At 37.5% G+C, this 57,671-nt stretch carries 49 protein-coding genes, 8 tRNA genes, 3 rRNA genes and 2 pseudogenes (2 of these 62 running past the window's edge); 45 read left to right on the plus strand and 17 right to left on the minus strand.

Annotated elements, in window-relative coordinates; genetic code table 11:
- The 3 genes and pseudogenes from MHI57_RS16195 to MHI57_RS16205 form a co-directional block, all read right to left on the minus strand.
- A protein-coding gene (locus MHI57_RS16195) for a hypothetical protein (RefSeq protein ID WP_289432572.1) crosses the window boundary here: on the minus strand, nucleotides 1-225 show its beginning. The gene continues 285 nt to the left of window position 1, outside the view; only the first 225 of its 510 coding nucleotides appear in the window; the start codon lies at nucleotides 223-225; its stop codon lies off the left edge, out of view.
- A gap of 12 nt (nucleotides 226-237) precedes the next feature.
- Nucleotides 238-657, minus strand: coding sequence for a hypothetical protein (locus MHI57_RS16200; RefSeq protein WP_340977255.1), 420 nt, complete (start codon nucleotides 655-657; stop codon nucleotides 238-240).
- 282 nt (nucleotides 658-939) lie between these two features.
- A pseudogene (locus tag MHI57_RS16205) lies at nucleotides 940-1,202 on the minus strand (recombinase family protein); the annotation flags it as partial.
- A gap of 187 nt (nucleotides 1,203-1,389) precedes the next feature.
- Between MHI57_RS16205 and MHI57_RS16210 the strand changes: the two are divergent.
- Together MHI57_RS16210 and MHI57_RS16215 are read left to right on the plus strand one after the other, a co-directional pair.
- On the plus strand, nucleotides 1,390-1,854 hold the full coding sequence (locus MHI57_RS16210) for an ArsR/SmtB family transcription factor (protein ID WP_340977257.1): 465 nt from the start codon (nucleotides 1,390-1,392) through the stop codon (nucleotides 1,852-1,854).
- Nucleotides 1,844-3,106 carry an MFS transporter gene (locus tag MHI57_RS16215; protein ID WP_340977258.1) on the plus strand — a complete coding sequence of 421 codons (1,263 nt, stop codon included), beginning with the start codon at nucleotides 1,844-1,846 and terminating at the stop codon, nucleotides 3,104-3,106. The genes MHI57_RS16210 and MHI57_RS16215 overlap by 11 nt, the downstream gene beginning before the upstream one ends.
- Nucleotides 3,107-3,323: 217 nt before the next feature.
- On the opposite strand, the gene MHI57_RS16220 is transcribed toward MHI57_RS16215, so the two are convergent.
- From MHI57_RS16220 to MHI57_RS16240, 5 genes are all read right to left on the minus strand, one after another.
- Nucleotides 3,324-4,019, minus strand: coding sequence for an ABC transporter permease (locus tag MHI57_RS16220; protein WP_307316893.1), 696 nt, complete (start codon nucleotides 4,017-4,019; stop codon nucleotides 3,324-3,326).
- The gene (locus tag MHI57_RS16225; protein WP_340977261.1) at nucleotides 4,012-4,935 is read right to left on the minus strand and encodes an ATP-binding cassette domain-containing protein; all 924 of its coding nucleotides are present in this window, start codon (nucleotides 4,933-4,935) and stop codon (nucleotides 4,012-4,014) included. The genes MHI57_RS16220 and MHI57_RS16225 overlap by 8 nt, the downstream gene beginning before the upstream one ends.
- A gap of 16 nt (nucleotides 4,936-4,951) precedes the next feature.
- The gene (locus tag MHI57_RS16230; RefSeq protein WP_340977263.1) at nucleotides 4,952-6,151 is read right to left on the minus strand and encodes an MFS transporter; all 1,200 of its coding nucleotides are present in this window, start codon (nucleotides 6,149-6,151) and stop codon (nucleotides 4,952-4,954) included.
- Nucleotides 6,152-6,308: 157 nt separating this feature from the next.
- Complete coding sequence (locus MHI57_RS16235; RefSeq protein ID WP_340977265.1) at nucleotides 6,309-7,250, minus strand: sensor histidine kinase; 942 nt, start codon at nucleotides 7,248-7,250, stop codon at nucleotides 6,309-6,311.
- A 1-nt stretch (nucleotide 7,251) separates the two neighbouring features.
- Nucleotides 7,252-7,950, minus strand: a complete 699-nt coding sequence (locus tag MHI57_RS16240; RefSeq protein ID WP_340977267.1) for a response regulator transcription factor — start codon at nucleotides 7,948-7,950, stop codon at nucleotides 7,252-7,254.
- Nucleotides 7,951-8,705: 755 nt separating this feature from the next.
- Between MHI57_RS16240 and sigY the strand changes: the two genes are divergently transcribed.
- From sigY to MHI57_RS16275, 7 genes are all read left to right on the plus strand, one after another.
- Nucleotides 8,706-9,236: an RNA polymerase sigma factor SigY gene (sigY, locus tag MHI57_RS16245; RefSeq protein ID WP_095371100.1), complete on the plus strand. Its 531-nt coding sequence runs from the start codon at nucleotides 8,706-8,708 to the stop codon at nucleotides 9,234-9,236.
- Nucleotides 9,223-9,567, plus strand: a complete 345-nt coding sequence (locus MHI57_RS16250; protein WP_322910593.1) for a YxlC family protein — start codon at nucleotides 9,223-9,225, stop codon at nucleotides 9,565-9,567. Before sigY ends, MHI57_RS16250 begins: the two co-directional genes overlap by 14 nt.
- Before the next feature lie 297 nt (nucleotides 9,568-9,864).
- Nucleotides 9,865-10,068: a PLD nuclease N-terminal domain-containing protein gene (locus MHI57_RS16255; RefSeq protein WP_095371097.1), complete on the plus strand. Its 204-nt coding sequence runs from the start codon at nucleotides 9,865-9,867 to the stop codon at nucleotides 10,066-10,068.
- Nucleotides 10,068-10,973, plus strand: a complete 906-nt coding sequence (locus MHI57_RS16260; RefSeq protein WP_328200091.1) for an ABC transporter ATP-binding protein — start codon at nucleotides 10,068-10,070, stop codon at nucleotides 10,971-10,973. Before MHI57_RS16255 ends, MHI57_RS16260 begins: the two co-directional genes overlap by 1 nt.
- Nucleotides 10,970-11,749 carry an ABC transporter permease gene (locus tag MHI57_RS16265; protein WP_340977272.1) on the plus strand — a complete coding sequence of 260 codons (780 nt, stop codon included), beginning with the start codon at nucleotides 10,970-10,972 and terminating at the stop codon, nucleotides 11,747-11,749. Before MHI57_RS16260 ends, MHI57_RS16265 begins: the two co-directional genes overlap by 4 nt.
- Before the next feature lie 333 nt (nucleotides 11,750-12,082).
- The gene (locus MHI57_RS16270) at nucleotides 12,083-12,823 is read left to right on the plus strand and encodes a CPBP family intramembrane glutamic endopeptidase (protein WP_322910591.1); all 741 of its coding nucleotides are present in this window, start codon (nucleotides 12,083-12,085) and stop codon (nucleotides 12,821-12,823) included.
- A gap of 235 nt (nucleotides 12,824-13,058) precedes the next feature.
- The gene (locus tag MHI57_RS16275) at nucleotides 13,059-13,535 is read left to right on the plus strand and encodes a DinB family protein (protein WP_095371093.1); all 477 of its coding nucleotides are present in this window, start codon (nucleotides 13,059-13,061) and stop codon (nucleotides 13,533-13,535) included.
- A gap of 303 nt (nucleotides 13,536-13,838) precedes the next feature.
- Here the strand turns inward: MHI57_RS16275 and MHI57_RS16280 are convergent, their stop codons facing one another.
- The 4 genes from MHI57_RS16280 to MHI57_RS16295 form a co-directional block, all read right to left on the minus strand.
- On the minus strand, nucleotides 13,839-14,573 hold the full coding sequence (locus MHI57_RS16280; RefSeq protein ID WP_095371091.1) for an SDR family NAD(P)-dependent oxidoreductase: 735 nt from the start codon (nucleotides 14,571-14,573) through the stop codon (nucleotides 13,839-13,841).
- Nucleotides 14,574-14,818: 245 nt separating this feature from the next.
- On the minus strand, nucleotides 14,819-15,841 hold the full coding sequence (locus MHI57_RS16285; protein ID WP_445293220.1) for a zinc-dependent alcohol dehydrogenase family protein: 1,023 nt from the start codon (nucleotides 15,839-15,841) through the stop codon (nucleotides 14,819-14,821).
- Nucleotides 15,842-15,954: 113 nt separating this feature from the next.
- On the minus strand, nucleotides 15,955-16,341 hold the full coding sequence (gene blaI, locus MHI57_RS16290) for a penicillinase repressor BlaI (RefSeq protein ID WP_095371090.1): 387 nt from the start codon (nucleotides 16,339-16,341) through the stop codon (nucleotides 15,955-15,957).
- Entirely contained in the window at nucleotides 16,342-18,135 is a 1,794-nt protein-coding gene (locus MHI57_RS16295) for a BlaR1 family beta-lactam sensor/signal transducer (RefSeq protein WP_340977279.1), read from the minus strand.
- A gap of 113 nt (nucleotides 18,136-18,248) precedes the next feature.
- Here MHI57_RS16295 and bla point away from each other — a divergent pair, with 113 nt between their 5' ends.
- Nucleotides 18,249-19,136: a class A beta-lactamase gene (gene bla, locus MHI57_RS16300; RefSeq protein WP_340977282.1), complete on the plus strand. Its 888-nt coding sequence runs from the start codon at nucleotides 18,249-18,251 to the stop codon at nucleotides 19,134-19,136.
- A gap of 153 nt (nucleotides 19,137-19,289) precedes the next feature.
- On the opposite strand, the gene MHI57_RS16305 is transcribed toward bla, so the two are convergent.
- Nucleotides 19,290-20,027, minus strand: coding sequence for an SDR family NAD(P)-dependent oxidoreductase (locus MHI57_RS16305; protein WP_095371087.1), 738 nt, complete (start codon nucleotides 20,025-20,027; stop codon nucleotides 19,290-19,292).
- 183 nt (nucleotides 20,028-20,210) lie between these two features.
- On the opposite strand from MHI57_RS16305, the gene MHI57_RS16310 reads away from it, so the two are divergent.
- From MHI57_RS16310 to MHI57_RS16340, 7 genes are all read left to right on the plus strand, one after another.
- A complete protein-coding gene (locus tag MHI57_RS16310) occupies nucleotides 20,211-20,810 on the plus strand; it encodes a TetR/AcrR family transcriptional regulator (protein ID WP_340977286.1) in 600 nt (199 codons plus the stop codon).
- Between the two features lie 282 nt (nucleotides 20,811-21,092).
- On the plus strand, nucleotides 21,093-22,280 hold the full coding sequence (locus MHI57_RS16315; RefSeq protein ID WP_095371085.1) for a DUF4317 domain-containing protein: 1,188 nt from the start codon (nucleotides 21,093-21,095) through the stop codon (nucleotides 22,278-22,280).
- An 836-nt stretch (nucleotides 22,281-23,116) separates the two neighbouring features.
- Nucleotides 23,117-25,792, plus strand: a complete 2,676-nt coding sequence (locus MHI57_RS16320) for a YhgE/Pip domain-containing protein (protein WP_340977287.1) — start codon at nucleotides 23,117-23,119, stop codon at nucleotides 25,790-25,792.
- Nucleotides 25,793-26,458: 666 nt separating this feature from the next.
- Nucleotides 26,459-27,295 carry a pyrroline-5-carboxylate reductase gene (gene proC, locus MHI57_RS16325; RefSeq protein WP_095371082.1) on the plus strand — a complete coding sequence of 279 codons (837 nt, stop codon included), beginning with the start codon at nucleotides 26,459-26,461 and terminating at the stop codon, nucleotides 27,293-27,295.
- 90 nt (nucleotides 27,296-27,385) lie between these two features.
- Nucleotides 27,386-27,829, plus strand: a complete 444-nt coding sequence (locus tag MHI57_RS16330; protein ID WP_095371081.1) for a DUF2521 family protein — start codon at nucleotides 27,386-27,388, stop codon at nucleotides 27,827-27,829.
- A gap of 64 nt (nucleotides 27,830-27,893) precedes the next feature.
- Nucleotides 27,894-28,613: an N-acetylmuramoyl-L-alanine amidase CwlD gene (cwlD, locus tag MHI57_RS16335; protein WP_224938745.1), complete on the plus strand. Its 720-nt coding sequence runs from the start codon at nucleotides 27,894-27,896 to the stop codon at nucleotides 28,611-28,613.
- A 186-nt stretch (nucleotides 28,614-28,799) separates the two neighbouring features.
- Nucleotides 28,800-29,849: an Mrp/NBP35 family ATP-binding protein gene (locus MHI57_RS16340; RefSeq protein ID WP_095371079.1), complete on the plus strand. Its 1,050-nt coding sequence runs from the start codon at nucleotides 28,800-28,802 to the stop codon at nucleotides 29,847-29,849.
- Between the two features lie 44 nt (nucleotides 29,850-29,893).
- Here the strand turns inward: MHI57_RS16340 and gerD are convergent, their stop codons facing one another.
- On the minus strand, nucleotides 29,894-30,556 hold the full coding sequence (gerD, locus tag MHI57_RS16345) for a spore germination lipoprotein GerD (protein ID WP_095371078.1): 663 nt from the start codon (nucleotides 30,554-30,556) through the stop codon (nucleotides 29,894-29,896).
- A gap of 148 nt (nucleotides 30,557-30,704) precedes the next feature.
- Between gerD and MHI57_RS16350 the strand changes: the two genes are divergently transcribed.
- Complete coding sequence (locus tag MHI57_RS16350; RefSeq protein ID WP_095371077.1) at nucleotides 30,705-31,346, plus strand: KinB-signaling pathway activation protein; 642 nt, start codon at nucleotides 30,705-30,707, stop codon at nucleotides 31,344-31,346.
- Between the two features lie 19 nt (nucleotides 31,347-31,365).
- On the opposite strand, the gene pdaB is transcribed toward MHI57_RS16350, so the two are convergent.
- Nucleotides 31,366-32,118 (minus strand): polysaccharide deacetylase family sporulation protein PdaB, encoded by a 753-nt coding sequence (gene pdaB / locus MHI57_RS16355; RefSeq protein WP_095371076.1) that lies wholly within the window; start codon nucleotides 32,116-32,118, stop codon nucleotides 31,366-31,368.
- Between the two features lie 138 nt (nucleotides 32,119-32,256).
- Here pdaB and MHI57_RS16360 point away from each other — a divergent pair, with 138 nt between their 5' ends.
- From MHI57_RS16360 to rocF, 13 genes are all read left to right on the plus strand, one after another.
- Nucleotides 32,257-32,496: a hypothetical protein gene (locus MHI57_RS16360; RefSeq protein ID WP_095371075.1), complete on the plus strand. Its 240-nt coding sequence runs from the start codon at nucleotides 32,257-32,259 to the stop codon at nucleotides 32,494-32,496.
- Nucleotides 32,497-32,748: 252 nt separating this feature from the next.
- A 16S ribosomal RNA gene (locus MHI57_RS16365) occupies nucleotides 32,749-34,297 on the plus strand.
- 325 nt (nucleotides 34,298-34,622) lie between these two features.
- Nucleotides 34,623-37,556 (plus strand): 23S ribosomal RNA (locus tag MHI57_RS16370).
- 189 nt (nucleotides 37,557-37,745) lie between these two features.
- Nucleotides 37,746-37,862, plus strand: a 5S ribosomal RNA gene (gene rrf / locus MHI57_RS16375).
- Together the 16S, 23S and 5S rRNA genes with 8 tRNA genes alongside form the textbook arrangement of a ribosomal RNA operon.
- 19 nt (nucleotides 37,863-37,881) lie before the next feature.
- Nucleotides 37,882-37,956: transfer RNA gene (locus MHI57_RS16380), tRNA-Asn, on the plus strand.
- A gap of 31 nt (nucleotides 37,957-37,987) precedes the next feature.
- Nucleotides 37,988-38,060: transfer RNA gene (locus tag MHI57_RS16385), tRNA-Thr, on the plus strand.
- 24 nt (nucleotides 38,061-38,084) lie between these two features.
- Nucleotides 38,085-38,159: transfer RNA gene (locus MHI57_RS16390), tRNA-Glu, on the plus strand.
- Nucleotides 38,160-38,163: 4 nt separating this feature from the next.
- A tRNA-Val gene (locus tag MHI57_RS16395) sits at nucleotides 38,164-38,239 on the plus strand.
- Nucleotides 38,240-38,259: 20 nt separating this feature from the next.
- Nucleotides 38,260-38,335: transfer RNA gene (locus MHI57_RS16400), tRNA-Thr, on the plus strand.
- Nucleotides 38,336-38,353: 18 nt separating this feature from the next.
- A tRNA-Tyr gene (locus MHI57_RS16405) sits at nucleotides 38,354-38,437 on the plus strand.
- Between the two features lie 79 nt (nucleotides 38,438-38,516).
- Nucleotides 38,517-38,591, plus strand: a tRNA-Gln gene (locus MHI57_RS16410).
- A 5-nt stretch (nucleotides 38,592-38,596) separates the two neighbouring features.
- Nucleotides 38,597-38,669 (plus strand) — tRNA-Lys (locus tag MHI57_RS16415).
- Nucleotides 38,670-39,048: 379 nt separating this feature from the next.
- Nucleotides 39,049-39,945: an arginase gene (rocF, locus tag MHI57_RS16420; RefSeq protein WP_307315846.1), complete on the plus strand. Its 897-nt coding sequence runs from the start codon at nucleotides 39,049-39,051 to the stop codon at nucleotides 39,943-39,945.
- A 24-nt stretch (nucleotides 39,946-39,969) separates the two neighbouring features.
- Here the strand turns inward: rocF and MHI57_RS16425 are convergent, their stop codons facing one another.
- Complete coding sequence (locus tag MHI57_RS16425) at nucleotides 39,970-40,134, minus strand: aspartyl-phosphate phosphatase Spo0E family protein (RefSeq protein WP_095371073.1); 165 nt, start codon at nucleotides 40,132-40,134, stop codon at nucleotides 39,970-39,972.
- A gap of 321 nt (nucleotides 40,135-40,455) precedes the next feature.
- Here MHI57_RS16425 and sigW point away from each other — a divergent pair, with 321 nt between their 5' ends.
- The 13 genes from sigW to MHI57_RS16490 all read left to right on the plus strand — a co-directional run bounded on the left by sigW (nucleotide 40,456) and on the right by MHI57_RS16490 (nucleotide 56,822).
- Nucleotides 40,456-41,019 carry an RNA polymerase sigma factor SigW gene (gene sigW / locus MHI57_RS16430; RefSeq protein WP_095371072.1) on the plus strand — a complete coding sequence of 188 codons (564 nt, stop codon included), beginning with the start codon at nucleotides 40,456-40,458 and terminating at the stop codon, nucleotides 41,017-41,019.
- 13 nt (nucleotides 41,020-41,032) lie between these two features.
- Nucleotides 41,033-41,662 carry an anti-sigma factor family protein gene (locus MHI57_RS16435; protein ID WP_095371071.1) on the plus strand — a complete coding sequence of 210 codons (630 nt, stop codon included), beginning with the start codon at nucleotides 41,033-41,035 and terminating at the stop codon, nucleotides 41,660-41,662.
- Nucleotides 41,663-41,906: 244 nt separating this feature from the next.
- On the plus strand, nucleotides 41,907-42,749 hold the full coding sequence (gene cdaA / locus MHI57_RS16440; RefSeq protein WP_095371070.1) for a diadenylate cyclase CdaA: 843 nt from the start codon (nucleotides 41,907-41,909) through the stop codon (nucleotides 42,747-42,749).
- Complete coding sequence (locus MHI57_RS16445) at nucleotides 42,742-44,070, plus strand: CdaR family protein (RefSeq protein WP_340977300.1); 1,329 nt, start codon at nucleotides 42,742-42,744, stop codon at nucleotides 44,068-44,070. The genes cdaA and MHI57_RS16445 overlap by 8 nt, the downstream gene beginning before the upstream one ends.
- 36 nt (nucleotides 44,071-44,106) lie before the next feature.
- Nucleotides 44,107-45,453, plus strand: a complete 1,347-nt coding sequence (gene glmM / locus MHI57_RS16450) for a phosphoglucosamine mutase (RefSeq protein WP_322910229.1) — start codon at nucleotides 44,107-44,109, stop codon at nucleotides 45,451-45,453.
- 486 nt (nucleotides 45,454-45,939) lie between these two features.
- The gene (glmS, locus tag MHI57_RS16455; protein WP_307315834.1) at nucleotides 45,940-47,739 is read left to right on the plus strand and encodes a glutamine--fructose-6-phosphate transaminase (isomerizing); all 1,800 of its coding nucleotides are present in this window, start codon (nucleotides 45,940-45,942) and stop codon (nucleotides 47,737-47,739) included.
- A 681-nt stretch (nucleotides 47,740-48,420) separates the two neighbouring features.
- Nucleotides 48,421-49,275 carry an aldo/keto reductase gene (locus MHI57_RS16460; protein WP_307315818.1) on the plus strand — a complete coding sequence of 285 codons (855 nt, stop codon included), beginning with the start codon at nucleotides 48,421-48,423 and terminating at the stop codon, nucleotides 49,273-49,275.
- Between the two features lie 857 nt (nucleotides 49,276-50,132).
- The gene (locus MHI57_RS16465; protein ID WP_307315815.1) at nucleotides 50,133-50,588 is read left to right on the plus strand and encodes a PaaI family thioesterase; all 456 of its coding nucleotides are present in this window, start codon (nucleotides 50,133-50,135) and stop codon (nucleotides 50,586-50,588) included.
- A gap of 173 nt (nucleotides 50,589-50,761) precedes the next feature.
- Nucleotides 50,762-52,129 carry a hypothetical protein gene (locus MHI57_RS16470; protein WP_307315813.1) on the plus strand — a complete coding sequence of 456 codons (1,368 nt, stop codon included), beginning with the start codon at nucleotides 50,762-50,764 and terminating at the stop codon, nucleotides 52,127-52,129.
- 937 nt (nucleotides 52,130-53,066) lie between these two features.
- A complete protein-coding gene (locus MHI57_RS16475; RefSeq protein WP_322910326.1) occupies nucleotides 53,067-53,579 on the plus strand; it encodes a sigma-70 family RNA polymerase sigma factor in 513 nt (170 codons plus the stop codon).
- Complete coding sequence (locus MHI57_RS16480; RefSeq protein ID WP_340977312.1) at nucleotides 53,572-54,894, plus strand: DUF4179 domain-containing protein; 1,323 nt, start codon at nucleotides 53,572-53,574, stop codon at nucleotides 54,892-54,894. Before MHI57_RS16475 ends, MHI57_RS16480 begins: the two co-directional genes overlap by 8 nt.
- A 669-nt stretch (nucleotides 54,895-55,563) precedes the next feature.
- Complete coding sequence (locus MHI57_RS16485) at nucleotides 55,564-56,082, plus strand: SRPBCC family protein (RefSeq protein WP_340977314.1); 519 nt, start codon at nucleotides 55,564-55,566, stop codon at nucleotides 56,080-56,082.
- 86 nt (nucleotides 56,083-56,168) lie between these two features.
- Entirely contained in the window at nucleotides 56,169-56,822 is a 654-nt protein-coding gene (locus MHI57_RS16490) for a uridine kinase family protein (protein WP_095371059.1), read from the plus strand.
- Nucleotides 56,823-56,922: 100 nt separating this feature from the next.
- Here the strand turns inward: MHI57_RS16490 and MHI57_RS16495 are convergent.
- Nucleotides 56,923-57,521: pseudogene (locus tag MHI57_RS16495) on the minus strand (LysE/ArgO family amino acid transporter).
- Between the two features lie 100 nt (nucleotides 57,522-57,621).
- Between MHI57_RS16495 and MHI57_RS16500 the strand changes: the two are divergent.
- Nucleotides 57,622-57,671: the beginning of an aminotransferase-like domain-containing protein gene (locus tag MHI57_RS16500; RefSeq protein WP_322910234.1), read on the plus strand. It continues 1,378 nt past the right edge of the window; 50 of the gene's 1,428 nt are visible here — the first part of the coding sequence; its start codon is at nucleotides 57,622-57,624; its stop codon lies off the right edge, out of view.

Below are 57,671 nucleotides of genomic sequence, written 5' to 3' on the forward strand. Positions count from 1 at the left end.
ATCCCAAAAGGAGAAATCAGTTAGTGGCTTATAATTATACTCAATTATAACTCCACCATCTAAATTTAGAATACCGTCATCAATACTATCACTATTAATAATGTCTTTTATTGAATTAAGATTCTCATTTAAAACCAAACAATACTCATCTGTATTATTTTTCAATTTCTCTAAGTCAGTAACTTTCTTTTTAAGTATAAAAACATCAAATTTTAAATTTCCCATTACTCATCTTCCTTATTTAGGGTATAGTTGTTTGATATGTCCTTTAGTAATTCCCATAACATATTCAACTCCATTTACTTTACCTTCAACCTGGAATGTTGAATTTGTTCCTTTTTTAGATAAGGTAGATTTTTTGTTTTTAGCAATTGTATGCGCAATGTTTTTCACATCATTAACACTTAAATCAGGGTTATAGAATGTTTGATCTTTTTTAACAGAACCGTCCCAATGTTTTGGGTGATGTCTCTCAAGCATATGTTTCATATCTGTTTTAGTCAACTTAAAAGTATGACTACCCGTTTTATATGCTAGTGTTTTATAGTTTGCTAGTGCATTTGTTACTTTTGATTTTGGAGCCTTTTTAAATACCTTTGATCCATATTTAATTACATACTTGCCTCCACTTAGTACAACCTTGCAATTAATGGCCAAAAGAAAGGTTGAATTCCTGTAAATTCTTCATCGGATTCAAACGGAATACTTTTCCAATCAATTTCATCCGTATAATTATGTTCAATCAAACTCCAATCAATTTCCTCAACTTGCTCAAAAATTTCTGGATTTTCTTCTTCCGTAATCCAGTTCTCATCTTCTTCGATAAGTAACCATTCTAATCCCGCTTCATTTTCTACTCCCTATAAACAAAAGCGAAAAATAAGTTTGACTGTTTTTCTCGCCTTCAGAAAGTTCCTTTAAAACGGTTTAACTTATTATCAAATACACTTTTTCCCCTCTTATATCATCAATTAATTCAAATAAATCCTCCATACTACGAGTAATCCGAGTTAAGTTAAGTCTGTAACATAAATAATGTCACCTTCCTGTAAATCTCAAACATTTTTTTGAAGTTGCTCACGATTCTTTGTTGCTCCAGAAATTTTTTCTTCAAAAATAATATCGATTTCGATTTCGTTCAGTTGCTGAAATTACCGTGAAGGATTTTGCCTAGTCGAACTGACACGTATTTTACTGTCCATCTTGAGCGCACGTAATATCGCTTTGAATACTTAGTGTCTATGGATTATCCAATTTAGTTTAAAGAAATAATTGGAAATGGTATCCAAGAATGTATTGACATTTATATTTAACAATTGTATTGTATTTTTAAGTTGATTTATAAATCCAAATATTCATATATTTTAAAAACAATTAGAGGTGACCATAATGAAAATTAATTGGAAGCAACAAAAGGCCATTTCCAATCCATTACGTTCAAGGATCATTGCATTACTATATGAAAAGCCTATGACACCGAAACAAACCGCCGATCTGTTAAAGAAGAACCCAGGTACCATTTATTATCACATCCAGCAACTTGTAAAACATGAAATTCTAGAAGTAGACAGTGTCAATACTGATAAGGGGATAGTAGAAAAATATTATAAGTCTAAGGCAGTAACTTTCACAAACCCAGAGCAGGAAACACCTCCAGAACATGTTGAGCAAAGAATGGCAACTGTTTATCTTTCTCAAAAGCTTGTTAACGAATTAAGCAAAGATATAGAAAAGCTTTTTTATAAATATGGACACTTGTCTTTCAAAGAAAGGGATGAAGAAGAACAATTATCATATTCTATTGAGTTTCTAATTAAAAAACATATTAATGAGGGGGAAAAAAGTGAAGAATAAATTAAAGCCATTTATGTTAGAAAGAAATTTTCTTATTCTAATAATAGGTGTTTTAATAAACGGAGTAGGAAGTGGTATATACTCTGTTGCGGGCATGTTGCTTGTTTTACATTTGAGTGGAAGCGTTCTTTATTCTGGATTCGCATTTTTTGCAATATCTTTTGCAGGCACATTGGCATTTTTAATTGCTCCATTAGGGAATTATGCTAAGTACAAAAATGGTTTAGTTTACAGTAACCTTATAAAGGCGATTTTATTAGTTACGATCCCAGTTTTACACTATACAATAGGAATAAATGTTTGGTATGTAATTAGTATGTTATTTATTACTGCCTTATTTACTCAATTTACGTATCCTATTGAATCAACCATATTACCAATCATCGTAGGACAGGACAATATTATTGAAGCCAATTCTTATTTACAAACGATTCGGGAAGCGATGGACATTGCATTTTTAGCACTGGCAGGGATTATCATAACATTTGTTGGAACAATACCGGCCATTTCAATCACTGCAATCTGTATATTATTAGTTTCTATCTCTTACGCCTTCTTCAATTTCGATCAACCATCGGTTAACAAGGAAAAATCAAGCTCTATAAAAGCGGCTTCTAGGGTTTATTTTCTGGACTTAAAAGCAGGTTTTAATTACATTAAAGACTCATTGATTCCGAAAATGATTTTTTCTATTATCTTCATAAACATTGCGATGGTTATTATGACAACAAATTTACCCGCATTCTCTCTTATGAAAAGTAATGGTGTTGAAGCTGCGTATGGTTTTTATTTAGCTTCCATGTCTATTGGGATAATGATTGGAACTATCATTACTCCAAGATTAAAACAAATTAATTTTGGGAAATTAATTATAGTGGCATTTATTGGCTCAGGAATCATGTGGATGGGTACAGCAACATTGCCACTTATACCATCGACCATTTTATTTAGTGCAGGTGCTATATCAATAGGGATACTGAATTTGCTAATATTTTCTGCTATACAGAAACAGGTTGAAACTGCGTACATTGGTAGGGTAGTGACCTTGATAACTAGTGCATCAGCTTTGGGAATGCCGTTAGGTTCACTAATAGGAGGGTTTCTAGGTGAAACATTCACACCAGCACTTGCTGTTATGATCTGTAGTATTTCTATGATAATTTTTAGCGTTTACTGGTTAAGTAGTTCTGTGTTACGTAAATTACCTAAGATTGATAGTGTAAATCTTTTCAAAGATAAAATTGAGGCTTAATTAATGGAACAATCTTTGTATCCAAAGATGACAAGGCTGTTAAAGGTTATAGTTCAGTGTTAAAAAAAATACTTCTAAGATTTAGAGACTTTGGTGGATTAGAGAACATTGATTTTGATTTTTAAGAGTAAATTATTTTGACTATATGTGACCAGTGGCAAATTGAATAGGTTCATCTATCTGTAAGGACGTATCCTCCCAAGCTTCGGGTCCCTTATTAAGTGATAATATCTCCATTATCTATATTTTTAATGGCAATAATGGCAGTTGCTAATCCTATTAACGAGAGAGTAATAGGTATGATAATAATTGAATATAATGAAAACCCATTTATATTTTGACTTATGATTAGAGAGACAAAGAAGGCTGAAACGATTGTAGCTGGGACCGAATATTTTTTTAATCCAAAGTAAAGTGGAATTAAGCTAATTAAGCTCGCAGCCAATGCATTGAATACTACCTTTCCAAAGGAATTGATAATGATTGTGGCACTTAACGGTTCAGGAATAACATTTGTAAAAGAATTAAACAAGTAAAATCCGCTTCCCACTATAATAAAAGAGAAGATAATAGCAAAGAAAGTAAACAAAACCGTTACAAGTAACTTTGCTATTAGAATGGTTCTTCGTTTAATAGGATACATAAAAAGGACATTAATTGTCTTATTTTTATACTCACTTATAACAATTTGAGACAAAAGTACAGCCGCAAAAATGATAAATGTGACTCTTATTATTGTTTCTATAATCTCCATAGCCATATAATGACTTGTCATGACCTGAATTCCTTGATTCGTTTCAACATAAGCGATTAGACATATTAGAAAAAGGATGACAATATTGGCAATTAACGCACCTTTCACATACTTTGTTATTTCAAATTTTTGCATTTCTAATTTCATAAGCTTAAGCACTGACTCCACCACCATTCAATAAGGTAAAGAAATAATCCTCTAATGAACTGCTTTTATGATAAATAGATTCAATCAATACTCCGTGTTTAAATAGGACTTCTGAAATGACACCTTGGGGTACTCCCAAATCATAAACGCGTATGGTTAGTGAATCTAGCATCTTAGTATTTGTAATCTTTAAATGGTGTTCTAGTATCAAAGCTACTTTTGCGGAATCTTTTGTCACGATTTCTATATAGTCTTTATTATTTTCTCTGACTTTTTCCATCGCAATTTCTTCCATTAGCTTTCCCTGTATTATAACGCCAATCTTATCAGCAATATGTTCAATTTCTGCTAGAATATGACTTGAGATAAAAATGGTTATTCCATATTCTTTATTTAGCTTTTTAAACAATTTCCTTATCTCTTTAATGCCAACAGGATCTAATCCATTAATCGGTTCATCTAGTATAAGTAATTCAGGTTTTGTCATGATTGCTCGTGCGATTGCTAATCTTTGCTTCATTCCCATTGAAAATTCCTTTACTGGCTTAGCTCCAGTGTTTGTCAACTTGACCATCTCTAATGATTCGTCAACAGCATTCTTATTATGATATCCCATATATTCGCAGTGAAGTTCTAAATTTTTTCTTGCACTTAGCTTCTCATAAAAGACCGGTTGTTCAATAATTGCCCCTATCTTGCCTAAAACTTGATAGGAATTAGATGATAATGCCTTTTCAAATAAATCTATTTCCCCACGAGTCGGTTTGATTAAATTTGCGACCATCTTCATCACTGTCGTTTTCCCGGCACCGTTTGGTCCTAAAAAACCATAAATTTCTCCTTTATTAACCGTAATATTCACATTAGAGACGATCTCTTTTTCATTAAAAACCTTTGTTAATTCACGGGTTTCTATAATTCTATTCATGAATCTGTTCCTCCCTTCATTCCTTAACGATTTCGGTTTGTTTACTGGTCATGGATTTTTGCCAACCGCCTGTAATAATAATTGTCATTACAATGAAAACAGTACTTAATATAAATGGATAAAAAACATTCACATCATAAACAACTCCTGCAATTGTTGGACCTAATATGTTGCCAAAACTCATATAGGCATTGTTCAATCCCATCGCAAATCCTTGATTTTCTCCTGCAAGTCTTGAAATAAGTGCATTAACTACTGGTCTCAAAATCGATGTCGCAAGGAAAATGATTAATGTAATTCCAAAAAATAGATAAAATTGATTTACTATTAATGATAGGAAGAAACCAACTGCCGCTAGACCTAAAAATAAATGAATTGTATTTAATTCCCCTAATTTTCCCACAATTTTTTCTACGAAGAGTAATTGCACGAGGACACTAACTAATCCTGTTGAAGTAATCATAATTGCGATTTGCTGTGGAGATGCATCAAACTGCTTCTCCATAAAGAGAGAGAGAATCGATTCATATCCGACTAATCCAAAGCTCATAACTAATGAGATGAGAAGAGGGATGAAGTAGGGTAATTTAACCGATTGAGCTAATTTTGTTCCAATTGACTCCTTTGACTTTATGTCTTTTGGAGATTCATATTCTTGTTTCTTACTTTCTTCCAATAATAAAAAGGAAAAAATGACTGCTGTTATAGAGCTAATGGCTGCGACTAAAAATGGAATTTTGAGGCCGGCATGTGCAAGAAAGCCACCGATTCCAGGTCCAATAACGATGCCAAGTGACATGGCAGCTGATAGAAAACTATGACCTTTGGCACGTTGTTCCATTGTTGTAATGTCTGCTATATACGCAAAAATCGCTGGAATGAGCATAGCAGCTCCAAGACCGCCAATGACACGGGAAAAATAGTGAATCCAAATAATATCTGTCACATAAAACACAAACATGGAAATGGATAATGTACCCAATCCATAGATGATAATTTTTCTTCTTCCATATTGATCAGCCCACTTTCCCGCAATTGGAGAAAAGAATAATTGTGCACCAGCAAAAAAGGCGATTAATAATCCCGCAGCTGTTCCTCCTTGATTAATAGATTGGAGGTATTCTGGTAAGATCGGAATAATAATGCCAAAACTTGCATTCGCAATGAACATATTAACCATCAAAATAACTAGTTTTCTCTGTGCATTTCTAGACATCCAAACCGCTCCTTTCTTTGTATCTTACTTACAGTCTAAGGAGCAAAGTTTCGTTTTCCATTAATTAATCCTTAAGAATTTCTTAAGTTGGAAAATAAATGAAAAAACAATATAGTTTTTACCATAAAGGAAAGTAATGTCTTAATGATCAATCAAGTTAATTTTGTTCATTCGAGCGTTTTAACGAGAAGGAAAAAACGGTTTTTTGCCAAGGTTTACTGTTAATTTGTATCGTACCTCCTAATTTTTCTACAAGTCGTTTTGTTATTGTAAGTCCAAGACCGCTGCCCTGATAAGATTTATTCCGTGAATCCTCTAGCGTATACAGCCTTTCAAAGACTCGGTCCTGGTATGGCTCATCTATGCCCTTTCCTTTATCCCACACATCGATGTAAATGTCGTCTTCATTTATTCTAATCTTCAAGCCAATCATCTTCCCATCCCCACCATGCACGATTGCATTTGATATGAGATTAGTTAAAATGCGTTTAAGTGCTTCAATGTTCCCTAACACATAAATGGGTTTATCTGGAATGTCGATGTGGACATCAATGCCTTTTTTGTTGAAAATATCATAGTATTCCAGGAGACTTTTGCGGCAGATATCATTTATTCTTATGCTCGTAAGCGGGACTTCCTTATCCCCTGACTCTAATTTCGCCAAATTGAAAAATTTGTCAATTAGAGTAATCACTTCTACAGATTTGTCATGAATTTTTGTGAGGATTAAATGTCTTTCTTCAGAATCCAACTCAGAATCCATTTGAATCATTTCTACATAACCTAATGTGACTGTTAAGGGAGTTTTTAAATCATGTGAAATATTTGAAATCATTTTCTTCATTGACCATTTAGTATTTGTATAATTTGCTAAAGCTTTTTTATGCTTTTCTAAAAGCCGGTTCAAATCCACTGTAATATCAATCAATTCTTTGTCATCTGTAAATAACAATATAACTTCATCTGATGATTGGTTGACGATTCGATGTAACTTATTATGAATTTCACGCAAATGTTTTGTTCTTGTTCTACTCATTTGATATTGAGCGTAAATGATAGCTACCAAAATGACAGTTGTGCCTATATATAAAATAGTCATGTTAGTTACTCACCCATTTGTAGCCAATTCCCCATAATGTTTTTATATATTTGGGGTTGGATGGTTCATCTTCAATTTTTTCTCTTAACCTGCGAATATGACCATTAATAACGTTATCATTTCCAAAATAATGTTGTTGCCAAACAAGGTTATACAGATCATCCTTTGTAAAAACCCGGTTTGGATTGGTGATAAATAACTTCAGCAATTCAAATTCCTTTGATGTTAGTTTGATTTCTTCATTTTCCTTATTTACAGAATAATTATGTAAGTTCACAGTAAGTTGACCAAAAGTAAAGATTTGATGGGGTATTGGTTCGGTATCATTTGCATATTTAGTTACCCTTCTAATACTTGCTTTAATTCTTGCTGAAAATTCTACAAGTGAAAATGGTTTAGATAAATAATCATCAGCTCCAAATCCCAAGCCCAATGCCTTATCAACATCAGTGTCTTTCGCTGAAATGATTAATATTGGTATAGTGCTCCTCTCTCGAATCAACTTTATCGCTTCAATACCATCTAATTTTGGCATCATAATATCAATCACGATTAAATCAATATCTTCACTTAAAAAAAGGGCTAATCCCTCTTCTCCGTTAAAAGCGGTTAAAACAAAATATCCTTCCTTTGATAGAAATTTTTCTAACATTTCACTGATAGAAGGGTCATCATCAATAAGTAATATACGGTATGGCATCTTATCCTCCTTACTAACTTACAAGTGTTTTCTATGTTATAAAAGGTAACTTATATTTTTATTCTATAATTTGAAAGACATTCCTCCCCCTTACATACGTACCTTAATGCGAAAGACACACTTATTTTTATTTATCAAATGCTTATTGAAGGGGTCTGACCATATTTCTCTATAACTAACCTTTGGTAGCATAATAGTTCTCGGAAAAATAGTACTTATCTCTCCTTGATAACGTACTAGGTGGAAGATATTAACTTTACAAAGAGATTAGTCGAAGTTGGAAATGACTAGGTATCGAAGTGCTTAATAGTAAATAGTGACAACAGGTTTACTAGCCTGAAAGGGGTTATATTTTAAAGGGAGAAACAACTCCCTTTTTCTTCAAGGTAGCTTTTGTATCTGTTGTTTAAAGGTATGATTATTAGAGTTAATCTATTATTGGAATATGAATTCATAGCTAATTGTTATTTTAATTCAATAGAATTCTAAGGCTTATTCAACTATCGGGGAAGGTTATTTAAAGAGGGCATACTAAACAAAGTATGAGAGTAGGTTAATCATACTATAATAATTGAACAAGTATCTAAACTCGTTGAATGAGCAACAATACTTTGGTTTATGGTCTAATATATACTTTCAAGTCATTTGACAAATACTGTGGCTAAATGTTTTTTGTAATTCTTTATTTTAAAAATGAACGATTTCTCCCAGTTAATCGTATTACATATAGATTATTATTGTATGGAGTAGATCTCATGGATGAAAAGGATTTAATTCAAAAGGCGAAAAAAGGAGATACATTGGCGCTTTCGAAACTGCTACAACAGAATTATTCGTTTCTCGTAAAGTATTTAATGAAAGTTACCCTTCATCCACAAGTCGCAGAAGATTTAACGCAAGAGACGATGGTGAAGTGTATTGAAAAAATCCAACTGTATAATGGTGAATCCAAGTTTTCCTCATGGCTCATCACGATCGCAACGAACCTTTTCATCGATCAACAGCGGAGAAAGAAGCTGGAGAAAAACTGGCTAGAGCATGAACAAGCGCTCCGAAAAATGAAATGGAATGTAGCAAATATGAATGAAGAATGGGCAGATGTACTTGATATACTTGCCCAAATTGATGAAGAAATACGTATGCCAATCGTATTAAAGCATTATTACGGATATTCATATGGGGAAATTGGGAAAATGATGGGTCTAGCAGAAGGAACAGTAAAATCTCGAGTGTCAAATGGTCTAAAAAATGTACGAAAGGAGTTGGCTGATCTTGAAGGAGAATGATTCTAAAAATAGTAATTCTATGTTGGATGATGAAGATGAATTAACGGTTAAGCAATTAACAGATGGTTTAGAAAAACTGGACCAATGGAATCCAGTATCTACTCCAAACTTACAATGGTTTCAACAGAATGTTGAATTAGAGAAAAAAAGAATACGAAAAAAACAATGGAAAGACCTTCTCACGTTTATCTCTGTTGCAGTATTAGTGCTTTCAGTTGTGATTGCTGTCGTTTATCGCCAGCCAATTCTTTTTCTTTATTTTCAGCTTGTGGGGATTATCTTACTGCCCGTCGCTCTTAACAAAACTAGAAAGAAGGTCAGTAATGAATGAACTCAAATGAACTAAGTAGCATATCGCTTTGGTTATGGCTCGTGATTGCGTTCATTCTGATTTGCCAGAGCTCGTGGATGTTTTGGGACGCGCGAAAGAGAGGACACAATGCTTGGCTATGGGGCTTCTTAGGTCTTATTCAATTTCCAACGTATCTTATTATCTATCTTATTTTTGCAAGGAAAATATTTAAAAGAAAGGTCTCAGGATCAAATTCCTGAGATTTTTTTTTCGTGAGTGAACGAATAGGCAAACGTAATCGTATTAAGGATAAATAAACAGTTTGGAGGAGAAAAAATGAATGAACTGTTAAATGGAATCCCATGGGGAGCGTTTGCGCCAATTATTGTCTTACAATTAATTCTTATGATTATCGCATTAGTTTCTTGTATTAAAGAAGAAAAAACGAACGGACCAAAATGGTTGTGGATTCTTGTTATTCTCTTTATCGGCATAATAGGGCCAGTGCTTTATTTCGTTGTTGGAAGGAGAAATGATTAATGGAATTATTAAAGGCAAGCGATTTAGTAAAAAGTTTTGGAAATACGAATGCTGTTAAAGGAATCAATTTTCATATTGAAGAAGGCAGGTGCGTTTCATTACTTGGACCAAATGGAGCAGGAAAAACAACAACATTAAAAATGCTATCCGGATTGTTGGCACCGACTTCAGGTAGTATTGATTTTAAAGGGGAAAAACCAAAGGATTTAAGGCCGTATATTGGGTATTTACCTCAATATCCTGCTTTCTATAATTGGATGAGCGGAAAGGAGTTTCTTGTTTTCGCAGGACAATTGGCAAAAATGAATCGTAAGGAAGCAGAAAAACGGAGTGAGGAATTACTTGAACGAGTGGGTCTAACGAATGCAAAGAAAAGGAAAATAGGGGGTTATTCTGGTGGAATGAAGCAGCGCCTCGGATTGGCACAGGCACTCATTCATCGTCCGAAATTACTTATTTTAGATGAGCCTGTTTCTGCACTCGACCCACTTGGGAGACGGGAAGTGTTGGACATGATGAGAGAGATTAAAGAGGAAACAACCATTCTTTTCTCAACTCATGTCCTTCACGATGCAGAAGAAATAAGTGATGACATTCTTATCATGCATGCTGGGGAAATTGCGATATCAGGTAGCCTGGGAAGGGTAATGGAGGAATATCGGCAACCTATTTTACAAATCGAATTCGAATCACCGGCTGTTGATTGGCTAAAGAGCATAGCGAGTTATAGCTTTGTATCTGAAGTAGACATTCAAGGTAATAAAACCAGCATCGTATTAAAAGATATGGTAAATGGAAAGCAAACATTATTAAAAGATATCGTGGATAGAAAACTTCCGATTCGTAAGTTCGAGATTTCTCAAACAACATTAGAAGATTTATTTGTCAAGGTGGTGAAGGCATGACGCAATGGACTGTTCTTTATCAAAAAGAAATAACGGCAATGGTGCGGAATTATAAAATTTTATGGATTCCAATTGTGTTTATTTTGCTAGGTGTTATGCAGCCGGTTAGTTCGTATTATATGCCGGAGATTTTGGACACTTTTGGGGGTCTTCCAGAAGGTACAATCCTTGAAATGCCTACTCCAACAGGGGCAGAAGTATTAATGAATGTTCTATCTAATTATGGGATGCTCGGTGTACTTATTCTTGTTTTGAGTGCAATGGGTATCGTTTCCGAAGAAAAACAAAGTGGAGTAGCAGCTATGGTCATGATTAAACCAGTTTCTTATTCCTCATATATATTATCTAAATGGGCTGGGTTACTTACAATTACATTCGTTTCATTGCTTATTGGATATGTAGCTTCTTGGTATTATACGAGTTTACTCATTGAAACAGTCGCTTTTGAGCGCGTTTTTCAAAGTGTAGTAATCTATAGCATATGGTTAGTTTTTGTTGTTACATTGACGCTTTTTTTTAGTACGATAATGAAAGGAAATGGAGGAGTTGCTTTTGTTACAATATTTGTGGTCTTTGCCATTTCGACAGTTACATCCCTTCTAGGAAAGTATATGAAATGGAGTCCGGCCACGATGACTGAGCACACAGGACAGGTCTTGCTGTCAGGAAAACTAGATTCTAGTTTCTTGTTAGCTTTTATTACAACTATTGCTATTATTATCGTCGTACTCATCGCATCTGTACAAATATTTAAGCGAAAAGACTTATTGGAATAAAAAATCCTTTTTCATACATTTTTATCCATATAACACTTCGCAAAATGGTATAAACTTGTTATATCAATGTTAACCCTCTTTGTTCTTAATGAGCAAGGAGTTTTTTTAAGTCTAATTAAGGATTTGAAGGGCTCTAGAATCAAGGGTAAATAATTATATTGTGCAATCTTGCAAGAGCATGTAACAACAGGGGAGGAGCAAGGAGGGTATTAATGTCATTTTTAAATCATCCAATCTAAGTACAATTCATTTACCTAATATTAAATTTCCTCTTGTATCTCACGTAACGTGAGTTGTTAATATTAATTCACAATCTATCAAGGAGGATAAATTATGGAAATTGGATTTTGGCTTATTTTAATTACCTTATTGCTTTATGATCCGATTGTTGGATACTTAGACTTTCAGAAATTTAAAAAGGATGTACGGATAAAAGAGCATGCAAGATTAAAGTACTACTACAAAATAATATATGGATTATGGATACCCATCATTTTCATGCTTGGCCTGGTTTTACTGACAGAACTGTCTTTAGGGCAAATAGGATTCACATCACTGAAACTTAATACTTCTGTTTTAGGTACTGTTTTCAGTTACATCATTTTAACCTTAGGAGTATTTTATCTTTGTTTAGTTTTGTACTATATAATTGGTTATTATTTAAGTTCTAAGATTAGGCGTGAACTATCCATAAAAAAAGCGGGGGAAATGGAGAATTATGAGTTTACTCCGATATTGCCAGTTAATGATAAAGAGAAAAAAGTGTGGAATTTTGTATCATTGAGTGCGGGGATAACGGAAGAAGTTCTTTATAGAGGTTTCTTAATTTTTGCACTATCCTATTTATTTCCTGATTTATCAATATGGGGAGTCATTATTGCCGCATCTTTTATATTTGGATTAGCACATACCTATCAAGGGGTTTGGGTAGGAGTTGTAAGAACTACTATTATAGGTTTTTTATTTTCTTGCCTATATATTGTTTTAGGATCAATTATTCCACTAATTATTTTACACTTCTTAATTGATTATCTTGCTAAATTAGGTGATCAAGGTCATGCTGTTGCGAAATGAGTGAGGGATGTTACCCCTAATTACTGTTATGGCAGCTTGTAACTAAAAAATTTGGAGTAGGTGTTAGATGAAACAAAGGGGAAACGTAACAGGATTCAATATTCATTTTCTCGCTTGAATGATAAAAGGAATCGCCCTATGTTTCCTTTTTTTAATGTCAAGTTAGTTTTAGGAGGAAAAATATATTAAATGCCGAACTAATTATATTAAATAATACACAAAAAGGAGAAGAGTCATGAAAGAAGGTCAATTGGTACTTTTTAATCAGTTAGAAGCTTATCGACAAGATTTATTGGATAGTATAAGTGGGGTAAGTGCAGAGGCAGCTGAGATTGTACCCAACCATTTTAATAATAATATTAGATGGAATATGGGACACGTATATCTAGATCAGTATTTATGGATTGAGACTTTAACAAAGGAGAAAACGGAGGCTCCAGAATCTTTCCGAAAATGGTTTGGATATGGTACAACACCGGATCATTTTTCTATGGAGACACCTTCTTATATCGAACTAAAAAAATTGTTGGAGGAACAACCTAAGAGGTTGAAGGAGAGCTATGGACATCGTTTAGAAGAATTATTTTCTCCCACTGAAATGGGGATGCGAACGATTGAACAAGTGTTAATTCGGACCATCTTTCACGAGGGAATACATTTGCAAGCTATAAATGACATAAAAAAATGTTTATATTTGCATGAAGCGATATAAACCCTTAAAGGAAACTGGTGTAGAAGGAAAGGATCTTCCTAAGAAAGTCGGCATCAAGTGGAAACAAAGAGGTAGCTTATGCAGCCCCTTTGTTTTTTTGTGGAAAATAAACGCTGTAAAAAATGTAGTAAAGCCAAAAGTTGTTTCATGCTTGGTGAGATAAACTTTTTCCTTCACAAACGGGGTTGAGCAATTCAGTCAGACAAAAGAGGCTCTATGAAGTTACTATTAGTTCATAGAGAAAATTACAAACATGACGATAGGACCTTCTTCAACAAACGCATTTCTCATCAAGAAGTGTAACTACCTTAGATATCCACCATTATTTATATCGAAAGTTGCCCCCGTATAATGCTTTGCTCTATCTGATAATAAGAAGACAACAGTATCAGCCACATCTACAGGGAGGACAGGTGTATGAATGAGTTGCTGTTTTAGATAATTCTCTTTTCTCCAATCAGGAATCGTATCCATCATTGGAGTAGTAACCATAGTAGGAGCAACAGCATTTACTCGGATATATGGTGAGAAATTTAATGCACAGCTTTTAGTTAAACCTAATATAGCAGCTTTTGATAACCCATAAATTGCATCTGAACTGCCTTCCATTCCAGATACGGAAGACATATTAACAATAACTCCCGGGCGCTTGCTTTGAAGCAACTTTTTACCGAACATTTGTGAGAAATAAATAAACCCTTTAACGTTTATATCCAAGACTTTATCCATTTCATCTACTTGATAATCCAGTATATTTTTCGCCAAATACACCCCTGCATTATTTACTAATCCATCTACATCTGTATGTGCTTCTTCAACATGTTCAAAGAATTTAGCGACCTCTTCATAGTTACTTACATCTAACTGATATGTATGTAGAACATAGTGATTAGCCATGGATTCTTTTAATTCATATAAAGAATGTTCATTAATATCGCATGCAATTACTGAAACTCCCTCATGTAAGCATTGTTTAACAATTTCTTTCCCTATTCCAGAAGCCGCTCCTGTTACGATTACTTTCTTAGTTTTAAGCACTTATTATAGCCCCTCTCTTTACATGGTTACTCTAGACAGTATTATTTATCCAAATAACTATTTCCTTCTTTTTAGGTCAATTTATTGGTATCTATTAGTGGCTTTGTCGTATTGATTATATTGGGTCTTATTCAACATATGAGAAATAATAAAAAATACAAGTAGTCCTTCAAGTGCATTGTCATAATGAAAAGAGTCGAATGAACGTTGTTGTTCATTCGACCCTTTTTTAGATTCAATACTTATCAGTTGATTAGAAAAACCTTTCCTTTACGATTTCGATAAGACTCTACAAAATTGACTGCTTCTTTTACTTTTATCAAGTCGAATTGAGCATCTGCATTCTGGAGTTTTAACTTTTTATTAGTGATTAAGGCTATCAGGTGATTAAATGTTTCTTGCCAAGTACTTATCGAAACTCTATTATTCCAATGTCGTAAATGAAATATTTTGGCGTTTACTTTTGCCTTATTTATGATTTGTGCCCAGTCTACTTGAATTCCTGATAATAGTCCTATAGTTAAAAAGGTTCCAGTTGGGTGAACGCTAAATGCTAAATTAGTGCCTGCAGGACCTCCTATTGAATCAATGGCTGCTTTGGCCCCGAGTCCATTGGTTAATTCCATCACTGTTTCATGCAATGAGCTGACAGAGGTGTTTATAACATAAGAAGCACCGAGTCTTAGTAAATCTTTTGAGTATTTCTCATTTCTTGTTACAGCTATTAATCGGAAGCCTATTACTTTAGATAATTGAGCAAAAATATGCCCAATCGAAGAACCACATGCGTTTACCAATAAGACATCATTTGGCCTTAATTTTAATTCTTCCACACATATCACCCAGGCTGTTATTGGGTTTATATACATCTGAGCAGCTGTAAAGTCATCAATAGAATCCGGTATCGGCACGGTAAAGTCTGCTGTTGTTTTCACAAACTCTTGCCAAGTACCTTCACCTCGTAAAGGTAAGACACGCTTACCAATAAGGTTTTGAGATACTAATGGACCAACCTCTTCTACAATACCTACGCCCTCATAACCAGGAATATTAGGTAACGGAATACGGTGAGAATATGCACCCTTAATGGGAATTAAATCAGAAGGGTTCATTGGTCTTGCTATCATACGTACAAGCACTTCATTATCCTTAGGAGTGTGGATACTTTTATATTCAATTTTTAGTACGTCTTCGGGATTACCAAATTCATAGAACTTAATACACTTTGCTTCCAAAACAGTAATTCTCCTTTTCCATAATCTCAACATTGCTATGGCGCTAATAATCATTCAGACCCTTTTATTATCATGGTGTATTTGAAAATAAAAGACACCAGAAACCCCAAAGTTGTAGGACGCGTTTCTAGTGTCTTCATCCTTCCCTATTCCTTCCCTTCAGGTTTCTCATTCAATATCGAACGCAGTTCTTTGATGTCTTTGTCTGATAATTTATCGTCTTGGATAAAGTGGACGAGCATGGATTTGAGTGTGCCGCCGTAGATGCGTTGGATGAATGATTGTGTTTCTGCCTTTTGGCACTCTTCTTGGGAGTAGAGTGGGGAAAAGGTGTACACTTTCTGGCTCTTGTCGACAGCTACGACTGACTTTTGGACGAGACGGTCGAGCAATGTTCTGATGGTCTTTGGTTTCCAATCAGTATTTTTTTGTAAAGATTGGATGATATCGTTAGCTGTTCGTGGTGAGTGATCCCAAAGGACATTCATGATGGCCCATTCGGATTCTGAGATATTCGGTAATGTTTCCCCCATTTATTGTGCCTCCTTGCTTTCGTAAATCCCTAATTCTTTCAAAATATCTCTCGTGATTTGTATTGCCTTTTGCCCATCTGGTTCTCCTTCGTCTTGAATATTTGTGGCAAAGAAGTAGGTAGTTTGCTTTGTTTCGACGTAACCTATAAACCAACCGTTTTTGTTTATACCATTAATGGTTCCTGTGCCTGTTTTTCCATATAAGCGGTAACCTGTGTGGCTTTCAATTAATAGTGCATCTTGCACCTTGGCTGTATGCTCCTTTTTAAATCCTAATTGATGATGATAAAAAGATTGCAAGAGCTCGACTTGTTCAACTGGTGAAATCTTCAAGGATGATTCATTCCAAAAGTCTTTTACGCCTCCTGAAGTATCGGTGTTGCCATAATGTATACGTTGAAGATTTGTTTGTAACGCTTCCTCACCAGCCATCGTATCTAAGCGTTGGAAATACCAATTAACTGAGTTTTGTAGAGCAGAAGTTAAGTTGTGATCTTGATTCCAAGCCGCAAAAGGTTGGTTTCTGCCATCCCATGAAAGGGTGGAAGCTTCCTCCATAATGTACCCTGCATCTAATGCAAATAAAGCACTATAGATTTTATAAGTAGAATCAGGTGAGATCCGCTTCATGCCATTCTCGCGGTTATGAATGACGTATTGATTTTTCGCTTCATCATAAAGGACGAAACTTCCTTCAAACCCCTGAAAGAAAGGTGAGAGATTTCGCTCAATGATGCTCTCGTTTTGAAAGTCATATGTCTCTTCTGCTCCGATTTCGAGTGCAGATACGAAAGGTAGCTGAGCAATTAAGATAAAGAGAGTTAAAGTATAGAAGCATACTGTTTTTTTAAATGAGTATGCTTTTTTTGTACGAAAAGCAGCAATACGCTCGATTCGTTCTTTCATTTGTCGTTTGCCACTTGTGAATTCTGCGGTTAGTGGCAGCTTCCTTTGCATAGTAGATGCGAAATTAATCATTGTATGCCCATAACGAACGACAGCTTTGTCATGGTAGAGTAACTGTAAAACTGCCTCATCACAAGCCATTTCTCTATCGGCTTTCATTCTTTTTGAGGCAATCCAGATGAGCGGGTTGAACCAGTAAATGACCTGGAAGAAAATCATCACATAGTTTGTAAGTAAATCTTTATTTTTATAATGACTTAACTCATGTAGAAAGATATTTTCATAGTCCGTCATGGTTAACCAGCTTTGCTCTTTTTTTGGGATGACAACGACACTATGAAAAAGGCCAAAAATGAGTGGTGAGTGAGTCTCGGTTGAATAGCGGACGTCGATAGTTCTTTTAATCCCTAGTCTTTTTTTACATGATAGAAAAAGAGCCTTAATATTTGGGTCTTCAACTGGTTGTGTTTGGGCCTTCAACCTTTTAAGTGCGAAAAAGCTAATCAAAAGTAAAGATAGTAACACAAACACACCGAGTAGCCATAGAATCATGAGCGGTACATTTAAGAAAGAGAAATCAATCCTTTGAACCGAAACAGAGAAATCTTTAATGAATTCGTTTGTCATTACACCTTGGTTTTCTTCAATTGCCACTGTTGTACCTTCCTTTTGTAATTCCGGAATTTGCGGTTGTGCGGAAAACAAAGAAGGTAATGGTATAGGGCATAAAGGAATGAGCAGTGTTAGGAAAAGCAATATCCACAAGTGGTTAAGTGATTGTGCTTTTATTTGGTTTTTCATCCAATTACGTATAAGTAGGATGGTAAGGATTGAAAAAGTGGAAATGATCAACCCGTTGAGAAAGAAACTTATAAAGATCTCGCCCACCTCCTTTTTTAAAAAAAAATTTGACAATTAGGATTACATATGTAATATTGTACTACAGATGTAATCAGACTACAAATGTAATCTGGTATTAAATTTTAGGGAGTGGTTTTTGGATGAAAAAAATGATTGTTGGTTTATTTGTTGCTATGTTATTACTCGTCGGTTGTTCTAAAGAAAATGAAGTGAATGGTGGGGAAGTGAAGGCAGAGGATGTGTCGTCTGGCAAGTTTGCTCAGTTAGAAGAAAAGTATGGTGTTAAATTAGGTGTATACGCTATTGATACAGGTAATGAAGAAACGGTTGCCTATCAAGAAGACGAACGGTTTGCGTATGCCTCGACATTTAAGGCGTTAGCGGGGGCGGTTTTATTAAAGGAAAACCCGATATCAATCTTAGATGAAAAAAGAATGTACACAAAAGAAGACCTTGTTACCTATTCACCGATTACAGAAAAATATGTCGATGAAGGAATGACATTAAGGGAGATTGCGAAAGCAGCTATGCAGTATAGCGATAATACAGCGGGAAATTTATTGTTTGCAGAATTAGGTGGACCAGATCAGCTTGAGGAAGCACTAAGAGCGATCGGTGATGATGTGACAGAGATGGACCGGTTGGAGACAGAATTAAATGAAGCCACTCCTGGGGATACGAGAGATACTAGTACCCCTAAAGCATTGGCAACAAATTTAAGAATACTTGGATTAACGGATGAATTATCGGAAGAAAAAAGAGAAATTTTTCAGGAGTGGTTCAAAGGAAATACAACTGGTGATACCTTGATTAAATCAGGAGTACCAACAGATTGGATCGTTGGTGATAAAAGTGGTGCCGCATCTTATGGTACAAGAAATGATATCGCGATTGTATGGCCGCCTAATGATGAACCAATTGTGATTGCCGTATTGTCGAATAAGCAGGAAAAAGAAGCCGAATATGATGATCAATTGATTGGAGAAGCAACCGAGATTGTGCTTGAAACATTGACTCAAGTGAATTGAGATCAAAAAGTGTTATTGGGAATAAACTGCCTAGATAAAATTGATTGTTCATAGCTGTTTTACAGTAGAAAATATGTCATTTCTGTCCCTGCATCATCATAAAAAAACCCATTCTGACCATAAGTCAAAATGGGTTTCTTACTTTATTTATAATTATTGTGCTGTGTATCCACCATCAATAATTAGGCTGTTACCAGTCATGAAAGAAGAATCATCGCTAGCCATAAATAATACTGCTTTTGCCATTTCTTCTGGTTTACCTAAACGATTCATTGGTGTAGCAGCAGTTAAACCTTGTCTATCTGCTTCTCCAAGAATTGGTGTATCGATAAATCCTGGGCAAAGCGCATTTACACGGATATTGCGTGCTGCATACTCTAAGCCAAGCGAACGAGTTAAGTTCACGACACCTGCTTTGGCAGCGTTATATGCCGCACTTCCAGGTGAGCCAACCCAACCATACATAGAAGCTGTATTGACAATAACACCGCTTCCTGTTTTTAAGAATTCTTTAATAGCAGCTTGGGCAACTAAGAATACCCCATCTAAGTCCACTTCTACTGTTTTTCTCCACTCTGCATAGCTTAGCTCTTCAGTTGGTTTTACTGCGCCAATTCCCGCATTATTAAATAAAATATCTACTTTACCGAAAGTATCTAATGCTGTAGTAAAGATATTTTTAACTTCTACTTCACTTGTTACATCAGCTTTAAGGAAAACCGCTTCTGCACCTTGTGATTTTAATTCAGCTTCAAAACTAGCACCTTTTTCTTCGTTCATATCAACAAGGACTAATTTTGCCCCTTCTGAAGCAAATAATTTTGCAGTTGCAGCACCAATACCAGATACTCCCCCAGTAATAACAGCTACTTTATCTTGTAGTTTGCTCATGTTTCTTCCCCCTATTATAATGAATGTGTCAATACACTTAATTGAAAGTGTTTACAAATAAATTATAATACGATGATAGATAGGTTCAATCAGCAATAAAATTGTAATTGTGTATTCATTAGACATATTAGGTATAATTGTCTATAAACCAGCAAAATTTTGTTGCATAAGGAGAAGGAGCGAATGCAAAACAATTGGTCTACCCCAAGAAGAGATCGGACGAAGATGCACCTTCAACAGGCTCTGATTGCCTTAACGAAAGAAAAGGGCTTCCATTCTGTTTCTGTCAAAGATATCGTGCAGCATGCAAAGTATAATCGAAGTACGTTCTATGTTCACTATAAAGATAAATTTGAATTAGCCGATGACCTCTTGTCCACCAATCTAGCGGCGTTAGAGGAATCTTTTGAAAGGCCGTTTAAACTTAAGAGAGAGGTTAGTACAAACCTATTGGATAATAGGTATTTTCATATTATCTCATCCATTTATAACAATCGGGAATTTTATGATTTAATCAATTATGTCGACACCATTCCCGAACTGCATACGAGGTTTCCACAAACAATACTTACGATATATCAGGAGAAGTTTGAATTTAAAACAATTAATGATCTCCCGGTTAATATGGATTACTTTAAGCGATACACAGCATATGGATTTTACGGTTTATTAGCCAATTGGATTAATACAGGCTTCCAGATATCAAAAGAAGAATTGATTAAAGAAATTATCATACTATCTCAGGCGCATATGGCTTCGGTCAAATATTTAGATAAACATTAAAAGTGGCAAAAAAGTAGGCTCCGCTATTACAAGCTTGTTCGGACTATTTTCCTCATGGACCACTTTTTAATTCTTCATCATGTTCAATGATTCACAATCGGGTTATAGTTCTAGTATAACCGCTTGTGCACATTTTCACAAACTAATTTTAATTGATATTCGTTTGGAAACAATCTATGGAGTTAAGTCATCCATTAGCCCATTTAATTATGTTAAAATGAAAAGATAAAATTCAGTTGATTGATCCATGGTTTGCATAATGAATTAAGGGAGAATCCATTTTTGAATAAAAAAGATATAGCTGACTTTAAAAAACAATTTAAGATGAATAATGATTTATTAAAGATTAAAGATATTTTTAATGTTTATATAATGAAGGAATCTAGTGAAGTTTATCACCATCAAAGCACGCCATTTGAAATGCTTGAACAAGAACAGCAGGAACTTTTCTTAACCAACTTCAAAAAAGTACTGACAGGCCAGTTGGATCAGAAGTTGTTTGAATTGAAATTCCAGCGAAATATAGAGAATAGTAGCCAACTGATACTTCATCAAGCGATACTTACGAATGATACGGATGAATGGAAAGGGCATATGTTGGATCTTGTGGAAAAGATGTTGAAGGATAAACAGTACGAAATGGATATTGTCGTTACGTTTATACATGGTGAATATTTAAAGCCTACGAAACGGAGTAACGAAGAGACCGAAGAAAGCAGCCGAGATGCGGTTTATGCCAATCCTTTTATCTTATGCAGTATCAACAAGACGATAGATCCCAAAAAAGAGCTACTGTTTGACTATGTGGAGAAAGAATTCAAGTATCACTTTGTCGTTGATCCTGTTATCAATTTGAAAGTACCAGTTGGCGGATTTCTATTTCCTAGCTTTACTGATCATGCTGCAGATGTGAATCATGTACTCTATTCAGCAGGAAAGGCATATGAGCTGGATTATCATTTCATTGAAGAAGTATTAAATGCTGAAGAAGCTATGACAGCACAAGACGATAAGATTGTGTTTGAGGAAATTGTAAAGGATGTTGCAGGCAACCAGATTAATACGTCGATACTTGCCAATGTATTCGATGAAATCCAACGAGTGGTGGAAGAGAATGAAGAGCCTGATGCCCCGAAACTGGACTATCGCGATGTGGAGAAGGTTCTAACGACTAGCGGTGTGCAGGATGTCGATCGCCAAAAGGTAGAATCAGCTTTCAAAAAGGTAATTGACGATGAAAATTATGAGCTGAAAGCAACCAGTATTGTGCCAAAGTATACGTCTAAGTCAATTAAAATCAAAACAAAAGTAGCAGATATTTCTGTTTGTCCGCAGGATTTGCGCTATGTTCGTCAAATGCATGTGGATGGTAAGCTTTGTCTAATGATTGAAGTGGAAGAGAACACAGTGATTGAAGGCTTTGAAATGATTCCAGAAGCAATATTTAATAAAGTAAAAGATGAAGAATAAAGAAAGATTTATCCCAATAAGTATTTAATAAGAATGGGATATAAAAATTAGCCGCCTTAGCCCAAATATAAGGCGGTTAAGCGTGATTTACCAGTAAATTGACACGAGATATGACCTATCCACCCTCCTCATTTTAAATAGATTCCCCAAAATGCCTGTATTACATTGGCATACTTTTCGAATATGCGATTAGATAGATATAGTCCATTCAGTTCCACTTTTTCTTTATTCCTTGAATATATTTTTTAAAATATGAGCCGAAGGATTCCGTGGCTTAACAGAGTCCAAAGTAAGTGATGTTTATAGGACAAGGGTACGACTTGTGTATATTTTACTGCTGCAGCATGCAACATTGGATAATATCTACTTATTAATAGGGTTCATTCCACTATTCTTTTAAAATGAGTATAAAAACCATATAAAATAATCCAAACTAATAGAAGGTAAAGAACCCTAATCATTCGGATGCATCTGATATCATTATCCCAACCACTGATTGATGTGACATTTACAAAAAGGAACCCAACTCTCTATTTTTTAAATCCAATTTCAATCGTATCATTAACTTGTTAGGAGCTTTATTTAAACCTAACAGTAAATGATGTGGTTTCTTAAATGCCATATGCTTTCATCTGGCGTTGATAAAAAGTCTTTATATGCTTTTAAAATGTTTACAATGTACCAATTATTGCCCCTTTTTAAAGCGACGTCTTCTCGATAAGCAACCATTAATTTGTAATTTAAAATTTCCAGTGACTTTTAAATGGAAACTTCCAAAAGGATGTTGTATTCTTATAGGTATTGAATTGGGGTTTTCTGTTATTAGAAGGCCCATCATGAATAAGGAAGGTGGAAGATTGAAGCAGATTTTCAGCATTGTCAGGCAGGATTTTAGGAATTTACGCAGGGTACCGTTAGTTGCGTTACTACTAATCGGTTTAGCCTTTTTGCCGTCATTGTATGCATGGTTTAATATTGCTGCATCGTGGGATCCATATAGCGAGACGAGTCAAATTAAGGTAGCAATTGTCAATGAAGATAGTGGCACAGAGCTTGAAGGGAAAGAAATGAATATAGGGCAAGAGCTCGTTGATCAATTAAAAGATAATGATCAAATGGGTTGGACCTTTGTGAATAGGCAGGTAGCTGAAGAAGGAGTAAGAGATGGTGATTATTATGCTGCGGTCTATATTGACGAGGATTTTTCGAAACAATTAACAAGTGTGGTGGATGGTGAACCAGAGGCACCGGAAGTCAGATATGAGGTAAATGAAAAATTAAATGCGATTGCACCAAAGATGACATCTGCAGGCGCTTCCGCATTAGTTGAACAGATCAGTGAGAATTTCTTAGCCGAAGCATCAAAAGCTCTATTCACGGAATTTAACAATATCGGTATTAAGTTAGAGGAAGAACTACCGACCATTCTTAAAGTGGAGAATAATATATTTGCATTAGAAGAACGATTTCCGGAGTTAAATGAACTAGGTGAAAAGATTGTCACGTTAAATGAAGACTGGCCAGAAATGAAGGAAACGATCACAAAAGTAATTGCCTTGGAAGAGAAATTTCCTGAATTAAATCAAGGGGCACAGCAAATACTCACATTAGAAGAAAAGCTTCCGCTCATTAATCAATTAGGTGATCAAGTATTGACATTAGAAGAGCGGTTACCAGAAATTGAAGAGGCAGCAGAGCGATTATCAGAAGCAAGTCAGCAGTTTGGAGAAGTATCAGATCAGTTAAATCGAGCGTTGAAAGGTGTGCAAACAGCGCAAGAGGTGATTGATCGTGTGCAGGAAGCTTTACCGAAGGCCAATCAAATGGCAGCTGATGCTGAAGAATATGTTAAAAGTCTAAATAGCTTTTTATCAGCAAATGAAGGGGCAATTGAGCCCATATTAGATGTTATTACTCAAAATGCAGTTATCATTGAAAATACGGCCAATTCCATTGACCAAGTACTTAAACAACTCGAAAATGACCAAATGAACAATTCGGTCAATCAATCGATTAAAAATTTACAGCAACAATTGCAGACAAATATTACATCAGTTAATCATGCGATTGATATGTTTACGGCGTTAAATCAAAACGGTCAATTTACAACTGTGATTGATTCATTAACACAATTATCACAGCAGTTAACAGCACTTAATGATTCCCTAGCACAAGCGGGCTCAGGTGAGTTATCAAAAGAGCAAATCCAAGTACTTAGGAAACAGGCTCAAGATACCGCCGCTCAAGCGGGTAGACTTGTTGGTTTTATGAACAATGGTGGAAAGCAAGAGATCTTAAATGGCATGCAACAATTGAATGAGACAGCACAAAAAGCTGCGGGCGATTTAGAGAAAATTCAACAAGACATGCCAAATATAGAAGAAGTGCTGACAAATGCAGAAGGAATTGCTGAGACAGGTGAAGCACAGCTCAATCAAATCATTGCTGACTTACCGGCAATCGAGGAGAAAATAGGTGAAATCGTTGCAAAGATTGAGACGGATTTACCCAAAGCAGTTGATGCCGTTCATAAGGCAAGCGACTTTATTCGAAATGACCTCCCAGGTGTGGAAGAAAAAGTTCATCAAGCAAGTAACTTTGTCCGTAATGACCTCCCTAAAATTGAGTCAGAATTCTCGCGAATAGCGGGCTTAGTGAATGAAAACCTTCCTGAGGTGGAAAAAGGACTTTCTGAAGTTACCGCGTTCATTCAAGGGAATCTTCCTGAGCTTGAGGATTCGGTCCATAAAGCAGCCGATGATATTCGAGATTTTAAGGCAAATAATGATTTGGGAGAAATCATTGCGTTATTAAAAAATGATATTCAAAAAGAAAGTGAATTCTTTAAAGAGCCGGTAAAGCTTGTTGAGGATCAATTATATCCAATCCCGAATTACGGTTCAGCGAATACACCCTTTTATACCGTGTTATGTTTATGGGTAGGTGCACTGTTATTAGCGAACTTATTAAAAACAGATGTCCACCCAAAAGATATGAAAGAGGAGTATTCTATTCGTCATGTTTACCTTGGCAGGCTTGTACTCTTTTTAATCGTTGGCTTTCTACAAGGGTTAATTGTTAGTGTTGGTGATCTTCTGATTCTTGGAACATACGCAGCAAACCCGGTTTGGTTTGTGATATTTACTGTCATTATTGCGATGATGTTTATGACAATGGTCTATACGATTGTCTCAATCTTTGGCAATATTGGTAAGGCGTTAGCGATTATACTCATGGTATTGCAATTATCAGGTGCAGGCGGTACTTTCCCGATTCAAGTTGCACCAGCATTTTTCCAAGCGATTAATCCATTCTTACCATTTACACATGCGATTAATATTCTGAGAGAAGCAGTTGGAGGCATTGTCCCTCATGTCGTCTGGATGAGTTTTCTATACTTATTTCTCTTTTTCGTAGCCTCTTTAATCTTAGGGCTTGTACTAAAAAAACCATTAACGCCTTGGTTAAAGAAGACAGCGGAGAAATCTCGTTCTAGTCGATTAGTTGATTAATATAGAGCTTTTTGTCACTTATCGTGGCGAAAAGCTTTTTTTTGGTGATGTATCATCAAATTTTTTCGATAATTTAATCTACGGTACAGTGTTTGTTGGTGGCGATAATTTAAAGGGAGTGGGGGGCAGATCTTTTGCGAGGTTGGTAATTAGGCAAGTCGCTCTGTTTGAAAATGTGAAGGGGTACATAGTTACAAGGGAAAGCAAAGGGATAAGTAGCGCAAAACAGATTTGTGACTTTCCTTAGTGGAAGCGTAAATGTTTAGCAGTTCTTTTCGGATGATGTGGCTTATACCTATCATCGTCACAAAATCTGAATTGTTCTCCTCATCCGTTTTACTTCGTCTTTTCCATTGTTTGTGGTTTTGTGACGCCAGAGAAAAAAGAATAATTTAACATGAACCTACTATTGAAGTATGTGCAGATGGTTGTCCTATTTTTAAAACAAAGATGAAAACACGATATTCAAGATTGAGCCTGCATACAGACTGTTGAGCGAGGTTAGAGGACATCAGGATTTGAATGGTAACGCTTTCTTTCACTATCTCGCTCATATGCTTATGACTTAATCGTTAACCCTTGATTCTAAATAGTGACATGTTAAGATAGATAACGTTGAAAAAAGTACGGAAACGAAGACACAACTTTTAAGGAGTGTTTGTGTAAATGTTAGAGAATAAGACAGTGGCTTTTTTTGGTGCAGGTTCAATGGCGGAGTCAATGATTTCAGGAATGATTCATGCGGAGAAGGTACCAGCACAGCAAATTTATGTAACAAATAAATTCAATGGGGATCGGTTGACAGAAATAAAGGAAAGATACGGTGTTCATACAATGTTACAAAAGGATTTACCGTATGAAGAGGTTGATTATTTTATTATGGCAATGAAACCTTATGGCGCAGAAGAAGCCCTTGCCTTTTTAAAAGATAAAATCAGACCCGATCAAGTGGTTGTTTCTGTATTAGCAGGTATTTCTACTTCATATATGGAAGAGAAGCTAAATGATGAGCAGCAAGTCATTCGGGTGATGCCAAATACATCTAGTATGATTCAAGAATCGGCTACAGCGATGTCTCTTGGTTCTTATACACAGAAGCGACATGAAAGAGATGTGAAAGATTTACTTGCTTGCATGGGAGAAGTATTTATCATTGAAGAAGAGCAGATGGATGTTTTCACAGGTCTTGCAGGGAGTGGCCCTGCCTACTTCTACTATCTAATGGAAGAGATGGAGAAGGTGGGTGTAGAACAAGGATTAGAGGCCAAAAAAGCACGGAAAATTATTGCTCAAACGATATATGGAGCAGCAAAAATGGTTCTGGAAAAAGGCGAAGCACCGATTGTTTTACGTGAGAGAGTGACCTCACCTAATGGTACAACTCATTCGGGTGTCGAAGCATTAAAAGCTCATCACGGCGGAGAAGCGATTTCCGAAGCTGTTCAACATGCTGCTGCACGTTCGAAGGAAATTAGAGAAGAGTTAGAAAAAGTAGCACATTAATATAGTGGAAAAATTGGCAGCGGAAATCACCGCTGCTTTTTGTATGCCTCTATACAGGAAGTTAAAGAATAGAGATAGAGGTGAAAACAAGTGACACTTATTACAACATTTGAAGATAAGCGGCGAGAGAAGCAGTTAAAATATGAAAAATCAGTGCTAAAGGAGATCTCAATAAAGGATCTGAAAGAACAAGTCAAGCACTTATTCGGATCATCTCGTTTGTTAACAGGTTTAATGAACCATGCGGGAATAGAGGAAGCTTGCTATGATATGGCGATCGAAGCGTATCTTTTAGGCGCACATTATAGTCATTTTGGTACTAGTGGTGAGACGGCTACTACTGTACAACATAGATGTAAAGGGGATCTTACGCATTTTACGAATACTCTGTATCATTTTTTCTTATATTGGGCGCAAAATGAAGAAGGGGCTTATAGTGAATCCCTAATCTACAGTTGTGAACAGTATATCTATAGTTGGTGGATGGAAGGGTTTGAAAATGGTCGAAAAAGGCATAAATTAAGACTGCATTAAATCGTTCTAATCATTCTCCTTGTCCCATATATATATTTTGAGGACGAGCGGGGAGTGGTAATCGGTGAAGAAGAAATTAAAAGTAATTGGTTTTATAACTGGACTGGCTATTTTATTCTTTATTTTGCAATATGACTTTTCTGAAGATGATTCCTGGAACGCTTGGAATCTTCCTTTATCCGGAAAGGTTATCCTTCTTGACCCTGGTCATGGCGGTCCGGATGGTGGAGCAGATAATGGAAATGTCTTGGAGAAAGATATTGCCCTAGAAGTTTCTTTGAAGCTACGTGATTACCTTCAAGAACAAGGAGCCGTGGTGATGATGACACGAGAAGGTGATAGGGACTTAGCCGCAGAAGATACTAAAGGCTATAGCAGGCGAAAAGTAGAGGATTTGAAAAAGCGCTTAAATATGATTAACCATAGTGATGCTGATTTTTACGTGAGTGTACATTTGAATTCAATCCCTTCTCCTAAATGGAGAGGAGCACAAACCTTTTTTGCTTCTCATATAGATGGAAATGCACGAGCGGCTAAATTTATCCAAGATGAACTCATCGCTAACTTAGAAAATACGACAAGACGGGCGAAGGAATTAGAAAATGTCTATATTCTTGATCATTCAAAAAAACCAGGTGTCCTTGTAGAAGTAGGCTTCCTATCTAATCAGAACGAGCGGACCTTACTACAAAGCGACGATTATCAAAATAAAATAGCAGCCTCCATTTACAATGGCATAATGCGCCATTACTCTAATGAGAAAGAGATTGTGATTGAAGATTAAACGCGGACAAAAGATTTGTTCGTGTTTTTATTTTCTAAAAATCCCTTCGTGGAAAATATAAACATTTATACAAATAGATCTTTAAGATATTTTAGGCATTGTATAAAGACTGATATTCTAATATGTGTTAGAATGACAATTAGAGTTATTCTAATGAAGAAACGATTTTAAAGGGGTGTAGGATAGATGATTAATGAACAAAAAGTAAGAGAAGCCATTGAGGGCTTACAAGAACCTTTTTTACATAAAACACTCGGGGAACTTCAAGCGATTGAAGAGATTAAAGTAAAAGAGGAGAAGGCTCATGTCAGTGTAAAAATATTGATCGCCAAGACTGCAACAGCTGAACAATTACAATTGCAAACTGAGATTGTGAATCGAATTAAAGCAGCTGGTGCAGAATCCGTGGGTATCCGTTTTAATGAACTACCGGCTGAAACACTAGAAAAACATAGACAAGCAATGCCTGAAGAAGATAAGGGTCTACTATCACCGAATAGTAAAACGAAATTTATTGCTATTGCTAGTGGTAAAGGTGGCGTTGGGAAATCAACAGTATCTGTCAATATGGCTGTCGCTCTTGCTAGGCAAGGAAAGAAAGTCGGTCTAGTAGATGCAGATATTTATGGGTTCAGTGTCCCTGATATGATGGGTATTATGAAGCGTCCTGTGGTAAGAGGTGAGCGCATAATTCCTGTAGAACGTTTTGGTGTTAAGGTTATTTCTATGGGCTTCTTTGTAGAAGATAATGCACCAATTATTTGGAGAGGTCCAATGCTTGGTAAAATGCTCAATAGCTTCTTTAATGAAGTAGAGTGGGGAGATCTTGATTATCTTCTATTAGATTTACCACCAGGAACAGGTGATGTGGCGCTAGATGTTCATACAATGCTTCCATCATGTAAGGAAATCATCGTAACTACTCCTCACCCTACGGCAGCTTTTGTTGCTGCACGTGCTGGTGCGATGGCTATTCGTACTGAACATGAAATCTTAGGCGTAATTGAAAACATGGCTTTCTTTGAAAGTAAAGTTACAGGTGAAAAAGAGTATGTCTTCGGTCATGGTGGCGGAGAAAAACTTGCAGAAGAACTAAGAACAGAGGTAATTGGTCAATTACCACTGCAGCAGCCTGATTGGAGCGAAGAAGATTTCGCACCATCTATTTACGACGCAGATCATCGTTTAGGAAAAATCTATACAGAAATTGCACAACAAGTAATTAAAAAAGCATAATAAGAAAGCATTTGGATGTTAAATCCAAATGCTTTCTTATATTTTTATTCTTCTCCAGAACCTTCTTGGCCGCTTTCTCCTTCACCGCCACCTTCACCACCTTGTTCACCGCCACCACCTTCGCTACTACTTCCGCCGCCTTCTTTACCTTCTTTACCTTCTTTACCTGATTGTGATTCTTCGGCCGCTTTCATAAGAACGTCCTGTAATTTTGCCTTAAAGAGCGGGCTTTCAAAGGTTTCAGTAATGACTGTTTGCAAATGCGCCCTAAATTCTTGACTTTTCATCACTTCTGTTAATTTTTTCTCCATTTCAGGATCCTTTAGAATGTCCATCATCATTTTTTGATAATCTGGATCCTTCATTAAGTCCTTGAGTAACTCCTCATTCTCTGACTTCATGCTTTTAGCCATTGTTTCAGCAAACGCTGGGTCTTCAAATGACTTTTTCCAAAACTCTGTGCCTTTTTCAGATGTCAGTGTACTCTCGATTGTTTCTGTCACCATATTTTGGTCCATTACTAGTTGTTGTTTTATTTTTTCATCAGCCATTAAATCTTGTAATGCTTGTTTTCCGTCATCCGTTTTTAGTATATCTACAATCATTTTCTTTGTTTGATCATAGTCCATGTGCTCACTACCTGATTGCGAACATGCTGTTAAGGTTAGAATGAGGAGCAATGGAATAATAAAAAGGCTTTTTTTCATGTTAAACTGCCTCCTAAAATAAATATCCCGTACTAATAGAATGAAGAAAATCTGTCAATATTATGCGTAAATTGCGGATTGCCTAGATTTTTCAAGTAAAGATTTGGTACAATCATTAAGTGATAATAACGTTATGGGGGAAAAGGAATTGACTAGCCGTGCTTGGATCAAATTTTTTATAACCACATTACTTGTCGGTGGCGTTGCAACAGGGGTTATTGGTTTTGTCGTGCGTTGGGATGAATTTTCTCATTTATTTACCAATTTTGATGCGTTGGAAATACTATCTGTTCTTTTTTGGTTATTCGGTGTTGGTTTAATTTTTAGTATTATTAGTCAAATGGGATTTTTCGCATATTTAACAGTGCATCGTTTTGGGTTGGGTATTTTTAAGTCTCATCAATTATGGAATGCTGTGCAAATTGTGTTGGTTTTATTTGTGCTATTTGATTTAGTGTACTTCCGTTATAAAGCTTTTGCGGATGCAGGAGATAGTATTCTTCCTTATTTAGGACTTGCAGGTTTTGTTTTAATAGCCGGTGTAGTTATTGCGGCCTTGAAAGTATCCACTACGAATAAACATGCTTTTGTACCAGCGTTGTTTTTTATGGTGGTCGTGACAACGATTGAATGGGTGCCGGTATTAAGAGTAAACGAAGAAAGTTGGTTATGGTTAATGGTTCTACCTTTAATCATTTGTAATGCTTATCAATTACTCGTGTTACCAAAATATAATGCAGAATCTGCCCGTCAAAGAGAAAGATTGGAAGCAAAAAAGTCGTCTGTTTAACCAGGCGACTTTTTGCTGTTTAATTAATTTCTTCTGCCGTTGCATTGGCATTGGCCATCATTTCTGAAATAGTAACTAACTCAAGCTGTTCCTTTTTGAACCCATTTATGATAGAAGGCAATGCTTTGGATGTTTGTTTCACTGAATCAGATGCATGCATCAATACGATTTCTCCATTTTCAGCTTCGAGTACTTTTTGAATAATTTTATCTGTACCTGGATTTGTCCAGTCTTTAGAATCTAAACTCCAATGCACAACTGTATAGCCTAATTGTTTTGCTGCTGCTAAGGTCTTTTTGTCAAAGTGACCAGTAGGTGGTCTAACATATTTAATATCCTTAATATTTAACTTAGCAAACGCGGTTTGTGCTCTAGCTAAATCTTGTCTGATTTTATCTTCTTCTAGCTCTGTATAGTCTTCGTAATTATAACCCAGTATACCGATTTCATATCCAGATTTAGCAATACGTTCGACAATATCAGGGTGGCTCTCAGCCCATGAGCCTGATAAGAAAAATGTAGCAGAAGTGACTTTTTCTTTCTTTAATAAATCTAAAATAGGCTCCGCCTTTTCATCTCCCCAACCAATATTAAAAGTGAGAGCTACTCCTTTCTCCCCTTTATATAATGCCTTCGGTGCGTCTTTTGTAGAAAAAACAGGTAAATGAATCGTTGTTTCCATAAACATAAACATTGCTGTAAAAAATGCAGCTACCAAAATTAAAGTCATTTGTTTTAATCTCTTTGCATGAAATACATAAAAGAACTTCATTCTTATTCACCTCGTCCCAAATACATCCTTGTCCTATATCTATGCAAAAAAATTAAAAACATGATGAATTTATCATTATAAAATGAGTGGGGATGGGTAATATAGTGATAGCTTGTCAAAGAGAGGGTGGAACAATCGTTGATCGGGTTATTACTAAATGGAAAAGAGCAACAAGAAATTGAATACTTATTAAAGAGAGAGATGGATGAAATATTGTTCGATTTAGAAGATGAGCGAATTGCAGATGTTGTTAAAGTTGCAATGAAAGAGAAGTATGAGATACTTTTAAGCTTATTCAAAAGGGTTGTTCCAGCAGATGAATATGCTCATTATAAATTAAATGAAAAAAAGAATAAAAAAATAAAAAAAAGTCATTGACGTTTTAAAAGATATGGTGTTATTATATTAAAGCAGTCGTTAGTGACATCAACTATTAAAAAAGTTTTTAATAAAAAAACAAAAAAGTTGTTGACAAAAACGAGCTTAAATGTTAAATTAATAAAGTCGCTTCTGAAGCGAACGAGATTGTTCTTTGAAAACTGAACGAACGTAAAACGTCAAGCGTAATTCTAAAAAAGCTGATTTATCAGCAACAAAGCACCATAGGTGCAAATGAGCTAATCAAACACTTTATTGGAGAGTTTGATCCTGGCTCAGGACGAACGCTGGCGGCGTGCCTAATACATGCAAGTCGAGCGAATCTGAGGGAGCTTGCTCCCAAAGATTAGCGGCGGACGGGTGAGTAACACGTGGGCAACCTGCCTGTAAGACTGGGATAACTCCGGGAAACCGGGGCTAATACCGGATAATATCTATTTATACATATAATTAGATTGAAAGATGGTTCTGCTATCACTTACAGATGGGCCCGCGGCGCATTAGCTAGTTGGTGAGGTAACGGCTCACCAAGGCGACGATGCGTAGCCGACCTGAGAGGGTGATCGGCCACACTGGGACTGAGACACGGCCCAGACTCCTACGGGAGGCAGCAGTAGGGAATCTTCCGCAATGGACGAAAGTCTGACGGAGCAACGCCGCGTGAGTGATGAAGGTTTTCGGATCGTAAAACTCTGTTGTTAGGGAAGAACAAGTATCGGAGTAACTGCCGGTACCTTGACGGTACCTAACCAGAAAGCCACGGCTAACTACGTGCCAGCAGCCGCGGTAATACGTAGGTGGCAAGCGTTGTCCGGAATTATTGGGCGTAAAGCGCGCGCAGGCGGTTCCTTAAGTCTGATGTGAAAGCCCACGGCTCAACCGTGGAGGGTCATTGGAAACTGGGGAACTTGAGTGCAGAAGAGGAAAGTGGAATTCCAAGTGTAGCGGTGAAATGCGTAGAGATTTGGAGGAACACCAGTGGCGAAGGCGACTTTCTGGTCTGTAACTGACGCTGAGGCGCGAAAGCGTGGGGAGCAAACAGGATTAGATACCCTGGTAGTCCACGCCGTAAACGATGAGTGCTAAGTGTTAGAGGGTTTCCGCCCTTTAGTGCTGCAGCAAACGCATTAAGCACTCCGCCTGGGGAGTACGACCGCAAGGTTGAAACTCAAAGGAATTGACGGGGGCCCGCACAAGCGGTGGAGCATGTGGTTTAATTCGAAGCAACGCGAAGAACCTTACCAGGTCTTGACATCCTCTGACAATCCTAGAGATAGGACTTTCCCCTTCGGGGGACAGAGTGACAGGTGGTGCATGGTTGTCGTCAGCTCGTGTCGTGAGATGTTGGGTTAAGTCCCGCAACGAGCGCAACCCTTGATCTTAGTTGCCAGCATTTAGTTGGGCACTCTAAGGTGACTGCCGGTGACAAACCGGAGGAAGGTGGGGATGACGTCAAATCATCATGCCCCTTATGACCTGGGCTACACACGTGCTACAATGGATGGTACAAAGGGCTGCAAGACCGCGAGGTTTAGCCAATCCCATAAAACCATTCTCAGTTCGGATTGTAGGCTGCAACTCGCCTACATGAAGCCGGAATCGCTAGTAATCGCGGATCAGCATGCCGCGGTGAATACGTTCCCGGGCCTTGTACACACCGCCCGTCACACCACGAGAGTTTGTAACACCCGAAGTCGGTGGGGTAACCTTTTGGAGCCAGCCGCCTAAGGTGGGACAGATGATTGGGGTGAAGTCGTAACAAGGTAGCCGTATCGGAAGGTGCGGCTGGATCACCTCCTTTCTAAGGAATATACGGAATTAACTTGATGTTAGACTGTTCGTTCAGTTTTGAGAGTATAATCTCTCAATTCAATCGTTCTTTGAAAACTAGATAATGTAATGAAGAAGATTACCGAGTAATCGCCACCTTAGTTATTTTCTCTCTATTTAATAGTAATAGAGTAAAGATACTAAACTTTTTTAAGAAAACACAACCGTGAGGGTTGTGAGAAGCAAGCAGTTCAAGGAAGCGAGCGAGGAAACACCGGAGTGTGCGTCTTGTGCACATGAGGATGTTGACGAGTGAGCTGACGCCGAAATGCGTAGCTTATCGCAAGCCGAACAATGGTTAAGTTAATAAGGGCGCACGGTGAATGCCTTGGCACTAGGAGCCGATGAAGGACGGGACTAACACCGATATGCTTCGGGGAGCTGTAAGTAAGCTTTGATCCGGAGATTTCCGAATGGGGAAACCCCCTATCCGTTATGGGATAGGATCCATACCTGAATACATAGGGTATGGAAGGCAGACCCGGGGAACTGAAACATCTAAGTACCCGGAGGAAGAGAAAGCAAACGCGATTCCCTGAGTAGCGGCGAGCGAAACGGGATTAGCCCAAACCAAGAGGCTTGCCTCTTGGGGTTGTAGGACATTCTATACGGAGTTACAAAGGAACGAGATAGACGAAGAGGTCTGGAAAGGCCCGCCATAGGAGGTAAAAGCCCTGTAGTTGAAACTTCGTTCCCTCCAGAGTGGATCCTGAGTACGGCGGGACACGAGAAATCCCGTCGGAAGCAGGGAGGACCATCTCCCAAGGCTAAATACTCCCTAGTGACCGATAGTGAACCAGTACCGTGAGGGAAAGGTGAAAAGCACCCCGGAAGGGGAGTGAAAGAGATCCTGAAACCGTGTGCCTACAAGTAGTTAGAGCCCGTTAATGGGTGATAGCGTGCCTTTTGTAGAATGAACCGGCGAGTTACGATTACATGCGAGGTTAAGTTGGACAGACGGAGCCGTAGCGAAAGCGAGTCTGAATAGGGCGAATTTAGTATGTGGTCGTAGACCCGAAACCAGGTGATCTACCCATGTCCAGGGTGAAGTCCAGGTAACACTGGATGGAGGCCCGAACCCACGTACGTTGAAAAGTGCGGGGATGAGGTGTGGGTAGCGGAGAAATTCCAATCGAACTTGGAGATAGCTGGTTCTCTCCGAAATAGCTTTAGGGCTAGCCTCATGCGTAAGAATCTTGGAGGTAGAGCACTGTTTGGACTAGGGGCCCTCATCGGGTTACCGAATTCAGACAAACTCCGAATGCCAAAGATTTATCCATGGGAGTCAGACTGCGAGTGATAAGATCCGTAGTCAAGAGGGAAACAGCCCAGACCACCAGCTAAGGTCCCAAAGTATACGTTAAGTGGAAAAGGATGTGGAGTTGCTTAGACAACCAGGATGTTGGCTTAGAAGCAGCCACCATTTAAAGAGTGCGTAATAGCTCACTGGTCGAGTGACTCCGCGCCGAAAATGTACCGGGGCTAAACGTATCACCGAAGCTGTGGATTGAACATCGTTGATGTTCAGTGGTAGGAGAGCGTTCTAAGGGCGTTGAAGCTAGACCGTAAGGACTGGTGGAGCGCTTAGAAGTGAGAATGCCGGTATGAGTAGCGAAAGATGGGTGAGAATCCCATCCACCGAATGCCTAAGGTTTCCTGAGGAAGGCTCGTCCGCTCAGGGTTAGTCGGGACCTAAGCCGAGGCTGAAAAGCGTAGGCGATGGACAACAGGTTGATATTCCTGTACCACCGTATTCTGTTTGAGTGATGGGGGGACGCAGGAGGATAGGGTAAGCGCACTATTGGATGTGCGTCTAAGCAGTTAGAGGGACCATGAGGCAAATCCCATGGTCACATACCTTGAGCTGTGATAGCGAGGGAAATTTAGTACCGAAGTTCTTGATTCCACACTGCCAAGAAAAGCCTCTAGCGAGGAATAAGGTGCCCGTACCGCAAACCGACACAGGTAGGCGAGGAGAGAATCCTAAGGTGAGCGAGAGAACTCTCGTTAAGGAACTCGGCAAAATGACCCCGTAACTTCGGGAGAAGGGGTGCTCATTAGGGTGTTAAAGCCTTGATGAGCCGCAGTGAATAGGCCCAGGCGACTGTTTAGCAAAAACACAGGTCTCTGCGAAGCCGCAAGGCGAAGTATAGGGGCTGACGCCTGCCCGGTGCTGGAAGGTTAAGAGGAGAGGTTAGCTCACGCGAAGCTTTGAATCGAAGCCCCAGTAAACGGCGGCCGTAACTATAACGGTCCTAAGGTAGCGAAATTCCTTGTCGGGTAAGTTCCGACCCGCACGAAAGGCGTAACGATCTGGGCACTGTCTCAACGAGAGACTCGGTGAAATTATAGTACCTGTGAAGATGCAGGTTACCCGCGACAGGACGGAAAGACCCCGTGGAGCTTTACTGTAGCCTGATATTGAATTTTGGTACAGCTTGTACAGGATAGGTAGGAGCCTTAGAAGCCGGAGCGCTAGCTTCGGTGGAGGCGTCGGTGGGATACTACCCTGGCTGTATTGAAATTCTAACCCACATCCCTTATCGGGATGGGAGACAGTGTCAGGTGGGCAGTTTGACTGGGGCGGTCGCCTCCTAAAGAGTAACGGAGGCGCCCAAAGGTTCCCTCAGAATGGTTGGAAATCATTCGTAGAGTGTAAAGGCACAAGGGAGCTTGACTGCGAGACCTACAAGTCGAGCAGGGACGAAAGTCGGGCTTAGTGATCCGGTGGTTCCGCATGGAAGGGCCATCGCTCAACGGATAAAAGCTACCCCGGGGATAACAGGCTTATCTCCCCCAAGAGTCCACATCGACGGGGAGGTTTGGCACCTCGATGTCGGCTCATCGCATCCTGGGGCTGTAGTCGGTCCCAAGGGTTGGGCTGTTCGCCCATTAAAGCGGTACGCGAGCTGGGTTCAGAACGTCGTGAGACAGTTCGGTCCCTATCCGTCGTGGGCGCAGGAAATTTGAGAGGAGCTGTCCTTAGTACGAGAGGACCGGGATGGACGCACCGCTGGTGTACCAGTTGTCTTGCCAAAGGCATCGCTGGGTAGCTATGTGCGGAAGGGATAAGTGCTGAAAGCATCTAAGCATGAAGCCCCCCTCGAGATGAGATTTCCCATAGCGCAAGCTAGTAAGATCCCTGAAAGATGATCAGGTTGATAGGTTAGAGGTGGAAGTGTGGCGACACATGTAGCTGACTAATACTAATCGATCGAGGACTTAACCAAAAACGAAAAGCGAAAGCGCCTTGTTCAGGCGCCGCAGCTAGACAGCACTACGTAAGTAGTCGCGTCAGCAACGCATAGGCGATTACTCAAAACAATCTTCTTCAACATTACCTAGTTTTCAGAGAATGATTTAAAATTTCTCTTGAAATTTTCATAAAAGACGTTATAATAATAAATGTCTTTAATAAGTCCGGTGGCGATAGCGAGAAGGTCACACCCGTTCCCATACCGAACACGGAAGTTAAGCTTCTCAGCGCCGATGGTAGTTAGGGGCTGTCCCCTTGTGAGAGTAGGACGTTGCCGGGCATACATATTATCATATTATTCCGCAGTAGCTCAGTGGTAGAGCATTCGGCTGTTAACCGAACGGTCGTAGGTTCGAATCCTACCTGCGGAGCCATTTTAAACAAAATCAAAGATATTTAGCTGATGCTTCCATAGCTCAGCAGGTAGAGCACTTCCATGGTAAGGAAGAGGTCACCGGTTCGAGCCCGGTTGGAAGCTCTGGTAAGAACTTTAAATATTTTTGGCCCCTTGGTCAAGCGGTTAAGACACCGCCCTTTCACGGCGGTAACACGGGTTCGAATCCCGTAGGGGTCACCATTTTGGAGGATTAGCTCAGCTGGGAGAGCATCTGCCTTACAAGCAGAGGGTCGGCGGTTCGATCCCGTCATCCTCCACCATTTCAATTTACTATAGATGGGCCGGCCTAGCTCAATTGGTAGAGCAACTGACTTGTAATCAGTAGGTTGGGGGTTCAAGTCCTCTGGCCGGCACCATTTTAATATATTTATGTCGGAGGGGTAGCGAAGTGGCTAAACGCGGCGGACTGTAAATCCGCTCCTTCGGGTTCGGCAGTTCGAATCTGCCCCCCTCCACCATTTCAATTTTATTTGAATGAAAATCCAAAAAGCGGACATAATATAATTAGTCCTTTTTATTTTGTTTTTTTACATACGATGGGCTATAGCCAAGCGGTAAGGCAACGGATTTTGATTCCGTCATTCGCAGGTTCGATCCCTGCTAGCCCAGCCATTTTCGAGCCATTAGCTCAGTTGGTAGAGCATCTGACTTTTAATCAGAGGGTCGAAGGTTCGAGTCCTTCATGGCTCACTTAATCCTTAAACATTTTATGTTTAAGGATTTTTATTTGTTATCTTGTATTTTTCCCATGAGATTAAACATAAGGCAATTACCCACATACTTCTTGTATGAGATATCACAGGGCCTTTCTTTGTACAATCCTTTAAGCTGACTTAACTAAGTAAGCAGAGGAAGCGCATCTATTTTTGGTGATTTGTAATTCAATCTGTGTTTAGAAATATATCATTTTCCGTTTGTGTTGTGCTATCCTGCACACAGTAATTGACCCAGAGCAATAATAAATGCCCTTTTTTTGTATAGATATACAAAATTTTGCACAGTTGAACCATTAGAATGTAACCGTTTACAATAGAGAGAGAATTCATTCTTTAGTAGGGGGAGCAACTAAATGAAAAACATTTCAATTATTGGTATGCCGATGGACTTGGGACAATTACGAAGAGGGGTAGACATGGGGCCAAGTGCCATCCGATATGCGGGCATTGAAAATAGATTACAAGAACTTAATCACCAAGTTGATGATTTAGGTGATATTGAAATAGGTAGGTCGACTGAACAAATAGATAAGGAAACAGGTTTAAGAAACTTGGACTTAATTGCAGAAAAGACTAAAATCTTAGCAGATCAAGTTGATGGGGTAGTAAAAAAAGGAGCATTTCCTCTTGTTTTAGGAGGGGATCATAGTATCGCTATTGGTACGTTAGCTGGTTTATTACAGCATTATCATAACTTAGGTGTGATTTGGTACGATGCACATGGGGACTTAAATACAGCAGAAACTTCGCCATCCGGTAATATTCATGGGATGTCCTTAGCAGTCGCTCTAGGATATGGGCATCCATTGTTATTAGAGGTAGGAGGAGTCCATAAGAAGTTGAAGCCTGAAAATGTTGTGATTATAGGAGCAAGGTCTTTAGACCAAGGCGAAAGGGATTTGATTAAAGCCAAGGGAATAAAAGTCTTTACGATGCATGAAATTGATCGCTTAGGGATGCCAAGGGTAATGGAAGAGACGATTAGTTATTTACAAGACCGAACAGATGGTGTTCACCTTTCGTTAGATTTAGATGGTCTTGATCCATCTGATGCACCTGGTGTGGGTACACCAGTTATGGGGGGGATAAGTTATCGAGAGAGCCACCTTGCTATGGAAATACTGGCAGAATCCCAAATGATTACTTCGGCCGAATTTGTTGAGGTTAATCCAATATTAGATGAAAGAAATAAAACAGCTGATGCAGCGGTGGCCTTAATGGGCTCGCTATTCGGTGAAAAATTACTATAAAGTGAAAGAAGCTTGAGTCGATGCTCAAGCTTCTTTTTTTAATGTTAATGTATAGTATCTATTAATTAGGTTGTCCAATTCAATGCTCGCTTTAAGAACTTGGTGGTTTGAAAATGAAGAAATAGAAGCAAGTTCAACCATTTTAGCTCTGTGTATTTCAATATCTTTTAATAGTTCCTCCGTATACATGAGATCATTGTCCTTTCCATTTGAAAATTTTATTCCAGCACGTAGACAATTTTTAAATGTATGGTCTCTTGTTCGTTGGAGCAAAAATATTGAAGGGAAGGTCTTTTTTCCTTCGTCAACACACTGGTTTTAAATCCTTTATACCCAGTATGAAAATTAATTAAACTACTTTAGTTAAAATTTGTTAAAATATTATGTGATAACTCTTATATAACCAAAGTACTTATGGAGGAAAAGGAACCTAATAAAAAATATGTGAAACCTTTTTGCTATCGATTCGTAAATGATTATCGATAAGCCGCATAGAGCGGGGGTAAATAGATGGAATTGTTGGTGAAGAAAAGAATTAAACAAGTATTAAAAGGAGATCAAGATGCTTACGCTGAAATAGTAGAAATATACAAAGACAGAGTATATCATATCTGTTATCGAATGTTGGGTAATCAACATGAGTCTGAAGATATTGCACAAGAAGCTTTCTTACGAGCATATGTAAATATACAAAGCTTCAATACGAACTTAAAGTTCTCAACATGGTTATATCGCATTGCAACAAACCTATGTATTGACCGGATCAGGAAGAAAAAGCCTGACTATTATTTGGACGCGGAAGTAGCAGGAACAGACGGTTTAAATATGTACTCACAAATTCCCGCGAGTACGAAACTACCTGAAGAAGATGTAGAAAAAATGGAGTTGCAGGAAACCATACAAATGGAAATTTCAAAGCTACCGGAAAAATATCGATCGGTCATCGTGCTTAAGTACATTGAAGAACTATCCTTGAATGAAATCAGTGAGACCTTAGATCTACCATTAGGCACTGTGAAAACGAGGATTCATAGGGGAAGAGAAGCTTTAAGAAAGCAATTACGCTACGTATAAGAAGGTGATTTCAGTGAAATGTAATGAAGAAATTATTGAATATATGCATGAATATTTAGATGAAGAAATAACAGATGAGCATAAACAATTACTCAAAACACATATAGAGCAATGTGAAGAATGCCGCATGCATTTTCATGAACTAAAGCGAGCGATTGCCTTTGTCCAGAGTACGTCACATTTCCAAGCGCCTGCAGGTTTTACTGAGAATGTGATGGCGAGACTGCCTAAAGAAAAGAAAAAAGTAGGTGCACAAAGGTGGCTCAGGAAGCACCCAATGCTTGCTGCAGCATCACTCTTTCTTATCTTAATGTCTGGAAGTGTTCTATCTGCCTGGAATCAAGAAAGTGCATTGTCTGTTTCCAAGCAATCTAATCTAGTGATTGAGAACGATACGGTCATTGTCCCAGAAGGAGAAGTGGTCAAGGGAGATGTTGTTGTTAAGAATGGAAACTTGCAAATAAATGGTGAAGTCGAAGGGGATGCAACGGTCATTAATGGTGAGCAATATTTAGCCTCGGCTGGTAACGTCACAGGAGAAATAAAAGAAGTAGACCAGCTTTTTGAATGGTTATGGTATCACATTAAAAATACAAGTAAAAGTTTAATCTCGACTGTTACACAAGAGGATGAAAAAGAGTAAGGGAATATAGGTCACTGCTATAATGCGGTGGCTTTTTCCTTTGTTCAAAGAAGTGTAAATATGTAATTATTTGTTAATAAATCGCTTAATCTTTGCATATGTAGTAATAAAAATGTAGGATATATTTTAATAACGTTCACGATTGTATACATAACTAGAAAATTGGATTTCATTAGAAATATGGTATAATAAGTAGGTTAAACGACTATTTTAATGGTGGAAATAAATACTTGGAGGAAGGAAAATGTCGCTTTTAGATTTATCTTTCACAGATTTACCTTTATTAAGGCTTTTAGCGAATACAGTAGACATTCTCCTTGTCTGGTTCGTTATATATAAATTAATTATGATTGTTAAAGGGACGAAAGCCGTCCAATTAGTCAAAGGGATATTTATTATTCTGATTGTAAAGGTTTTAAGTGATATCCTTCATTTGCAAACTTTAGGATGGATGATGGAACAAGTTCTCTTATGGGGGGTACTAGCCATTATTATTATCTTCCAACCAGAGTTGCGTCGTGCACTAGAGCAGCTTGGTAGGGGTAAATTCTTCGTTAGAAGTGGTAACCAAGAAGAGATGGATCAAGATCAATTAGTTACTGCAATTGTAAAGTCTGTTGATTACATGGCTAAGCGGAGAATTGGTGCGCTAATTTCGATTGAACGTGAAACTGGTATGGGTGACTATATTGAAACTGGTATTCCATTGCATTCCAAAATATCATCAGAATTACTTATTAATATCTTTATTCCCAATACACCATTACATGATGGCGCCGTTATTATACAGAAAAGTCAAATTGCAGCTGCTGCATGTTACTTGCCTTTATCAGAAAGTCCTTTTATCTCTAAAGAGTTAGGTACTAGACATAGAGCAGCGATGGGAATTAGTGAAGTAACAGATAGTATCACCATTATTGTGTCTGAAGAGACAGGTGGAATATCTGTAGCGAAAAATGGTGAACTTACACGCGATTTGAAACTCGATCAGCTCAAAGAACTTTTAAATGAGAAGCTTATTCACTCAGCTAAATCAAAACAATCTTCTTCCACTCTTTGGAACTGGAGGGGAAAGAAAAATGGATAAATATATTGATAAGCTCATTGATACCAGATGGTTTATGAAGGTAGTGGCTTTATTAATTGCTCTGCTCCTGTTTGATTCGGTTTATGATACGAATAACGATAATAGAAGTATCAATGTACCTGGAGATGATGGCTCAGCTGTCATTGAAAATGTTCCGCTCACAGCTTACTATGATACAGATAATCTTGTCGTTTCCGGACTTCCAGAAACAGTGGCTGTTACTTTAGATGGCCCAAGGAGCCATTTGGAAAATGCGAAGGCACAGCGGAACTTTGAAGTGTTTGTGGACTTATCAGATGCAGAAATTGGTCGACAAGAAGTAGAGGTAGGGATTAAAGATCTATCCGATAAGCTTGAATATATAATTGACCCTTCTACTGTAGATGTAACAATTGATGAAAAAGTAACTGAAGAGTTCAATGTGGAAGCAGAATTTAACAATAGTTTACTTGAAGAAGGTTACAAGGCCGAAGCAGCACTTGCTGAACCTAGTACAGTCAAAATAACAGGTGCCAAAAATGTGATTGAATCGATTGCTTATGTCAAAGCAACTGTTAATACAAAAGGTTCTATAACGGAATCATTTACAGAAACAGCCGCGATTAATGTGCTCGATCGTAATATGAATAAATTAGATGTAGATGTAAATCCAGGTGAGGTGGAGGTTTCGGTCGATGTGAAGCGTTTAAGTAAGACGGTGCCCATCGATATTGTTGAAACCGGGAGCCTTCCTTCGGGAGTTGAGTTAGACTCTCTTAAACTCAGCCAAACAGAAGCAACCATTTTTGCTCCAGAAAATGTTCTAAATGATGTAAAAACGGTTAGGGTAGAGGTCGATTTAAGCAAACTCGATAAAGATCAGGAAATAAAATTACCTGTGATCATCTCTGACGGAATTACTAGTGTTGATCCTAAAGAAGTGACGGTTAATGCCAATGTGACTGTTAAGGAACAAGAAGCACCAGAAGATAGCAGCAGTGAGGAAGAAGAATCACAAGTACAAGAACAAGAGCAGGAACAAGCCGCAAATGAACAAACAGTGAATCGAACCTATTCAGGCATGCCGATAACAATCACAGGATTAGACGACCAATATGATGTGACATTTCAAAGCCCTGATGAAGGTGAGACAAGCTTGAAGGTTTCTGGTAATGAAAAGGATATGAATAGTTTAAGTAAAGGTGATTTTACCCTATCTATAGATGTATCTGGCCTTAATCCTGGAGAACATGAGGTGAATATTCAATTAGACGCACCTCCTGGTGTTGAGTCCCAACTTGAGAGTGAGACGGCAATAATCAATATTACAGAAAAAGAATAGATGGAACAGCAGAGGAAAGTGAAGGAGCGATTAATAATGGGAAAATATTTTGGTACGGATGGCGTTCGCGGAGTGGCAAATAGTGAGTTAACGCCAGAGTTAGCCTTTAAACTAGGTAGATTTGGTGGATATGTATTAACAAAAGATCAAGAACGCCCAAAAGTTTTAATTGGGAGAGATACAAGAATCTCAGGACATATGCTTGAGAATGCACTGGTAGCAGGCCTTCTTTCTATCGGCGCAGAAGTGATGCGACTCGGCGTTATTTCTACTCCAGGTGTTGCCTATTTAACGAAAGCATTAGATGCAGAGGCGGGCGTAATGATATCTGCTTCCCATAATCCTGTTGCGGATAATGGAATTAAGTTTTTTGGTCCAGATGGCTTCAAGCTTTCAGATGCACAGGAAAATGAAATCGAAGAACTAATGGACAAGGAGAATGATTCCCTACCACGACCAGTTGGTGGTGATCTTGGACAAGTGAATGATTACTTCGAAGGCGGACAGAAATATCTGCAATACTTAAAGCAATCTGTTGATGATGATTTTTCTGGCATTCATATCGCTTTAGATTGTGCACATGGAGCGACTTCATTCTTAGCAAATCATTTATTTGCTGACTTGGATGCCGATTTATCGATGATGGGTGCTTCACCCAATGGGTTAAATATTAATGAGGAAGTGGGCTCTACACATCCAGAAGCCTTAGCTGCTTTTGTGAAAGAAAGAGGAGCGGATGTAGGGCTTGCCTTTGATGGTGATGGCGATCGGTTGATAGCTATCGATGAAAAAGGGCAAGTGGTAGATGGTGACCAAATCATGTTCATTTGTGCGAAGTACTTGAAAGAACAAGGTAGACTTAAAGAGGATACCGTTGTTTCTACAGTAATGAGCAACCTTGGTTTCTATAAGGGATTAGAAGCAAATGAGATGAAAAGTGTGCAAACGGCAGTCGGTGACCGCTATGTTGTAGAGGAAATGAAGAAGAGTGGTTATAGTTTAGGTGGCGAACAATCTGGCCATATTATCTTCCTTGATCATATCACGACAGGTGACGGGCTCCTTTCTGGTTTACAACTAGTGAACATTATGAAGGTGACAAACAAATCACTTTCAGAGCTTGCGAAAGAAATGCAAAAGTTCCCACAAAAGCTCGTTAATATTAAAGTAACGGATAAACACCATGTAACAGATAATGAAAAGGTTAAAGCTGTTATTAGTGAAGTTGAAAAAGAAATGAATGGTGAAGGACGTATTCTTGTCCGTCCTTCAGGAACTGAACCGCTTGTTCGCGTCATGGCAGAAGCAGCTACAGAAGAGGCTTGTGAAGCATATGTAAACCGTATTGCTGCTGTTGTAGAAGAAGAAATGGGACTAAAATAAGCGTGTAATATTGATGCATAAGGGAACGCTTCTGTTTTCTTATGCATATTTTATTTATGTATGAAAAAAGCATGGAGAACTTCCACTTATAGTAAAAAATACCTATTAATTGATGGTTATTCGTTGACTTTCATAAGCGTATCGGTTATGCTTATCATGTTTTTGTATATAAAAAAGAAAGGTGGTTTAGAAGCACAATTTCATAATTAAAGCGCCCGGGCTAATCTTTGAACGGATATGGAAGGTTAGTTGACGAGGAGGAGGTTTATCGAAGCATCGGCGGGTACCTCCCGGTTGAAAAGCACAACCGTAATCATGTCTTTAAATCATTAGGGTAACCTAATGGACAAAGAGAGATGAATGCCATAAATATAGAACGTAAAGGCATCTATGTCATGCCTTGCTTTCACATTGAAAAAATACGGAGATAAGGGGCAAGTACGCCCTTAAAGGCTTCTTGCCCCTTCTACATTAGGAGGAAGAAGTATGTGCGGTATTGTTGGATATATTGGTAATCAAGATTCAAAGGAAATTTTATTAAAAGGCTTAGAAAAGCTAGAATATAGAGGCTATGATTCTGCAGGTATTGCGGTAGTCAATGAAGCTGGCGTGCAAGTTTTTAAAGAAAAAGGCAGAATTGCTGACCTTCGTGCGATTGTAGACGAAAAGGTTTTAGCGAATACAGGAATCGGTCATACACGTTGGGCAACACATGGTGTACCTAGTCAAGAAAATGCACACCCTCATCAAAGTAATTCAGGTCGTTACACACTTGTTCATAACGGTGTGATTGAAAACTATGAACAGATGAAACGTGAATTCTTACAAGGTGTGGAGCTGAAAAGTGAAACAGACACCGAAGTTATCGTACAAATGATTGATCAATTTGCTAAAGAGCTTAGCACTGAAGAAGCTTTTCGCAAAACTTTGCAACAGCTTAAAGGCTCTTACGCTCTTGCGCTTGTAGATAATGAAGACAAGAGCACAATCTATGTCGCGAAGAACAAAAGTCCATTATTAGTTGGTTTAGGAGAGGCATTCAATGTCGTGGCTTCTGATGCGATGGCAATGATTCAAATCACAGATCAATATGTAGAACTCATGGACAAAGAAATGGTAATGGTGACAAAAGACGGTGTAACGATTAAGAACCTTAAAGGGGAAACAATCGAACGTGCACCTTACACAGCAGAACTTGATGCAAGCGATATTGAAAAAGGAACATACCCTCACTACATGCTAAAAGAAATCGATGAGCAACCACTTGTTCTTCGTAAAATCATTCAGAAATACCAGAATGACCAAGGAGAGCTAGCGATTGATGGAGAGATTCTGGATGCAATGAACAGTGCTGATCGTATCTACATTATCGCTGCCGGTACGTCTTACCATGCTGGATTAGTCGGTAAGCAATATATTGAAAAAGTAGCGAAAGTCCCTGTTGAAGTGCATATCTCAAGTGAATTTGTTTATAACACACCGTTGCTATCAGAAAAACCGTTATTCATCTTTATTTCACAAAGTGGTGAAACAGCTGATAGCCGTGCAGTATTAGTTAGTGTGAAAGAAATGGGACACCCAGCATTAACGATTACAAATGTCCCTGGCTCAACCTTATCCCGTGAAGCAGACTACACGCTCTTGTTACATGCTGGACCAGAAATTGCTGTCGCTTCTACAAAGGCATACACTGCCCAAGTAGCGGTATTAGCAATCTTAGCAGAGGTCACAGCGATTGCTAAAGGACGTGAATTAGAATTTAACCTTGTCCAAGAATTAGGTATTGTTGCAAATGCGATGGAAACACTATGTGACTCAAAAGAAACTTTCGAAGACATCTCACGTAGCTTCCTATCAACAACAAGAAATGCCTTCTTCATCGGCCGAAGTATTGACTACTACGTAGGCCTTGAAGGCGCATTAAAACTAAAAGAAATCTCTTATATCCAAGCAGAAGGTTTTGCTGGAGGAGAACTCAAACATGGTACCATTGCTCTGATCGAAGACGGTACACCAATCATCGCCCTGGCAACACAAGAAGGCGTTAACCTAAGCATCCGCGGCAACGTTAAAGAAGTCGTCGCACGTGGAGCTAACCCATGCATCATCTCAATGAAAGGCCTAGACCAAGACGGTGACACATTCGTCCTACCAGAAGTACACGAAATGCTCTCACCACTTGTTTCGGTTATTCCATTGCAGTTGATTTCTTATTACGCTGCTCTGCACCGTGACTGTGATGTAGATAAACCAAGGAACTTGGCTAAGTCGGTTACTGTTGAATAAGGGGATTTTGTTGGATTTTAGAATTTGTCCGCCCTGTAACTCTCTTGGTTCTCACGTAACTTTGTTCTTCTCATGGAACTAAGGTGGTATCCTAACGGTAAAGGAGTCGGGGAAAGAGCGTGGAAAACACGAATAGATAGACATTCATTTAAGGTTATTCAAAATCTCAATACAAATCCGGGCTGGATCCAATAGGGTTCAGTCCTTTTCTTTGACCAATATTCCCCCAAAAACCTTGTCTGATAAAAAAGTTATAGTGTGTTCGTTTGTTTGTCATATTGTTTCTATACACTTCGTAAGAAACGGGATAGAAGAATAAGAGTGTTGGGAAAGGTATTTTTTATTCTCATTGCTTATGTCTATTTCTGTCTCCATTCAGAGGGACATCTATTTTATATTGTCAAAATATTATATACAATACAGAACGTAAAAAGAGGTCGATAGTGGGCTTTTGGGGAATAGCTTAATAACATTGCCTTCAGGCGTAAATGAGCGGGTGGAACGTTGGGGGAGAAAGGATAGAGGGGATTTGGTGAGAAACCAAGAAAGTCACAAAGGTATAGCAATCAATTCAGGTTGGTGTAGGATTTTTTTAAATCGGGTATTGTAACTATAGACATCATGGAAATAGTTATTTCCAATCTCAACTTACATTGCAAAATTTTAAAAGGAGATGAGGTTTTGACTTTAAATAATAATGGTTTTACTCTAAATGATGGTACAGAACTTCCTTTTGTGGGATTAGGCACAATCGGTATTAACGGGGATCAGGGTACGTTTGAAATTTTAAACGCCTTGAATATAGGATATCGCTTAATCGATACGTCAACAAACTACGACAATGAAGGGATTGTCGGTGAAGCTGTGCGTCGGTCCGCACTGCCCAGAGAGGAAATTTTGATTAGTACGAAATTGCCCGGTGCTTACCATGAATATGACAAGGCATTTATCTTTATCCAAGAATCTCTACGCCGCACTGGATTAAAATATTTTGACAAGTATTTAATTCATTGGCCGAACCCTAAGGACGGCAAGTATGTAGAAGCTTGGAAGGCTTTAGTGGATGCTCAAAAACAAGGGTTAATCAGAACCATTGGCGTTTCAAACTTTGAACCAGAACATCTGGACGACATTATCGAAGCAACAGGTGTGACACCTGCTACAAACCAGGTGGAGCGTCATCCGTATTTTAATAATAACCGTATGGTAGAAGAAAATAAAAAACGGGGCATTCTTACTGAATCCTGGAGCCCTTTTGGTAGAGGTTATCTGAATGACGTGCTAAAAAATACCACAATTAAAGAAATTGCGAATAAGTACGATAAAAGCCCGGCGCAGATTATTTTAAATTGGAATTATCAAGCTGACGTATTTTCTATACCAAAATCAAGTAATCCCGTGCATCAAAAAGATAATTTCAATAGTACCAACTTTGAATTAGCACCTGAGGATATTGAAACAATTGATTCATTGGATAAAGGAGAAGCTGGCCGTGTAGAAGGGCAGGACCCAAATGAATATCACGAATATGTATAGGCAGGACAATATATAACATCGTATAGTATTCATTCATAAAATAAATATCGTTTTTGATACGATATTCGATTGGAAACTCTGAATTAGATATTTTTTGAACAATAGATAAAAGGATGGTCTGTTTTAAGCAGATCTTCCTTTTATTTTTTTACAATATATTCCTCATTTCCTTTGCCGGGATGTATTGACCACTATTAATTCTAGCAATTATGATTTTGATTTAACTTCTAAAGTGGAAACAGAAAATTACATTTGAATTGAACCATTCACTTTAGAAAAAAGCTCGCAAATATGTTTCGTTTTTTCACCTCCCGTTAATATAATGTTATGCTATAATTAAATGATGAAAAAAATTGATTATAAAAAGTATTCAATATAATTAAATTCATTCCTACTTTTCTTGTTATAACTGGAGAGGGAGTATAATAATTTGTAAATTTTAAATTTACTTAATTATATGTTTATTATAGTCTTAACTAGATTGTTGTATATCATCATACGAAACTAACGTTTTAAAAACGTTGTATTAATTATAGGAGGGTGCCTTATGGAAAAAAGAAAAAATCTATTTAGTTGAAGAATATGCAGAAAAGAAGTCTATTATCAATTGATTGAAAAATAAGATTTAAATCATGTACTTCATAAAATTCTTTATTATCGGCATGTGGTTTGGCTTAAATTGGTATCTTCACAATGAACAACCCGACTATCTTTACTGTCACTCTTGGCTTTACTGGTACTAATTTAGATACAGTGTTGTCTAAAGCGAATATAGGCAAATATTTATTTGCTAAAGTACTATTCAAAAAAACACTGAATATGGCATGAAAAAACTTTAAAAAAGGGGAATTCAATCCATGACGATTCAATTAAATGATGAGGCTATTCATGATTTGCATTACGATGAAATTAAGCAATTTTTAAAAGACGAACCACTTGCATCCTTTCTCGGCATGAAACTGACAAAACTTGGGCCTGGCACAGCGGAAGCCGAATTAATTCCTGACGAACGCATGCTTAATTCACATGGAATGGTTCATGGGGCCATTATCTTTTCACTTGCAGACTACGTATTCGCAGCTGCAAGCAACTCATATGGCAAAACAGCAGTGGGCGTCACAACCAATGTTAACTTTATATCAGCTGGCAAACGTGGTATGACATTAACTGGATATGCAAAAGAAATAAAGAAAAATCATAAACTTGCTTGGTACAAAATCGATGTCCAAAGTGAGAATGAACTAATTGCAACAATGGAAGCGATGGTATACCGGAAAAGTCAATATTTTATTCAACAGGATAAATTAAGATAAGGTTTTTTACATACCGGACAAATCATTCGATTTGCAGGGGGAGTTCGTAATAGTTGTTAGAATTTAATGAAAGTCCTCCGTTGTCACTTAGGGCAAAGGGTATGCTCTTAAGTTGTACTGATTAACCTAAATTATTTAAGCGTTTTCATTTAGTTATAAAGGAGGTAATAATTATGCTTATAAAGCGGAAAGAAGGAGAAATTCATCCTGGGTTTAAATGGGGTCCCTTTACAATGAGGATTCCAGGAGTTCATCTCGAAATAACACCAAGTCAGCATCTTCAAGGCGGCTTATTACTACTAGCAACATGTGGTTCGATAACTCCCCTTGCGATGAAATATTTTAACATCTCTTTAGAAGTTGCATGGACAGTAAGTTTAGTGTTTTTAGTTTGGGTCATCGCTCAAACCGTACTATTTGGTGACATATATGCTGCTGGTGCAATTACACCAGCGCTTCCCTTAACCATCGTTTATTTGAATACGCTTACACCTGGTATTGAAGCGATTCATGGTATGATCGCAATATCCATTGTAGTGATCGCATTATTCCTGTTCTTTGGTATAACTAGATTAGGAGAAAAGTTTAATAATGTAATTCCTGCATCCCTAAAAGCGGGGATTATTATGGGGGCAGCGATTGCAGCATTTCAAAGTGAGATTGGCCGTTTACCAACGATGCCGATTACGTTAGTGACAGCTTGGGTAATCGTACTTCTATTAATGTTCTCTATTCCATTTGCTAGATTACCAGATACAAAGGCAAAGGCCATAGCGGGATCAAATGCATTATTAATTGCATTTGCACTAGCTGGTGTTGTAGGTTTCTCTACAGGTGAAGTTACGTTTGATCTTCAGTGGGGAGTTTTTGTTCCTCCTATTGGTGAAGTGTTTTCTACATTATCCATCTGGTCAGTTGGTTTACCACCTTGGGAAATGATTGTGTCTGTGATTCCAATTGGGTTTATGTTTTATATTTTAGTGTTTGGGGATTTACTTGTTGCTCAAACATTGTTAAAAGACGCGGAAGAAGCAAGAAAAGATGAAAAAATTGATATTAATATGAATCGAAGTCACTTCGTACTAGCATTCCGTAACTTAGCACAAATTTTAACAGCAGGACCAATGCCGTGGCTACATGGACCAATTTGGACGGGGGTACAGGTTTTCTTAATCCAACGTTATAAAAAGGGTCGTCATGTAATGGATTCTATTTTCTCTGGTGTAGCAAACTTCTATCTACTAGCGATTCCATTAGGATTACTTTTACCAGTCATGGGTATTATTGCACCGCTATTTCCAGTTGCCCTATCGGTAACCATCCTACTCACTGGATTTGCTTGCGCGTATATAGCGATGTCAATGGTTACAAATAATATTTCGCGTGGATTAGTGCTAATGATAGGTGTGTTATGCGCCACTTTAGGAGCTGCATGGGGAATTGGTATTGGTACCGTTTTATATATGTTGTTAATTGGGAAAAATAAAGAGGATTTACCTATTGTTAATGATGTGAAAATTAAGGAAGAAAAAATTAGTTAATCAAAAGCGTAATTGAACAACTTAAGTGTATTTTGGAAAGTAATATTTACTAATAGTTCTAACGGTCTGTTCTATATTTTGAAAAGGTTGTTTTTAAATTGGAAGTGGTGGTTTTGCTTGTAGGGTTCGGGTGCAAATTCTTGAAGAAAATATAAGCGAAAGATTTCTAGTGATGCCCAATCCTAGGCAATTAGTCCAAACAGTTGATGGGTGAATTCTTTTTGAATTTGGACAACTGTCTGTTTTTAGAGTACTAGTATTAGTATGTCCAAGATTTAAAGATTAATTGCAAGAGTATTGAAATTTTTGAAAAGAACCCTATGTGTCGTTTATGTTTTAAATCTTTTGAAGGAATCTATATATTATCTACCTTAAAGGCTAACAATTTTCCGCAAAATCTATCACAAGGGGAGACTCGCACTTAATCATAAAAATATAAATCTATTAGTGGAAAAGTAGGATTATGGTTAGAGTGACGATCTTTTGCCCAAAATGTGGCTTTGTGAGGTGCTTTTGATCAAACTTTATTCCATGGCTACAAGTACTTGTATAGAATTTAAATAAGAGTGATACCGTTTTTAAAAATTCTGATATGCACCCCATTTGTTAGACATGATCTAACAAATGAGGTGCAGTTTTTTATGGTTAAGTTCTCTAAAATTTAAAATAGAAATAGAAAAAACTTATCATTGTTGGATTATACATTTACAATATCAAGGAGAAGAAGCATTCAAAAAATCTATACAATTTTTATAAGTATAAACTAAATTTACTGAATTACTTGTTTTTTTTAAAAAGGACTTTTGCAACGGGTACACCTTTAGAGTATTCGATTATCAAATACCAAAAAATTCTGCAGAAAGTAAAAACTTAAGACTTTTTGTTTCTTTGTTATGTCTAATAACTAGAAAGAGAAAAGGGGGAAGCGCGCTTGGAAGTGAAAAACCTAGTCAATAGAGCAAGAAAGGGAGATGATGATGCTTTCTACGAATTAATCCAAATCCATAAAAGTAGACTATTAAAAATAGCCTTGGGTTACTTACATAATGAGGAGGAGGCCTTAGAAGCATTGCAGGAAGTAACTTTTAGGGCTTATCTTTCATTGAATAAATTGAAACATGCAGAATACTTCTCTACATGGGTTATCCGGATTATGCTTAATTACTGCCATGATCAAATTCGTAAAAGAAAAAGAATCGCAGATCCTAAGTATATTGATAATTTAATAGTAACGAAGAATGACAACCAGACGTTAGAAATAGAGGAAGCATTACTAAAAATAGATGCACGTTTTCGAGAAGTCATTATTTTAAAGTATTATAACGATTTAAAGATAAAAGATATTGCCGAAATTCTCGAAAGGTCGGAGAGCACCATTAAAACCTGGCTATACAAAGGCCTAAAAGCACTTCAGGTTCAATTAAATAAGGGGGGTGGGCTAAATGTTTGAAAGAGAAGAAAGTGAGTTGGCTGAATCAAAAAAAATAATGAAGGATCTATCCATTTCTGACGATCGCTCTGACCAGGCAATTCTAAGGGGAATACAGCAAGCAAAAGCAGAGAAAAAGAAAAAGAAAAAGAGAATGCAGCTGCCCATTAAGACATTCACTGCTGTATGTATTTTAGGACTTACGTTTATTACATCTGTTAATGTATCCGAACCCGTTGCATATTACATGTCAAATGTACCTGGTATGGGGAAAATTGTTGATTTTGTCCGATATGACAAAGGACTACTTGCAGCTGTTGAAAATAATTACATACAAAAAGTGGATTCAAGTGTGAATAACAAAGGTATAGAGTTTACTTTGAATTCAATTATTCATGATGAAAAATCACTGATCATTTTTTATGAATATCAATCAGATGAAGAAGACGTAGTTATTACTCTAGGGAGCTTTCAATTGCTTAATGAAAAAGGAGAGGTATTGCCTTATCATATAGTTGGTGAATATCGGAATGATAATCCGGATTCTTTGCTGGAAATCAGGGTTCCTTTAAAAGAAGGGGATAATCTGCCAAATGAACTAATTCTTTCAACTCAGTTTTCTAAAGATAAGAAACTTTTAGACGGGGTTTGGGAAATTCCCTTTACTTTAGATAAAGGTAAAATTGTTGGAAAGAAAGTGTATAATGTGGATAAAACATTAGAAATTGAAGGACAGCAATTTACAATCAAGGACGTAACAATGTATCCTTCTCAAACAGCTGTACATGTATATTATCATTCGCAAAATAGTAAAAAGATATTTGGTATTAATGACTTGCATCTAATAGATGAAAAAGGAGAAACATGGAATACAAGTGTAATAGAGACTACACAAATCAATGAGAACGAAACAATCATTTATTTGCAGAGCAACTACTTTACTAATCCTAAAGAATTATATTTGCGTTTCAATTCAATTCGTGCGCTTGATAAGGAAGAGCTCAATGTTGAAGTAGACCCGATAAAAAAGAAAATACTTAAGGCACCGAAAGACGGAAAATTAACAGATGTAGAGATAGAGCAAGGCGAGATGTCCATTAAATTAGATACGAATCCGAATCAATTCAAATCAGCAATTTTTACGCATGCAATAGATGCAGATGGAAATGTAATAAGTAAGGATGAACCATATGGTATCTCCTATTCTTATGTCGACGACTATGTATTGTATTCCGTTCCTTTCCCATCTGAGGCAACTGACTTAGGACCTGTTAAACTTGAATTGCTTGATTATCCAGCCTCTATCAGTGCAGAGGCTAATGTGAAAATAAAGTAATAGCCCAATGCAAATGTCATCAGGTACTCCGTTAAATAGAAGGTGAATTTTTCATAAAAAACCACTGTCTGTATGCGCATTTGCATTACTTTTGGGGAATTACCAAAGGGTTAAAGACCTCTTAATAATAATCCCGACTGAATCTAATAGAATTGATTTTTATCGTTTTTCATTAAGGTAATATGTACTTATGTTTAGAAAAAGCTCCGTAAAATTTTCCGGGTCTTTTCTAACTTTGATCCTAAAGAATCCACATTAATTTCTAACTATTCTTTTGGCAGCTGTTCCTACGGTTCATAAATGAATTAGATAACAAAAAGTGAAGACCAGATGATGAAAATCCCGACCATGAGTAGGTAGGGATTTTTATCAATTTAGACAACACATTTATGTTAGTAATTATTAACTAAGGGTTATATTTATTTTAGTTAAAAGTGTGAGATAGTTATACTTTTACACCTAGAAAACAGCTAGATGCCGGTTAATAAACTATTTTGTTGGTTTCGTACAAGAACCGTTTGAAGCATATTCGTTATATTTAATTTTGATCAAACTTACTCCAAATCAGCATAAATTGCGATGTTTATACCCTTTGGATATGATGGTCAAGAGGAGGTTTTTTATCGGAAATTTTATTTCGCAAACGGGCATAGTTTAAGATGAAGCTTTTTGTTAATCTTAATAATGAATAAAAATGTAAAGGAGAATAAGATGACTAAATTCGGAAAGTTATATGAAGTGAATGGTCGTTATGTTTTGCAATTTGAACGTTTGTTTACCCATAAACCAGAGAGTGTTTTCCGCTACGTAACAGATCCTGATTACTTTACCAGGTGGTATCCGTTTGCAACTGGAGAGATGGATCTTATTGAAGGTGGCAAAATAGCTTTTGATGATGGAGAGGGGACGAAGTACGAAGGCATAATTACTGAATACCAACCACCTGTCGTCTTTGCCTTTCATGAAGGCGCTGATATGCTAAGAATCGAGTTGCAAAATACCGATGACGGGTGCCGAATGAATTTTCAGCATACGTTTGATGACCGGTCTTGGGCAGCGGCAACAGCAGCAGGATGGCATCGCTGTCTTGATGCATTGGTTATGTTGGCTAACGAACAGCTGCCCGAATGGCCGGATAACGGAGCGGAGTTAAGGGAGTTTTATCGGGAAGCATTTGATTCGAATTAAGTGGAGAATATAGCACTCATCATTAGAAGTATAGACATCTTAAAAAGTAAGTTGAAAAAAGCAAATCTAGTGACGGGGGGAGATTGATGGATAAGTTAATACAAGACATCCTAAATTGGATTACAATAACGGATAAAAAGCTTATTATTGGTATTTCCGGACATGGTGCTGCTGGAAAAACAACGTTTGCCAATAAGCTTATAAACGTATTAAATCAAGATGGAGTGAATTATATAAATACAGACCCGTATATTGTTAGCTCGAATATACGAAACCATGCAATGATTGACTATACATATCAAAACGAAAATCATCGTTATAAAATGACAGCTTGCCACCCATCAGCGCATCATTTGTTATCTTTAGAAAGAGATGTTCAGATGATTAGAGATGGTTTAGATTTATACACAATGCATACACATTATATGAAAAGCGAATTAATTTCCTCGAGGAATAAAGTAACGATTGTTGAGGGAATGAGTGTAGCATTTATTCATCCTGATTTATTTGACTTAAAAATTTATTTCTATACAGATGGTGAAACTGAATTATTAAGGAGGTCGAATCGGGACATCGTTGAAAGGGGAGCAGATCTCAATTATTTAAGGCAATCCCATGAAGAACGAAGGATACAGTACGAAGTGTTTATGCATCCATACAGCCAGGATTTTGATATCATTATAAATACGTCTGCAGCAGCGATATGTATAGAGAAAAATACATTTGAAGTGAAAGAATAAACTACTTTTAAAAAAAGAAATCTTACCTTTTAAGCCTTCTCCCTTGCATCTTGACAGAAGGCTTTCGCATTTTACATATGAAATGATAATTCCAAGGATATTACATTAAATCAAGAAAAATATAAATGGCTGTACCCCAGATAAAGATAGCAGAGAATTTATTAAATAATTGCAATACATTTCTTTTGCCATCTAACTTTTTCACAAATGCTCCTGCAATCATTAGCCCAAAGAACCAAATCCAAGATACTGTAATACAAGTAATAGTAAAAAGAAATTGTTCTTTTCCAGCATATTTTATTGCACTTACCCCAATAACACCGACTATATCTAAGATGGCGTGAGGGTTTAAAAAAGAAACAGATAAAGCAAAGATAATTTGTTGACGAATAGGTAAAGCCTTATTCGTTTTTTTTGTCGTTTCGGATTTCCAAATGACAGATCCCATATACAATAAAATAAGATACCGGTAATCATTAAAATTACTCGTAACCATTCAAATTGAAGGACAATCATTGATAAACCAAATACAGATAATAAGATTAAAAGTGTATCAGAGATTGCAGCTGTTATCGTGGCTGGAAGTGCCTGAGCCAATCTAAGTTGGGTTGCTCCTTGAGAAAATACAAAGACATTCTGTACCCCTAAAGGTAAAATAAGTCCGAATGCCAAAATTAATCCATGCAGAATGGGTTCCATTCAAATCAACTCTCTTTCAATTACTATCGTACTATGATAAAACTGAAAGAAAACAACCAATTGGATGGTTTTTTATCCACCCAATTTAAGGGGGATTATCTTGAAATGGAAACCGAGTAGTGATTCTCATTTAACTTTTCACGAACAAAT

The organism is Cytobacillus sp. FSL K6-0129, assembly GCF_038007625.1.
Lineage (GTDB): Bacteria > Bacillota > Bacilli > Bacillales > Cytobacillaceae > Cytobacillus > Cytobacillus kochii.

Coding starts and splice junctions, on each gene's coding strand:
- MHI57_RS16260 (WP_328200091.1), top strand. CDS start 10,068: ATGGAATTATTAAAGGCAAGCGATTTAGTAAAAAGTTTTGGAAATACG.
- MHI57_RS16465 (WP_307315815.1), top strand. CDS start 50,133: ATGACGATTCAATTAAATGATGAGGCTATTCATGATTTGCATTACGAT.
- MHI57_RS16210 (WP_340977257.1), top strand. CDS start 1,390: ATGAAAATTAATTGGAAGCAACAAAAGGCCATTTCCAATCCATTACGT.
- MHI57_RS16225 (WP_340977261.1), bottom strand. CDS start 4,935: ATGAATAGAATTATAGAAACCCGTGAATTAACAAAGGTTTTTAATGAA.
- MHI57_RS16270 (WP_322910591.1), top strand. CDS start 12,083: ATGGAAATTGGATTTTGGCTTATTTTAATTACCTTATTGCTTTATGAT.
- cdaA (WP_095371070.1), top strand. CDS start 41,907: ATGTCGCTTTTAGATTTATCTTTCACAGATTTACCTTTATTAAGGCTT.
- MHI57_RS16480 (WP_340977312.1), top strand. CDS start 53,572: ATGTTTGAAAGAGAAGAAAGTGAGTTGGCTGAATCAAAAAAAATAATG.
- bla (WP_340977282.1), top strand. CDS start 18,249: ATGAAAAAAATGATTGTTGGTTTATTTGTTGCTATGTTATTACTCGTC.
- gerD (WP_095371078.1), bottom strand. CDS start 30,556: ATGAAAAAAAGCCTTTTTATTATTCCATTGCTCCTCATTCTAACCTTA.
- MHI57_RS16445 (WP_340977300.1), top strand. CDS start 42,742: ATGGATAAATATATTGATAAGCTCATTGATACCAGATGGTTTATGAAG.
- MHI57_RS16490 (WP_095371059.1), top strand. CDS start 56,169: ATGGATAAGTTAATACAAGACATCCTAAATTGGATTACAATAACGGAT.
- MHI57_RS16285 (WP_445293220.1), bottom strand. CDS start 15,841: ATGTTGAGATTATGGAAAAGGAGAATTACTGTTTTGGAAGCAAAGTGT.
- MHI57_RS16275 (WP_095371093.1), top strand. CDS start 13,059: ATGAAAGAAGGTCAATTGGTACTTTTTAATCAGTTAGAAGCTTATCGA.
- proC (WP_095371082.1), top strand. CDS start 26,459: ATGTTAGAGAATAAGACAGTGGCTTTTTTTGGTGCAGGTTCAATGGCG.
- MHI57_RS16320 (WP_340977287.1), top strand. CDS start 23,117: ATGAATAAGGAAGGTGGAAGATTGAAGCAGATTTTCAGCATTGTCAGG.
- sigY (WP_095371100.1), top strand. CDS start 8,706: ATGGATGAAAAGGATTTAATTCAAAAGGCGAAAAAAGGAGATACATTG.
- rocF (WP_307315846.1), top strand. CDS start 39,049: ATGAAAAACATTTCAATTATTGGTATGCCGATGGACTTGGGACAATTA.
- blaI (WP_095371090.1), bottom strand. CDS start 16,341: ATGGGGGAAACATTACCGAATATCTCAGAATCCGAATGGGCCATCATG.
- MHI57_RS16230 (WP_340977263.1), bottom strand. CDS start 6,151: ATGTCTAGAAATGCACAGAGAAAACTAGTTATTTTGATGGTTAATATG.
- MHI57_RS16305 (WP_095371087.1), bottom strand. CDS start 20,027: ATGAGCAAACTACAAGATAAAGTAGCTGTTATTACTGGGGGAGTATCT.
- MHI57_RS16470 (WP_307315813.1), top strand. CDS start 50,762: ATGCTTATAAAGCGGAAAGAAGGAGAAATTCATCCTGGGTTTAAATGG.
- MHI57_RS16265 (WP_340977272.1), top strand. CDS start 10,970: ATGACGCAATGGACTGTTCTTTATCAAAAAGAAATAACGGCAATGGTG.
- MHI57_RS16255 (WP_095371097.1), top strand. CDS start 9,865: ATGAATGAACTGTTAAATGGAATCCCATGGGGAGCGTTTGCGCCAATT.
- MHI57_RS16425 (WP_095371073.1), bottom strand. CDS start 40,134: ATGTATACGGAGGAACTATTAAAAGATATTGAAATACACAGAGCTAAA.
- MHI57_RS16240 (WP_340977267.1), bottom strand. CDS start 7,950: ATGCCATACCGTATATTACTTATTGATGATGACCCTTCTATCAGTGAA.
- MHI57_RS16340 (WP_095371079.1), top strand. CDS start 28,800: ATGATTAATGAACAAAAAGTAAGAGAAGCCATTGAGGGCTTACAAGAA.
- glmS (WP_307315834.1), top strand. CDS start 45,940: ATGTGCGGTATTGTTGGATATATTGGTAATCAAGATTCAAAGGAAATT.
- pdaB (WP_095371076.1), bottom strand. CDS start 32,118: ATGAAGTTCTTTTATGTATTTCATGCAAAGAGATTAAAACAAATGACT.
- glmM (WP_322910229.1), top strand. CDS start 44,107: ATGGGAAAATATTTTGGTACGGATGGCGTTCGCGGAGTGGCAAATAGT.
- MHI57_RS16235 (WP_340977265.1), bottom strand. CDS start 7,250: ATGACTATTTTATATATAGGCACAACTGTCATTTTGGTAGCTATCATT.
- MHI57_RS16310 (WP_340977286.1), top strand. CDS start 20,211: ATGCAAAACAATTGGTCTACCCCAAGAAGAGATCGGACGAAGATGCAC.
- sigW (WP_095371072.1), top strand. CDS start 40,456: ATGGAATTGTTGGTGAAGAAAAGAATTAAACAAGTATTAAAAGGAGAT.